General features: G+C 68.7%; 53 protein-coding genes, 4 tRNA genes and 1 pseudogene (2 of these 58 cut by a window edge). 25 read left to right on the top strand and 33 right to left on the bottom strand.

What is annotated here, in order from left to right:
• Positions 1–63: the 5' portion of an ABC transporter substrate-binding protein gene (locus tag B0I29_RS07715; protein WP_111648202.1), read on the bottom strand. It extends 1,014 nt beyond the left edge of the window; the window shows 63 of its 1,077 coding nt (coding positions 1–63); its start codon is at positions 61–63; the stop codon falls past the left edge of the window.
• Between the two features lie 399 nt (positions 64–462).
• Between B0I29_RS07715 and B0I29_RS07720 the strand changes: the two genes are divergently transcribed.
• Positions 463–2,001 carry a sulfatase family protein gene (locus B0I29_RS07720; protein WP_111648203.1) on the top strand — a complete coding sequence of 513 codons (1,539 nt, stop codon included), beginning with the start codon at positions 463–465 and terminating at the stop codon, positions 1,999–2,001.
• Here B0I29_RS07720 and B0I29_RS07725 read toward each other — a convergent pair.
• Positions 1,998–2,645 (bottom strand): NADPH-dependent FMN reductase, encoded by a 648-nt coding sequence (locus B0I29_RS07725; RefSeq protein WP_111648204.1) that lies wholly within the window; start codon positions 2,643–2,645, stop codon positions 1,998–2,000. The two genes, B0I29_RS07720 and B0I29_RS07725, sit on opposite strands and share 4 nt — an antisense overlap.
• Before the next feature lie 146 nt (positions 2,646–2,791).
• Here B0I29_RS07725 and B0I29_RS07730 point away from each other — a divergent pair, with 146 nt between their 5' ends.
• Entirely contained in the window at positions 2,792–3,469 is a 678-nt protein-coding gene (locus tag B0I29_RS07730) for a DUF4190 domain-containing protein (RefSeq protein WP_111648205.1), read from the top strand.
• Positions 3,470–3,521: 52 nt separating this feature from the next.
• On the opposite strand, the gene B0I29_RS07735 is transcribed toward B0I29_RS07730, so the two are convergent.
• The 4 genes from B0I29_RS07735 to B0I29_RS07750 form a co-directional block, all read right to left on the bottom strand.
• Positions 3,522–3,594 (bottom strand) — tRNA-Lys (locus B0I29_RS07735).
• Between the two features lie 41 nt (positions 3,595–3,635).
• Positions 3,636–4,586 (bottom strand): SEC-C domain-containing protein, encoded by a 951-nt coding sequence (locus tag B0I29_RS07740; protein ID WP_146616741.1) that lies wholly within the window; start codon positions 4,584–4,586, stop codon positions 3,636–3,638.
• A 52-nt stretch (positions 4,587–4,638) separates the two neighbouring features.
• Positions 4,639–5,613, bottom strand: coding sequence for a polysaccharide deacetylase family protein (locus tag B0I29_RS07745; RefSeq protein ID WP_111648207.1), 975 nt, complete (start codon positions 5,611–5,613; stop codon positions 4,639–4,641).
• A gap of 228 nt (positions 5,614–5,841) precedes the next feature.
• Positions 5,842–5,914 (bottom strand) — tRNA-Lys (locus tag B0I29_RS07750).
• A gap of 139 nt (positions 5,915–6,053) precedes the next feature.
• Here B0I29_RS07750 and B0I29_RS07755 point away from each other — a divergent pair.
• Complete coding sequence (locus B0I29_RS07755) at positions 6,054–7,283, top strand: L,D-transpeptidase (protein ID WP_111648208.1); 1,230 nt, start codon at positions 6,054–6,056, stop codon at positions 7,281–7,283.
• A gap of 106 nt (positions 7,284–7,389) precedes the next feature.
• Positions 7,390–8,628 carry a L,D-transpeptidase gene (locus tag B0I29_RS07760; RefSeq protein WP_111648209.1) on the top strand — a complete coding sequence of 413 codons (1,239 nt, stop codon included), beginning with the start codon at positions 7,390–7,392 and terminating at the stop codon, positions 8,626–8,628.
• Positions 8,629–8,750: 122 nt separating this feature from the next.
• On the opposite strand, the gene B0I29_RS07765 is transcribed toward B0I29_RS07760, so the two are convergent.
• On the bottom strand, positions 8,751–9,278 hold the full coding sequence (locus B0I29_RS07765; protein WP_111648210.1) for a hypothetical protein: 528 nt from the start codon (positions 9,276–9,278) through the stop codon (positions 8,751–8,753).
• Positions 9,279–9,341: 63 nt separating this feature from the next.
• On the opposite strand from B0I29_RS07765, the gene B0I29_RS07770 reads away from it, so the two are divergent.
• Positions 9,342–9,917, top strand: coding sequence for a TetR/AcrR family transcriptional regulator (locus B0I29_RS07770; RefSeq protein ID WP_111648211.1), 576 nt, complete (start codon positions 9,342–9,344; stop codon positions 9,915–9,917).
• Between the two features lie 822 nt (positions 9,918–10,739).
• On the opposite strand, the gene B0I29_RS07775 is transcribed toward B0I29_RS07770, so the two are convergent.
• From B0I29_RS07775 to B0I29_RS07820, 9 genes are all read right to left on the bottom strand, one after another.
• On the bottom strand, positions 10,740–11,660 hold the full coding sequence (locus tag B0I29_RS07775; RefSeq protein WP_146616742.1) for a DUF6461 domain-containing protein: 921 nt from the start codon (positions 11,658–11,660) through the stop codon (positions 10,740–10,742).
• Positions 11,661–11,711: 51 nt separating this feature from the next.
• Positions 11,712–12,503, bottom strand: a complete 792-nt coding sequence (locus B0I29_RS07780) for a hypothetical protein (RefSeq protein WP_111648213.1) — start codon at positions 12,501–12,503, stop codon at positions 11,712–11,714.
• The gene (locus B0I29_RS07785; RefSeq protein ID WP_111648214.1) at positions 12,496–13,014 is read right to left on the bottom strand and encodes a SigE family RNA polymerase sigma factor; all 519 of its coding nucleotides are present in this window, start codon (positions 13,012–13,014) and stop codon (positions 12,496–12,498) included. Before B0I29_RS07785 ends, B0I29_RS07780 begins: the two co-directional genes overlap by 8 nt.
• Positions 13,015–13,097: 83 nt before the next feature.
• On the bottom strand, positions 13,098–14,378 hold the full coding sequence (locus B0I29_RS07790; RefSeq protein ID WP_111648215.1) for a glycoside hydrolase family 12 protein: 1,281 nt from the start codon (positions 14,376–14,378) through the stop codon (positions 13,098–13,100).
• A gap of 156 nt (positions 14,379–14,534) precedes the next feature.
• A tRNA-His gene (locus B0I29_RS07795) sits at positions 14,535–14,610 on the bottom strand.
• 76 nt (positions 14,611–14,686) lie between these two features.
• Entirely contained in the window at positions 14,687–15,277 is a 591-nt protein-coding gene (orn, locus tag B0I29_RS07800; protein ID WP_111648216.1) for an oligoribonuclease, read from the bottom strand.
• A 151-nt stretch (positions 15,278–15,428) separates the two neighbouring features.
• Entirely contained in the window at positions 15,429–16,607 is a 1,179-nt protein-coding gene (locus B0I29_RS07805) for a winged helix DNA-binding domain-containing protein (protein ID WP_111648217.1), read from the bottom strand.
• Between the two features lie 341 nt (positions 16,608–16,948).
• Complete coding sequence (locus B0I29_RS45145; protein WP_146616743.1) at positions 16,949–20,809, bottom strand: hypothetical protein; 3,861 nt, start codon at positions 20,807–20,809, stop codon at positions 16,949–16,951.
• A gap of 138 nt (positions 20,810–20,947) precedes the next feature.
• Positions 20,948–22,636 carry a copper resistance CopC/CopD family protein gene (locus B0I29_RS07820; protein WP_111648220.1) on the bottom strand — a complete coding sequence of 563 codons (1,689 nt, stop codon included), beginning with the start codon at positions 22,634–22,636 and terminating at the stop codon, positions 20,948–20,950.
• A gap of 47 nt (positions 22,637–22,683) precedes the next feature.
• Between B0I29_RS07820 and B0I29_RS07825 the strand changes: the two genes are divergently transcribed.
• The 4 genes from B0I29_RS07825 to B0I29_RS07840 all read left to right on the top strand — a co-directional run bounded on the left by B0I29_RS07825 (position 22,684) and on the right by B0I29_RS07840 (position 25,526).
• Entirely contained in the window at positions 22,684–23,232 is a 549-nt protein-coding gene (locus B0I29_RS07825) for a sigma-70 family RNA polymerase sigma factor (protein ID WP_111648221.1), read from the top strand.
• A 94-nt stretch (positions 23,233–23,326) separates the two neighbouring features.
• The gene (locus B0I29_RS07830) at positions 23,327–23,797 is read left to right on the top strand and encodes a MauE/DoxX family redox-associated membrane protein (RefSeq protein WP_111648222.1); all 471 of its coding nucleotides are present in this window, start codon (positions 23,327–23,329) and stop codon (positions 23,795–23,797) included.
• Positions 23,794–24,534 (top strand): DsbA family protein, encoded by a 741-nt coding sequence (locus tag B0I29_RS07835; RefSeq protein WP_111648223.1) that lies wholly within the window; start codon positions 23,794–23,796, stop codon positions 24,532–24,534. The genes B0I29_RS07830 and B0I29_RS07835 overlap by 4 nt, the downstream gene beginning before the upstream one ends.
• Positions 24,531–25,526 (top strand): hypothetical protein, encoded by a 996-nt coding sequence (locus B0I29_RS07840; RefSeq protein ID WP_111648224.1) that lies wholly within the window; start codon positions 24,531–24,533, stop codon positions 25,524–25,526. The genes B0I29_RS07835 and B0I29_RS07840 overlap by 4 nt, the downstream gene beginning before the upstream one ends.
• Here the strand turns inward: B0I29_RS07840 and B0I29_RS07845 are convergent.
• Positions 25,488–25,841, bottom strand: a complete 354-nt coding sequence (locus tag B0I29_RS07845) for an Asp23/Gls24 family envelope stress response protein (protein WP_111648225.1) — start codon at positions 25,839–25,841, stop codon at positions 25,488–25,490. The two genes, B0I29_RS07840 and B0I29_RS07845, sit on opposite strands and share 39 nt — an antisense overlap.
• 278 nt (positions 25,842–26,119) lie before the next feature.
• Here B0I29_RS07845 and B0I29_RS07850 point away from each other — a divergent pair, with 278 nt between their 5' ends.
• The 3 genes from B0I29_RS07850 to B0I29_RS07860 all read left to right on the top strand — a co-directional run bounded on the left by B0I29_RS07850 (position 26,120) and on the right by B0I29_RS07860 (position 28,046).
• Positions 26,120–26,542: an S-adenosylmethionine decarboxylase family protein gene (locus B0I29_RS07850; RefSeq protein ID WP_111648226.1), complete on the top strand. Its 423-nt coding sequence runs from the start codon at positions 26,120–26,122 to the stop codon at positions 26,540–26,542.
• Positions 26,543–26,562: 20 nt separating this feature from the next.
• Entirely contained in the window at positions 26,563–27,039 is a 477-nt protein-coding gene (gene bcp, locus B0I29_RS07855; RefSeq protein WP_111648227.1) for a thioredoxin-dependent thiol peroxidase, read from the top strand.
• A gap of 920 nt (positions 27,040–27,959) precedes the next feature.
• Positions 27,960–28,046 (top strand) — tRNA-Leu (locus B0I29_RS07860).
• 79 nt (positions 28,047–28,125) lie between these two features.
• On the opposite strand, the gene B0I29_RS07865 is transcribed toward B0I29_RS07860, so the two are convergent.
• Positions 28,126–29,109 (bottom strand): expansin EXLX1 family cellulose-binding protein, encoded by a 984-nt coding sequence (locus B0I29_RS07865; RefSeq protein ID WP_181557733.1) that lies wholly within the window; start codon positions 29,107–29,109, stop codon positions 28,126–28,128.
• Between the two features lie 63 nt (positions 29,110–29,172).
• Positions 29,173–29,994 carry an MOSC domain-containing protein gene (locus tag B0I29_RS07870; RefSeq protein ID WP_111648228.1) on the bottom strand — a complete coding sequence of 274 codons (822 nt, stop codon included), beginning with the start codon at positions 29,992–29,994 and terminating at the stop codon, positions 29,173–29,175.
• A gap of 38 nt (positions 29,995–30,032) precedes the next feature.
• On the opposite strand from B0I29_RS07870, the gene B0I29_RS07875 reads away from it, so the two are divergent.
• Positions 30,033–30,338, top strand: coding sequence for a hypothetical protein (locus B0I29_RS07875; protein ID WP_111648229.1), 306 nt, complete (start codon positions 30,033–30,035; stop codon positions 30,336–30,338).
• A gap of 13 nt (positions 30,339–30,351) precedes the next feature.
• Here B0I29_RS07875 and B0I29_RS07880 read toward each other — a convergent pair whose 3' ends face one another.
• A complete protein-coding gene (locus B0I29_RS07880; protein WP_111648230.1) occupies positions 30,352–31,476 on the bottom strand; it encodes a calcium-binding protein in 1,125 nt (374 codons plus the stop codon).
• A 181-nt stretch (positions 31,477–31,657) separates the two neighbouring features.
• Between B0I29_RS07880 and B0I29_RS07885 the strand changes: the two genes are divergently transcribed.
• Genes B0I29_RS07885 through hutH form a run of 6 tightly spaced genes read left to right on the top strand, consistent with a single transcriptional unit; the run spans position 31,658 to position 39,251 of the window.
• Entirely contained in the window at positions 31,658–32,482 is an 825-nt protein-coding gene (locus tag B0I29_RS07885) for a MurR/RpiR family transcriptional regulator (protein WP_111648231.1), read from the top strand.
• A gap of 14 nt (positions 32,483–32,496) precedes the next feature.
• Positions 32,497–34,128, top strand: a complete 1,632-nt coding sequence (gene hutU / locus B0I29_RS07890; RefSeq protein ID WP_111648232.1) for a urocanate hydratase — start codon at positions 32,497–32,499, stop codon at positions 34,126–34,128.
• Positions 34,125–35,279: an allantoate amidohydrolase gene (locus B0I29_RS07895; RefSeq protein ID WP_111648233.1), complete on the top strand. Its 1,155-nt coding sequence runs from the start codon at positions 34,125–34,127 to the stop codon at positions 35,277–35,279. The genes hutU and B0I29_RS07895 overlap by 4 nt, the downstream gene beginning before the upstream one ends.
• Positions 35,276–36,574 (top strand): formimidoylglutamate deiminase, encoded by a 1,299-nt coding sequence (locus tag B0I29_RS07900; RefSeq protein ID WP_111648234.1) that lies wholly within the window; start codon positions 35,276–35,278, stop codon positions 36,572–36,574. Before B0I29_RS07895 ends, B0I29_RS07900 begins: the two co-directional genes overlap by 4 nt.
• The gene (gene hutI, locus B0I29_RS07905; RefSeq protein WP_111648235.1) at positions 36,571–37,719 is read left to right on the top strand and encodes an imidazolonepropionase; all 1,149 of its coding nucleotides are present in this window, start codon (positions 36,571–36,573) and stop codon (positions 37,717–37,719) included. The genes B0I29_RS07900 and hutI overlap by 4 nt, the downstream gene beginning before the upstream one ends.
• A complete protein-coding gene (hutH, locus tag B0I29_RS07910) occupies positions 37,716–39,251 on the top strand; it encodes a histidine ammonia-lyase (RefSeq protein WP_111648236.1) in 1,536 nt (511 codons plus the stop codon). The genes hutI and hutH overlap by 4 nt, the downstream gene beginning before the upstream one ends.
• On the opposite strand, the gene B0I29_RS07915 is transcribed toward hutH, so the two are convergent.
• From B0I29_RS07915 to B0I29_RS07935, 5 genes are all read right to left on the bottom strand, one after another.
• The gene (locus tag B0I29_RS07915; RefSeq protein WP_111648237.1) at positions 39,248–40,492 is read right to left on the bottom strand and encodes an ATP-binding protein; all 1,245 of its coding nucleotides are present in this window, start codon (positions 40,490–40,492) and stop codon (positions 39,248–39,250) included. The genes hutH and B0I29_RS07915 overlap by 4 nt on opposite strands.
• A 183-nt stretch (positions 40,493–40,675) precedes the next feature.
• Positions 40,676–41,290, bottom strand: coding sequence for an RdgB/HAM1 family non-canonical purine NTP pyrophosphatase (gene rdgB / locus B0I29_RS07920; protein ID WP_111648238.1), 615 nt, complete (start codon positions 41,288–41,290; stop codon positions 40,676–40,678).
• Positions 41,287–42,015 carry a ribonuclease PH gene (gene rph, locus B0I29_RS07925; RefSeq protein ID WP_111648239.1) on the bottom strand — a complete coding sequence of 243 codons (729 nt, stop codon included), beginning with the start codon at positions 42,013–42,015 and terminating at the stop codon, positions 41,287–41,289. The genes rdgB and rph overlap by 4 nt, the downstream gene beginning before the upstream one ends.
• Positions 42,016–42,025: 10 nt before the next feature.
• On the bottom strand, positions 42,026–43,252 hold the full coding sequence (locus B0I29_RS07930; protein ID WP_111648240.1) for a glycosyltransferase: 1,227 nt from the start codon (positions 43,250–43,252) through the stop codon (positions 42,026–42,028).
• Between the two features lie 66 nt (positions 43,253–43,318).
• Entirely contained in the window at positions 43,319–44,065 is a 747-nt protein-coding gene (locus B0I29_RS07935; RefSeq protein WP_111648241.1) for an MBL fold metallo-hydrolase, read from the bottom strand.
• Between the two features lie 285 nt (positions 44,066–44,350).
• On the opposite strand from B0I29_RS07935, the gene B0I29_RS07940 reads away from it, so the two are divergent.
• Positions 44,351–44,734 (top strand): hypothetical protein, encoded by a 384-nt coding sequence (locus B0I29_RS07940; protein ID WP_111648242.1) that lies wholly within the window; start codon positions 44,351–44,353, stop codon positions 44,732–44,734.
• Positions 44,735–44,742: 8 nt separating this feature from the next.
• On the opposite strand, the gene B0I29_RS07945 is transcribed toward B0I29_RS07940, so the two are convergent.
• The 5 genes and pseudogenes from B0I29_RS07945 to clpS all read right to left on the bottom strand — a co-directional run bounded on the left by B0I29_RS07945 (position 44,743) and on the right by clpS (position 47,481).
• Positions 44,743–45,708 carry a PLP-dependent cysteine synthase family protein gene (locus B0I29_RS07945; RefSeq protein ID WP_111648243.1) on the bottom strand — a complete coding sequence of 322 codons (966 nt, stop codon included), beginning with the start codon at positions 45,706–45,708 and terminating at the stop codon, positions 44,743–44,745.
• 5 nt (positions 45,709–45,713) lie between these two features.
• Positions 45,714–46,028 carry a MoaD family protein gene (locus tag B0I29_RS07950; RefSeq protein ID WP_111648244.1) on the bottom strand — a complete coding sequence of 105 codons (315 nt, stop codon included), beginning with the start codon at positions 46,026–46,028 and terminating at the stop codon, positions 45,714–45,716.
• A gap of 63 nt (positions 46,029–46,091) precedes the next feature.
• Positions 46,092–46,582: pseudogene (locus B0I29_RS07955) on the bottom strand (M67 family metallopeptidase).
• Positions 46,583–46,641: 59 nt separating this feature from the next.
• Complete coding sequence (locus B0I29_RS07960; RefSeq protein WP_111648660.1) at positions 46,642–47,142, bottom strand: DUF2017 domain-containing protein; 501 nt, start codon at positions 47,140–47,142, stop codon at positions 46,642–46,644.
• 48 nt (positions 47,143–47,190) lie between these two features.
• Complete coding sequence (gene clpS, locus B0I29_RS07965; RefSeq protein WP_111648246.1) at positions 47,191–47,481, bottom strand: ATP-dependent Clp protease adapter ClpS; 291 nt, start codon at positions 47,479–47,481, stop codon at positions 47,191–47,193.
• A 117-nt stretch (positions 47,482–47,598) separates the two neighbouring features.
• Here clpS and B0I29_RS07970 point away from each other — a divergent pair, with 117 nt between their 5' ends.
• The 5 genes from B0I29_RS07970 to B0I29_RS07990 are packed head-to-tail and all read left to right on the top strand — an operon-like array spanning position 47,599 to position 51,277.
• Positions 47,599–48,885: a nicotinate phosphoribosyltransferase gene (locus B0I29_RS07970; protein WP_111648247.1), complete on the top strand. Its 1,287-nt coding sequence runs from the start codon at positions 47,599–47,601 to the stop codon at positions 48,883–48,885.
• Positions 48,886–48,895: 10 nt separating this feature from the next.
• Positions 48,896–49,474 carry an isochorismatase family protein gene (locus tag B0I29_RS07975; RefSeq protein ID WP_111648248.1) on the top strand — a complete coding sequence of 193 codons (579 nt, stop codon included), beginning with the start codon at positions 48,896–48,898 and terminating at the stop codon, positions 49,472–49,474.
• Positions 49,461–49,955: a GNAT family N-acetyltransferase gene (locus B0I29_RS07980; protein ID WP_111648249.1), complete on the top strand. Its 495-nt coding sequence runs from the start codon at positions 49,461–49,463 to the stop codon at positions 49,953–49,955. Before B0I29_RS07975 ends, B0I29_RS07980 begins: the two co-directional genes overlap by 14 nt.
• A 4-nt stretch (positions 49,956–49,959) precedes the next feature.
• Positions 49,960–50,619, top strand: a complete 660-nt coding sequence (locus tag B0I29_RS07985; protein WP_111648250.1) for a GNAT family N-acetyltransferase — start codon at positions 49,960–49,962, stop codon at positions 50,617–50,619.
• 7 nt (positions 50,620–50,626) lie between these two features.
• A complete protein-coding gene (locus B0I29_RS07990) occupies positions 50,627–51,277 on the top strand; it encodes an RBBP9/YdeN family alpha/beta hydrolase (RefSeq protein ID WP_111648251.1) in 651 nt (216 codons plus the stop codon).
• 842 nt (positions 51,278–52,119) lie between these two features.
• Here the strand turns inward: B0I29_RS07990 and B0I29_RS07995 are convergent.
• The 3 genes from B0I29_RS07995 to B0I29_RS08005 form a co-directional block, all read right to left on the bottom strand.
• A complete protein-coding gene (locus tag B0I29_RS07995) occupies positions 52,120–53,451 on the bottom strand; it encodes an MFS transporter (RefSeq protein WP_111648252.1) in 1,332 nt (443 codons plus the stop codon).
• A 135-nt stretch (positions 53,452–53,586) separates the two neighbouring features.
• Positions 53,587–55,326 (bottom strand): aa3-type cytochrome oxidase subunit I, encoded by a 1,740-nt coding sequence (gene ctaD / locus B0I29_RS08000; RefSeq protein ID WP_111648253.1) that lies wholly within the window; start codon positions 55,324–55,326, stop codon positions 53,587–53,589.
• Positions 55,327–55,478: 152 nt separating this feature from the next.
• Positions 55,479–56,190: the 3' portion of an FAD-dependent monooxygenase gene (locus B0I29_RS08005; RefSeq protein ID WP_111648254.1), read on the bottom strand. Its footprint extends 395 nt past the window's final position; only the last 712 of its 1,107 coding nucleotides appear in the window; its start codon lies off the right edge, out of view — the gene reads right to left on this strand; its stop codon occupies positions 55,479–55,481.

Below are 56,190 nucleotides of genomic sequence, written 5' to 3' on the forward strand. Positions count from 1 at the left end.
GCCGAGGCCGGCGAGGCCGGCTCCGCCGCGGAGGAGGGCACGCCGATTTATGTACGCGGTCACGCGATGCTCACTTTCCCTCAAGAAGGAGCAGACGCTAACCACGGATCGTTTCGACGCAGTTTCCTTGTGTTTCGCGTTCCAGCCTCAGGGAAGCCGCCGCCTTTTCGTTAGGAAACCGCTGCTCAGATGCCGCTTCGGCGGGGAGTGCGCGGTGGCCGCAGCGGCAACCGTGGCCGAGGCGGCCGTTGCGGGCGGACGCGGCGCGGGCGTGGCTGGGCGCAGACGGCGACGATGGCGAACATGGATGCGACTATCCATCGATTCCGGGCCGCGAAGGCCTCCGTTGAGGGATTCTTAAAGATCATCTCACCAGGAGGTAAGCAACCACCGATCGTGGGGGCACTCCAGCCGACTACCCTCCGGTGGTCACCCCTTCCTCGGATGGAGTCACCGCACCACATGTCTTCTCGTTCCCGCCGCGCGCTGTCCGTCGCCGCCGTGGCCGCCACGCTCCTGGCCGCGACCGCGTGCACCACCACGGCGGCCTCCCCGACGACCGCGAGCCCGGCCCCGTCAGCGAGCCGGCCGAGCCCGGCGGAGATCGAGTCGGCGGCGACCCAGCCGAACATCGTGCTGGTGCTCACCGACGACCTGTCGAAGAACCTCGTGCGGTACATGCCGAACCTGCGAAAGATGCAGCAGGACGGCACGACGTTCACCAATTACACGGTGACCGACTCGCTCTGCTGCCCGTCGCGGGCGTCGCTCTTCAAGGGACAGTTCCCGCACAACACCGGGATCTACAAGAACCACGGGTCGGACGGCGGTTTCCGGCTCTTCCACAGCCGGGGCCAGGAGAGCTCGACGTTCGCGACCGACCTGAAAGCGGCCGGGTACCGCACCGGGTTCTTCGGCAAGTACCTCAACGAGTACCTGCCGGCGACCAGCTTCAACGGCGGTAAGCCGTACGTGCCGCCGGGCTGGGACCAGTGGTTCGCCGGCGGGAACGCGTACGACAACTTCAACTACGCGCTGAACGAGAACGGGACGGTCAAGAAGTACGGGAAGAAGCCGGCGGATTACCTCACCGACGTGCTCTCGGCCAAGGCGACCGGCTTCATCACCAGCTCGGCGGCGACCGGTTCGCCGTTCATGCTGGAGGTCTCGACGTACGCGCCGCACGCCCCGTACACCCCGGCGCCACGGGACGCGAAGCTGTTCCCGGGGCTGACGGCTCCGCGGACGGCGGCGTACGACAGGCTGCCCGAGGACGCGCCTGCCTGGCTCGCCACCCATCCGCGGCTGAACGCGGCGCAGAAATCCCGGATGGACGCCGAGTTCCGCAAGCGGGCCCAGTCGGTGCAGTCGGTGGACCGGATGCTCGGCGCGCTGCGCGACACCCTGACCACGGCCGGCGTCGCCGACGACACGCTCGTGGTCTTCGCGTCCGACAACGGGTACCACATGGGCGAGTACACGCTGCCCTCCGGCAAGCAGACCGCTTTCGACACCGACGTCAACGTGCCGCTGATCGTGACCGGGCACGGCGTGAAGGCCGGGCAGACCGTCGAGGCCGTCGTGGAGAACACCGACCTGCGGCCCACCTTCGCCGATCTGGCCGGTGAGCGGGCGCCCGCCGAGGTGGACGGGCAGAGCCTCAGGCAACTGCTCGCCGGCGAGACACCGGCGCTCTGGCGCAAGGCCGCGCTGATCGAGCACCGCGACCCGGCCACCGACCCGGCCGACCCGGATTACGAGCACGACAGCATCAACATCCCACCGGCGTACGACGCGATCCGGACCGCCGACTTCACCTATGTGCAGTACGTCGACGGCACCCGCGAGTACTACGACCGCCGCGCCGACCCGGACCAGCTGCGCAATCTGGCCGGCTCGCTGCCGGCCGACCGGCTCACCCAGCTGCGAGCTTCGGTACGCACGATGACCAAGTGCGTCGGCGCCGAAGCCTGCCTGCGAGCAGCGAGCGCGATCAGCTAGGCACCGCGGGCCCACGGCGGCAGCTGGGCGCCGCGCGGGAAGCCCGGCCCGTCCTGGCGCTGCACCACCGGGTACACGCTGGAGTGCGCCTGCCACGAGGGCTGCGGCGCGGCGGGCCGTTCGGTCAGCGAGCGGACCAGCGCGTGCACCATGTCCTGCAACGCCATGTGCAGGCGCGCATCGGTGATCAGGCCGTCCGCGCCGATCGTCGCCATGTCCAGCGGGATCCGCACGCAGGCCGGGCGCAGCAGCCGGGCGCTGCCGTGGCCCAGCACCGACTCCAGCGAGGTCCGGGCGCCGTCGTCGACGCCCGGCTCCACCACGGAGAGCCAGGCGACCGGCTTGCCGCGCAGCTCACCGCCGTCGATCAGCCAGTCCAGCAGGTTCTTGAGGCTGCCGGGCAGCGATCCGGCGTACTCCGGGGTGCTGATCAGCAGGGCGTCCGCCATGGTGACCTGGCGGCGCAGCTCGGACACCGACGACGGCGGGTACACCTCGCCCGGTACGAACGCGGGCAGTGCGACGAGGCCTTCGTACAGGTCCGCGGCGATTCCCTCGGCGGCGTGCCGGGCCGCGGTACGCAGGGCTGCGGTGTGCAAGGAGCCGCCACGGGTGCTCCCCGAGATCAGCAGGACACGCGTCATGGTTGCCGACGATACGGGCAGGCACGCCACATCACCGTACGGCCGACCCCGATCGGATTTTCGTACCGAATGAGGCTCGACGAGTAGCCATGGGCGGCGCCGGACGGCAGCATGAACAAACGGTCCAAAACAGGAACTCGGAGCTCATGTCGCACCCCACGCCGCAAGACCCGTTCGAGCCGACCACGCCGCTTCCGCCGGCATACCCGGCTCCGGATAGCGCGCCGCCGACCACCCCGTTCCAGCAGGCCCCACCGCCGTACCCGGAGGCGCCCGCTTACCCGCCGGCGTCGCCTTACGAGCCGACCGCGCCGTTCGACCCGACGGCGCCGTACCAGCCGCCGGCCAGCTCGCCGCCGTACCAGCCCCCGGCCAGCCCGCCGCCGTACCAGTCGAACACGCCGTTCCCGCCGCAGCCGTACGCGCCACAGCCGTCCTACGAGGCACAGCCGTTCTCCGGCCCGCCGGCCTCCGGGTACGCCGACAAGGGTTATCCCCAGGGTTATCCACAGCCGGGTTACGGCCCGCAGCCGGGTTACGGGCCGGCCGGCGGGGCACTGCCCACCTCGGGCTGGTCGGTGGCGTCGCTCGTGCTGGGCATCATCGGCGTGCTGATCGGCTGGTGCACCTACGCCATCATCCCGCTGCTCGCGGTGGTCTTCGGCCACATCGGACTCGCCGAGACCAAGGGCGGGCGCAAGTCCGGCCGGGGCATGGCGGTCGCCGGTCTGGTCATGGGTTACCTGGTCATCGCCGTGACGCTGCTCATCATCGTGGTGCTGGGCGGCATCGGCGCGTTCAGCGAGCTCTCGACGTCGCCCTGATCTGACGGAGAAGGCCCCGATCCTGATCAGGATCGGGGCCTTTCACGTGTTGTGCGCCGCGTAGGACTTGAACCTACAACCCGCGGATTAAGAGTCCGCTGCTCTGCCAGTTGAGCTAGCGGCGCCGGCCAACGAGAAAGAACGTTAGCACACGGCTGAACAGGCCTTAACGGGACCTGGGCAGGCAACACCTCTTGTATTTCGCCCCGGAATCGCACCAGCACGCGTCGTTACGACCGGGCGGCCAGACGGCTGCCGGACCGTGTCCTTCGAGCTGCCGTGCGTACCCGGCGCGCACCTCCGTGTCGCCGGGATCACCGCCGTGCCGGCCCACGTATTCGGCGAGACCGTCGGCCGTCCCGGCGTAGAGGCGGAAGCCGGATTGCCCGGATTCGGTCCAGAGGGTCAGCGCCTTCTCCAGGTCGGCCCGATGCGCGTCCCAGGTGTGCCCGTAGACGTCGGCGAACGCCGGCCAGCGCAGCAGCACCTTGTCGAACTCGGCGTGCGGCCAGAACATCACGCCCTGGCCGGGCTGTGCCCGCTTGCGGTCGACGACGTCGTCGTACTCGTCGGCGGGCAGCTCCAGGTCACGGCGGATCCGGCGGCGGGACTGCAGCAGTGAGCCGGTGAGACGCTGGTTGAGCGCGGTGTCCGGACGGTCCAGGACGGTGGTCAGGGCCGCGGTCAGCCACTGCTCCGCGATCTCGCCCTGGCCGCACTCCTCCAGAGCCTCACCGAGGTATGACGCGGCCTCCGGGTCCCGGACCAGTTTCGGCCGCAGCGCGGTGAACGCCGCCATCGCCTCGTCCTCACGGCCGAGCCGGGACAGCAGCTCGCCGCGCCGTGCCCGCGCGAAACCGCCGGCCGCATCCTCGACCTGCCGGTACACCTCGATGGCACGGTCGACGAGCGCCAGCGCCGGTGGCAGCTCACCCTGTTTCTCGGTGAGCTCGGCGGCCAGCATCAGCGCGTACCCGGTGTCGGCCGGGTCGGCGAGCCCCTGTTGATCGACTGCGGCCAGCAGCTCGGTGACGGCCGCGCGAGGATCACCGCCGCGCAGCGCGTCGTAGCCGATCATGTCCAGATCATCACTGGTCAGCAACTGAGTGGATGACACAAATCACCCTAACCCGTGGGCGTGGATCCCCACGCCCACGGAGGGTTTTCCGTTACGTCGCAGTACAGGTCAGCGCAGGCCAGGACCAGTTTCCGCCGTGCTGGACGGTGAATCCGAACGTGTTGCCGCTCCCGTTCGGCCTGGCCGTCATCACGGTGGCCGACGTCCAGCTCACCGCCGCGTTCCAGGTCGCGATGATCCGTTGCGGCGAGGCGAGCGTGACGGTGACCGTCCAGTTGTTCGACCCGGTCACCGTGACCTGGCCGTTGAACCGGTCACTCCACTTCTGCCCTTCCGCGTAGCTGGCGGCACACGGTGAGCCGCCGCCACCGCCACCTCCGCCGCCACCGGACGTCGACGGCGCCACCGCTCGGCCCGTCGACGGGGAGATCATGCCGGCGCAGAGGCCGCGGTTGCGCAGGCCGGCCGCGATCTGTGGCACGGCGGCCACTGTCGTCGCGTACTGGTCGTGCATGAGGATCACGCCGCCGTTGGTCAGCGTGCTCGCGGCCTGCACGATCTGCGCGGTGCTCGCGCCGTTCCAGTCCTGCGAGTCGACGTCCCAGGTGACCGTTCGCAGGCCGAGGGCCGACGCCGCGGACTGCAGGGTGGCGTTCGTCTCCCCGTACGGCGGGCGGAACAGCACCGGGGTGCCGCCGCCACCGGCCTGAATCGCGCTCTGGGTCCGGGAGAGCTCCGAACTCATCTGCGCCGAGCTGAGCGTCAGCATGTGCGGGTGGGTGTAGCTGTGGTTGGCGACCCACATGCCGGCCGACACCTGGGCGGCGACGAGCCCGGGGTTGGCCGCCGCGTTCTGGCCGGTGTTGAACATCGTGGCGCGTACGCCCGCCGACCGCAGAGCGTTCAGCAGGGTGCTCGTGTTGCCGGGGTTGGGGCCGTCGTCGTAGGTGAGCGCGACGTAACCGTTGGCACAGTCGGCAGCCGCCGCTGCCTGGGCCGGAGGATGCCCGAGCAGGAGGGGGCCGGCCACGGCCAGGACGGCGGCCGCGGCGAGGGATCGACGCATGGGGGATCACCTTTCGATGGATTGGGGATGGCATCGATTGACGATCGTCGTTTTCATTGTTCGGAGCGGTCATGGTCAAGTCAACCGGAACTTTTCGAAACTTTCGGAGGTGCGCGAGCTGCTTTGCGCGTACCCAATGATCTTGAAAGGGCCGAAACTATCGGAGCGTGACCGGCGCAGCGAAAAGGCCCTGACCAAAGGTCAGGGCCTGATGTTGATTGGTGAGAGTGCGTCGCGTAGGACTTGAACCTACAACCCGCGGATTAAGAGTCCGCTGCTCTGCCAGTTGAGCTAGCGACGCTCGCCGTGCAACGAGAGAAACGGTAGCACGGCCTCCGGAGATCCTTGAAATCGGTTACTTACCACCTCAAGGAGGACCCGTGACTTGCGCGCATGCGTCAGTATGGCTGCGCTGAGAACTCCAGAACGGGGCCACGACGATGGTTGACCTCCGCCGCTCCCTGGCGGCGATCCTGGCACTTGCCGTGATCGCTCCCCTAGCCGCCTGCGGCGACGACCCGAAACCGAGCTTCGCCGAACCGGCGGTGGCGAGCGACGCGTCCGCGGCGCCGGTTCCGGAAAGCGCCACGATCACCGAGCCGGTCGCGCTCGCCGTCACGCCGGCCAAGGACAAGAAGAACGTGCCGATCAGCACGGAGATCGGTCTGAAGGTCAGCGGTGGCGAGATCACCTCGGTGACCCTCACCGACGCCAAGGGCAAGAAGGTGGCCGGCGACTTCCGCGAGGACGGCTCGGCCTGGGTGCCGGGCAAGCCGCTGAAGGCGAAGCAGAAGTACGCGGCCGAGGTCGTCGCCACCGGCAAGGACGGCACGACGACGAAGCAGACCACCGCGTTCACCACGATGAGCCAGCCGGGCCGGACCACGGACACCGGGCTCTATCTGTTCGACGATCACACGTACGGCGTCGCCATGCCGATCGTGGTCGAGTTCGATCCCGGCATCAAGAAGAAGGACCGCGCGGCCGTGCAGAAGCGGTTGTTCGTCGAGATCACTCCGGCACAGCCGGGCACCTGGTCGTGGACGCCGAGCGGCACGCAGGCCTACTACCGCGCGCCGGAGTACTGGCAGACCGGCACCCAGATCAAGGTGCGTGCCGCGCTCGCCGGCCTGCCCACCGGCGACGGGATCTACGGCGACAAGGACCGGTCGGCGACCGCGAAGATCGGCCGCAGCTTCGAGATGAAGGTCGACAACAAGACCAAGAAGATGACAGTGGTCCGCGACGGCAAGACGATCAAGACGATGCCGGTGAGCCTCGGCAAGAAGAGCACCCCGTCGTCGAGCGGCACGATGGTCGTCATGCAGAAGATGGCGCAGACCGTCTTCGACACCACCGACACCGACGGCGCGGACGGGTACCGCACCGAGATCGAGTACGCACAGCGACTGACCTGGAGCGGTCAGTACATTCACTCGGCTCCGTGGTCCACAGGTGATCAAGGTCGCCGAAATGTGTCACACGGGTGTGTCAATGTTTCTCCGACGAACGCACGGTGGCTCTTCGACAAGACTCTCGTCGGCGACCCGATCACCGTGCTCGGCACCGGCGACAAGCTGGAGTACGGCAACGGCTGGACACCCTGGGATCTCAGCTGGGAAGAGTTCGTCAAGGGCAGCGCGTTGAAGGTTCCGGCGAGCCTCGGCTGAGTGTCCCGATCCCGTCCGCGGGGTACTACGGCACAAAACCGGGATTGGTCGCGAGAGATTTTTGGAGCACTATTGGGCGCCGGGAGAACGACGCCTTGAGGGGACCATGGACATGGATGCAATTCGGTCGGGTCGCCGCAGATGGCGCGCGGCCGTGGTCACGGTGCTGGCGGGCACCCTCCTGCTGACTGCCGCGTGCAGTGGCGGCGGCGATTCGCCGTCCTGGCAGGGCGGCGGAGCAGAGGGCGGCAGCAGTGCCGGTCCAGCCGCCGAGGCCCCGTCACCCGAGCCCACGCTGAGCACCGTGGCGGTCACCTCGCCCGCACTCGACGCGACCGATGTCGAGGCATGGTCCGAGGTCAAGTACAACAGCGAGGACCCCGAGAACACCGACCTCAAGGTCACCAACGCCAAGGGTGACGAGGTCAAGGGCACGCTCGACAAGGACGGCAACGTCTGGAAACCGAGCGAGTCCCTGGACTGGGGCACGAAGTACACGGTCACCGTCACCACGCCCGAGGCCGAGGGCAAGGGCAACACCGTCACCAGCAGCTTCACGACGATGAAGAAGCCGGCGAACCTGGTTCGCGTGACGAGCTTCCTCGGCGACAACAACGTCGTCGGCGTCGGCATGCCGCTGATCATGAGGTTCGGCCGCGCCATCCCGGAGAAATACCGGGCCGAGGTCGAGCGCCGCATGGTCGTCACGGCGACGCCCGCGCAAGAGGGCACCTGGCACTGGATCAGCTCCACCGAGGTGCACTTCCGCCCGAAGACGTACTGGAAGGCCGGCTCCAAGGTCTTCTACAAGGTGCAGCTCAAGGGCGTGAAACTCGGCGACGGCTGGTACGGCCGCTCCGACCTCACCGTCGACATGAAGATCGGCCGTTCGCTGATCATGAAGGTCGACAACAAGAGCAAGAAGATGACCGTCACCCAGGACGGCAAGGTCATCAAGACCATCCCGGTCAGCCTCGGCAAGCCGAAGACCCCGTCCTCCAGCGGCACGATGGTCGTCATGGAGAAGAAGGCGAAAACCGTCTTCGACACCACCGACACCGACCCCGACGGCGGTTACCGCACCGACATCGACTGGGCTCAGCGGATCACCCACAGCGGCCAGTTCATCCACGCCGCCCCATGGTCCGAGGGCCAGCAGGGCAAGCGCAACGTCTCGCACGGCTGCGTCAACGTCTCCGAGGCGATGGGCGAGTGGCTCTTCAACCGCACGATGATGGGCGACGTGATCACCGTCTCGGGCACCGAAGAGAAGCTCAAGAACGGCAACGGCTGGACCGACTGGAACGAAAGCTACGAAGACTACAAAAAGGGCAGCTACCTCTAAGACCCTGTTGGGCGCGGGCTTGGTCGATTCCGACCAGGCCCGCGCTTTTTTCATACGCCTTTTCGGTGCACCGTGGCACAGATCGCCTATATCAGCCTCGCGCCCGCAAAGGCATCGCAAACCTACGATTTACGGGGCATCACCGTATAACTGAACGAGATCACGAAGTCGATCACCAGCACCACGGTCCACGGGCCCATCACTCCCCACAGTGGCGCCGCGTTCTCCATCCCGCCGGCGATCAGGGTGAACAGGCCCAGAAGTCCGGCGCCTAGGGCGTACGCAAGAAGGTGCTCAAGCCACGCCCTGCGTTCCGTTGCCGCATGCTCGCGCCCGGCGCGCGGTCCGCGCGCGGGTGCCGGACCGCCGGCGAATCGGTGCGCGACCCGCACGTCGGCCCAGCGGATCATCCGATGACCGAAAACAACCGTCACGGCGAGGTAGACCGCGGCCAGCCCGTGCGCGAGGCTCGCCTCCGCGCCGCGGCGCAGGTCGATCGCGGTGGCAACCAGCAGCAGGACGTCGATCAGCGGGACGGCGACGAGCAGGGCCGCGCTGGTGCGGCGCCATCGCAGCACATAGCGGACCAGCAGGCCGGCCACGAGCAGCACCCAGAAACCGATCTCACAGGCGACGATGAGCGCGATCATTTCTCCCCTTTTTCGCACGTGTGTGTTTTTTCTTTTATAACACGACCGTGCGATGATCGGTACGTGCCAAAAGTTGTCGACCACGAGGAACGCCGCCGCGAACTGGCCGCCGCCGTCTGGCGAGTGATCACCCGCGACGGCGTGGCGAACGTGTCCATGCGAACCGTGGCCGCCGAATCAGGCTGGTCCTCAGGAGCGCTACGCCACTACTTCGCCACCCGCGACGAGCTGCTCGCCTTCGCCTGCCAGCAGGTCCTGGCCCGGGTGACGGAACGGATCACCGCGCTGAACCCACAGGGCGAGCCGCACGAGGTGGTCCGGGTCCTGCTGCTGGAGACCATGCCCATCGACACCGAACGCCACGTCGAGGCATCGATCACGTTCGCATTCCTGGCCCTGGGCCTGGGCGACCCGAAACTGGCCGCGGTGCAGCGCCAGATCCTGGTCGGAATGTCCGGGCTATGCCTGAATCTGATCAGCCACCTGTTGCCGATGGAGTCCCGTGAGCGGCAGGTTTCGCTGGCCCGCCGCCTGAACGCCGTAGTGGACGGCCTGAGCGTCCACATCCTGGCCAGCCACCTGACCCCAGCCGAGGCAGTGTCCGAACTGGACGCCCACCTGGCCGACCTACCCACCTGACACCAGCCCCTTTACCGTCATCCACGGACCCAGCTGTCACCCACGGACCCCAGCTGTCATCCACGGCGACCGCATTGTTCAGCCGACGCAGACCGGCTGTCACACACGGCCCCCAGCTGTCACCCACGGCGACCGCCACGTCCAGCCGACGCAGACCAGCTGTCACACACGGCCCCCAGCTGTCCCCCACGGCGACCGCCATGTTCAGCCGACGAGGGCAAATGCCGCTCAGCTTTTGCCGGTCCCGCTCGGTCAGTCACAACGGCCGCTCGCAAGCTGCCGGTCCCGCGATCCAGAGGGCTAGTGGCCGCTATGCGGGGCCACGTGGCATTGCGACACGACCTGGCTTGCGCTCATGGTCGCCCGGAGGCCGAAACGGCGACCACGAGCGCAAGCCAGTCCAGCCCAGCTTGCGGTCACGGTCGCGCGAGGGCCGCAAACACGACCCTTAGCGCAAGCCGGCCCGGACCAGCTTGCGGTTACGGTCGCGCGAGGGCCGCAAACACGACCCTTAGCGCAAGCCGGCCCGGACCAGCTTGCGGCTATGGTCGCGCAACAGCCGCAAACACGACCCTTAGCGCAAGCCGGTCCAGACCAGCTTGCGGCTATGGTCGCGAGCCGCCGCCTTGGATCTGGGCAACTTGTGGTCGCTACGGGGGTGGGAACTGCCTCGATCTTGATTGGCGCCGGGTAGCTGTCGCGTACGGACCCTGGCTGTCGTCTGCGGCGGCCGTCACGTACAGCTGGGGTGGATCAACGGGTCTTCGTGAGCTGGTGTCGCTCGGTCTGCCGCGGCGGACCTAGCGGGCGGCGGGCGACCGGCTATGTGAAGGCTCGGCGGACCTTGGAGAGTAGGCGGGGCCACTCTCGGTCGTCGGTGTCGCCGTCGGGTTCGTCGGTGTCTGGGTCGGACCAGTCGTCGTCTTCGGCGGGGGCGTCGTATTCCTCGTCCCAGCGTTCCGGGCGGGCGCTCGGCCTGCGGGCCTCGGCGGCCGACTGCCCAGCGACGCTCTGGGCTGCAACGCTCTGGGCTGACGGGATTCCTGCGGGGGCGGGATGCCCGGGTTCGTCGTGGGTGGGCAGGGTGGCGCAGCTGAAGGTTGCTGCTTCCAGAGCTTCCAGCGTTATGCGTACGCCGGTGAGCTGCTCCGCGAGAGCAAGGGACCGCTCCCGGTGGCGAGCGGCGTCGCCCCAGCCCGCGTCGCTGTCGGTGCTGCCCGCGGTAGTCGGTTCGCCTGTGTCGAAGCCCAGGCGGTTCAGGGCTGGGGTCAGGGTGTTCGGGTCGGTGCCTGTGCGGTGGGTGGGGTCGGCGGGATCGAATTGGAGGAGGATCTCGCCGTCTCTCGCCCAGAGGAACGACTCGGCCGAGTGGGCCACCAGCACCGTCTCGCGGGAGAGCTGCCGGCTCGCCCTGGCGTCCGGCTCATCGTCCCGGCTCGCCCTGGTGTCTGACTCGCTGTCCCCGCTGGACCTGGCGTCTGACTCGCTGGCCGGGGCGCGGTCTGGCTCCACCAGCAGGGTCCAGCCGTCGAATGCCGCTGCTGCCGCGAACCGGGCTGTGGCTGGCGTCAGTTGCTCGGTCAGGTGGCGTACGCCGATCGGGCTGGCCTGGGCCGAGCCGCCCAGCTGCTCGAGCACTTCGGTGGGCGTGCGGCCCCGGACAAGGGTGAGGCGGCACGTGCCGGCGATCTCCGCGTACTGCTCGGTGAACCAGGCGTAGTCGTCCGCGCTGACAGCAACCATCGGGAGATCATCCAACATGACGCTGTGCCCCCGCTGTCCGGAGCCGGTCGATCAGTCCGTGAATGCCCCGCTGATCTCCACCTTCTTGCCGCCGGCGCCGCCCGTGGCGATCGCGCCGTAACTGTCCGCGTCCTGATCGCGCTCTCCCGTGGCGTGCAGGTACTGCGCCGCGAACGTGTACGCGCCCGGCGCCAGGGTCGCGCCCTCGTGCAGGGTGAAGCGGTAGAGCAGCGCGTCCTTCTCCTCGGACACGGTCATCGTCAGCATCTCGGCAGGGATCGAACTCCACTGGCCGGCGTTTGCCACGCCGTCGGTGCGTACCACGCTGACCAGGACGTCGAGTGCTGTGACGGTCTCGGTCGTGGTGAGGACCAGGTTGCCCTGCGCCCAGGTCGCGTTCGAGTGCGAGTCGACCTCGGCGGCCGAGCTCAGGTAACCGGCGACCGGCGTCCACTTCGGAGCCGGCGGGGTGCCGGTGGTCGCCTGCGGCTGGTGCGGCCGGGTCGTCGTGCCCACCGGCGGATCATCCACAGGGGACGGATCGGTCGACGAGGCTGAGGGGGACGGCGACGGAGCCGGTGACACCGGGGCGCTGGTGCCGGTCGCGGCCGGCGGCTGTGCGGGCTCCCGGTCGCCGACCAGTTTGATGCCGGCGAACCCGACCACCAGGGTTGCCACCACCGATGCGGCGGCCGCCACCGGGCGCAGGGTCAGGAAGGCCCATCGGCTGCGGGACGGCTCACCGCGGCGGCGGGCGACGCGGGTGAGGATCGCGTCCCGGTCGGGCACGTGCCGGTCGGCCTCCTGGCGCAGCACCCGGCCGAGATCCGGGTGTTCAGCCATGAAGGCCTCCCATCATCAGCGGCATGCCGCGCAGGAACTCGCTCAACTGTGCGGCGCCACGCGAGGTGTGACTCTTCACCGCACCGACCGAGATACCCAGGATCGCTGCTACTTCCTTCTCCGGCACGTCAAAGGCGTACCGAAGAATGACGCACTCGCGACGCCGCTGCGGGAGTCGCTGCAGGGCAGCGCGCACGTCGAGGACCGCGGAAGTGTCGCTCTCGCCGCGCTCGCGGCGCAGGAGCCCGAGCCGCAGAACGCCGGCGCGCTCCCGGCTCTGCCGCTTGATCCATTGACGGGCCAGGTTGGTCACGATGCCGCGAGCGTACGCGATCGGGCTCTGTGCCGACTGGACACGCTCCCAGTGACGCCATACCTCCACGAACGCGTCGGCCGCCAGGTCGTCGGCGGCCTGCGAATCGCCGGTCACCAGGTAGGCGAGGCGGGACAGGTCGGTGTGATGGTCGTCGAAGAATCGCCGGAAGGCGTATTCAGTCTCTAGGTCGGACAAGCCACTGTTCCTGACCGTCAGGGGATTTTCCGGGGAAAGCCGGCCGCCCCGGGCCGTGAGGGACGAACCCGGGGCGGCCGTAATCAGCCGATCTTCACGGAGTACGCGGTGGTGTCCAGACGGCCCTGACCGGTGAAGATCTCGGTGCCGGCCTGGACGCTCGACAGGTACTTGGTCTTGGCGAGCCAGCCGCGGGCGGCCAGGTCATTGGTGAAGTCGGTGAGGTTCAGCGACGCGGAGGAGGTGTTCGAGGTACGCACGAACGAGTACACCTCCCAGCCGATGTTGCCCTTATAGAGGTCCCAGGTGGTGCCGGCGATCGTCACGGTGGCCTGCTTCGTGCCGACCGGGCCTGCCCCGCCGGACTTGTAGAGCCAGACCATGACCTCGTCGGTCGGGTTGTTCTGCCAGTCCGGGTTCGCCATGTCGTGCAGCCACAGGTCGTACGCGACGTTCATGACGTTGCTGGTGGTCTGGGTGACCTGGAAGTTCCAGGAGGCGTTGACCGCTTTGCCGGCGCTGAGCTGAACCGGCAGCCCGGTTCCGGTGGCCTTCCAGCCCCAGTGCCAGCCGAGCACGGCACTGGCGTACGACTTGACCTTGGTGTTGTCGCCGGCCCAGGTCCAGCTGGTGCCCCAGCTCAGGTTGTCGCCGCTGAGGCCGTTCTCCCAGACGCACTGGGAGCCGGTGCCGTCGGCCTTGCCCCAGACGTTGTTGTTGACCCAGTACTTGCCGCGGACGAGGGCGGCGTAGTCGGTGCAGTTCTCGACACCCTTGGAGACGGTCGCGGTCGGCGTGGCGGTTGCCGTTGCGGTGGGGGTTTTTGAAGGGGTCGGGCTGGCGCTCGTGGCTGTGGGAGCCACGGTCTTGCTCGCGCTCGGACTCGCCGTCGCGGTCTTACTCGCGGTCGGAGTCGCGGTCGCGGTCGGACTGGCCGTCGCGGTGGCCACGGCACCGCCGCACGCCACCCCGTTCACGGTGAACCCGGTCGGCGCCGTGTTGCTGCCGCTCCAGGTGCCGTTGAAGCCGAGCGCCACCTGCGCGCCCGCGGCGAGAGTCTTGTTCCAGCCGGCGTCCTTCACCGTGACCGCGCTGCCGGTCTGGGTCCAGGTGCCGTTCCAGCCGCTCGCGACCTTCTGGCCCGAGGGGAAGGTGAAGCCCAGCGTCCAGCCGTCGATGGCCGTCCCGCCGCTGTTACGGATCTTCACGTCGCCGGTGAAGCCGCTGCTCCACTGGTTGACGACGGAATAGGTGACGGAGCAGGAGGTGGCAACGGCCGCGTCGGCGTTCAGAACGCCGACCACCGCGGCCGCGGCGCCGACGGTCAGTACCGAAAGCGGTACGACGATGCGCTTGGCAAGCATGAAGGGTGTCTCCTGGGGAACGAGGATTGATCCACACCCCAGTGGTCCCTCAGGCCCGAAAGGTTGCTCTGTTCCCAAAAGTTTTTCGGAGCGCTCCCAGAAGGCTCCCCGACACGAAAAAGGCCCGGCCAATCGGCCGAGCCTTTCGTTTTTACTTGGGGTGATCGACGGGACTTGAACCCGCGACATCCGGCACCACAAGCCGGCGCTCTACCAGCTGAGCTACGACCACCATGCTCACAGGGCGAACCCTGTGTTGCGGGACAATCATAGCCACACCCGCCAGGGGCCTGTCGAGCGGGTTGGGTCTAGAGGCCGGCGGCGATGGCCTTCGCCGTCTCGACGTCCGGGCCCGGCTGCGGGACGAAGATGGCGCGCCGGTAGTACTCCAGCTCGCGGATGCTCTCCCGGATGTCGGCGAGAGCGCGGTGCGACAGACCCTTGGCCGGCTGACCGAAGTACACCCGCGGGTACCACCGCCGGCACAGCTCCTTGATCGAGGAGACGTCGATCATGCGGTAGTGCAGGTGCGCGTCGAGCGCCGGCATGTCACGAGCCAGGAAGCCCCGGTCGGTGGCGATCGAGTTGCCGCAGAGCGGCGCGGTCCGCGGATTAGGAACAAACTCCTTGATGTACGCGAGGACGGCTTCCTCCGCCTCGGCCATCGTCACCGTGGACCGGCGAACCTCGTCGGTCAGACCGGATTTGGCGTGCATGTCACGCACCACCGGCGGCATCGCGTCAAGCGCCGCGTCATCCGCGTGAATGACCAGGTCGACGCCCTCGCCGAGCACGTTGAGTTCGGGATCGGTGACCAACGCCGCGACCTCGATGAGCTTGTCCTTGCCCAAATCGAGACCGGTCATCTCACAATCGATCCACACCAGAAGATCCGCCACGGTGTCAGCCTACGCCCGGCACGGCGACATCGTTTGACGCCTACGGTGGCTCCCGGCCCGAGTTCCGGCCGTTTGTCCCCTTTGTTGCTGGGACTTCCCACTTGGCCGATTGTTGGGTAAAGTGAACTTAACGGACGAAGCCCCCCTTCGGTTACTCCGTTCCCCCCGGTAAAGGGCCCTTCGCGTCGGCAGCGCGGAGGGCCTTTTCGGGTCTGTTGCCCCAGCGGACACCCGGCTGCTCCCCCGCCCACCGGATCTCCGGCTTCTCCCCCGGCGCCACGAACGCCAGCAGCCGCTCACCCTCGGCCTCCACCGCTGCCTGGTCTTTACCGGACAGCGGGCGGAACGGCGCCACCCTCAGAACCGCTCCCTCGATCGACCAGGTTGCCGCCACGAACCCGTCCACCAGCACGGTCGGCCGCACGATCGACCAACCCGGCGTCACCAGGGCACGGTCACCCGGATGGATGATCCGGTCACGGTCGGCGTGCCCGAGCAGCGCGTTGTCGAACTCGGGGAGGAACACCACCGGCGCTGGAAGGTCAGGATCGGCCAACGGTGCTTCCGTTAGGTCGTACAGATCAATGTGGTTTTGATCTTTGAAGACCCGCAGCTGATCACGCAGCTCGGCCATCAACCCGCGCAAGCGGGTCAGACCCGACCAGACCTGGATGTCCTTGATCGAAGCCGGACCAAACGCCGCCAGGTATCGCAGAACCAACTTCTCCGGCGCCGGCTCGGCAGCCAGAGGCTGCCCGAGCCAATCTTCGGCGAGCACACAGCCCACTCGCCCTCGGTGCCGCCACATCCCGGCCGGCGGTGGGTGCAGCAGAGCCAACCGCAGGTGTACGACCAGCTTGAGCCACTGTGGGTCCGGGCCGGGGAATCGATCCGTCAGCTGCCGGGTCAGCTCCGGGCGGCTGATCTGCTTACCGTCCATGATCTCCCGGGCCGCGGCGATCAACTCGTCCTGCGGAAGGCCGTCGAGCCGTCCGCCGCGGCCGGCGAAGCGGTCCAGGTACGGCTGAAGCGTCGGGCGCAGCCAGACGAAGTCGTCGCCGGTGCAGAGGTGCTGGGTGCCGCGGAGGAGCGCGCTGCGGACGACGGTGCGGTCGTGCAGGAGCGTGGTGAGGTCGTCCTGATGGAAGCCGGGGATGCGGGCCCAGAGGCTCAGGTACGGGGAGTCGGACTCCTGGCCCTGCAACGCCACCAGGTGAGCGATTACCGCGGCGGCGGTGGTGGGGGGTGTGGTGGGTTCGGGCTCGGGTTTGGTTAGCAGTTGGCGGATCAGGTAGGTCCGGTTCAGCTCGCGCGGGGAGAGGGCTCGCATGGGTTGACGGTAGGGGTCAAAGAGGCCAGGAGTTGACCGCAATGCGGGCGCTCACCGTGTGCTCTTGTCTCGGCGCGCCCAGGGCTCACCGTGTGCTGCCGTATCGGTCAGCGGAGACCAGGACGCACCGAGCGGTTGTGTGCGACCTCGGCATCGCTATAGCCGTGACGTGGGCACACGCAGCGCCAATGTGTGACCTCGTCTCCGCTGAACGGCGTTGTTGTGCGCCCCTGTCTACGCCTTCCGTCCGCGATGTGGGTCTTCGGCTTCGGAGGTGAGCGGTCCCAAAAGGGTCGGGCCGCTGACCATGGTGGTCAGCGGCCCGAGCTCGTCGTTTTCGGCTATTCCGGAGTGTGGTCTCGGTCAGGTGCTGGGCTGCCGGACACGGTGCGCCGGCGGCGGCGTCCGGAGCTGGCGGCCAGTAGTTCGGCGGCTTCCTCCCGGTAGCTCAGCGGCCGTGCGTTCGGGTCCGATGGCGTGGTCTGCTGCGTGACCGTCACCTGGGCGGTTTTGGCTTGGGCTGCCTTGGCCGGGGTGGGCTTGGCTTGCACGGGTTTCTCTTGCGCGGGCTTCGCTGGCGTTGGCTTGTCCGGCTTGCTGTTGGGCTGCTCGCTCTTGGCTTGCTCGCTCTTGGCTTGCTCGCTCTTGGCTTGCTCGCTCTTGGCCTGCTCGTTTTTGGCCTGCTCGTTTTTCTGCTGAGCCGGCGGCTTGGGGCGTGGCTTCTCGCTGCCGGGGCGGGGCTTTCGAGCCGGGTTCGATGCTTGCGGGCGAGCCGGGGTCTGAGCTGCGGCCGGGGCAGCGTTCGGCGTCTGCGGCCTAGGAACGCTGCGGGTCCCTGCGGATGCCTGAGCCGGTGGCTGCTGGGGCGCGGTTTCGGCGTTCACCTGCTCCGCTTTGCGTTCCGGGACCTCGGTCGCGGCGCCCTGGATCGCGGCACCCCGGATCGCGGCACCCTGGGCCGCTGGAGTCGGGGCCTCGGCCGGTTGGGCCGCCGGGCTCTCAATCGCTGGGTTCCCAGTTGCAGGGTTCCCAGTTGCAGGGTGTTCGGCTGCAGGGTTCTCGGTCGGCTGGGGCTGGGGGTCGGTGGGCTTGCCTGCTACGCGGGCGGCTACCGACTCGGCGGCTTTGATCCAGGCGGCTGGGGCTCGGCGGGTGGTTCCCGGTTTGGCGGGGGTGGTGGCTACGGGCTTACCGGCGAGCCGGCCCTGGGCCCGGGCCAGCGGGTTGTTCTTGCGGGTTTTGCCGCTGTTCTCCGGCTGGGTCGGGACCTTGGTGTCGCCTAGTTCGCCCAGGCCGTTGGCCTCGACCGCGTGCATTGACGCACGCGGCTCAGCGGATGCGACCTCGGTGGAGGAGGGCTCACCGTGGGCTGCCGTCTTGGGGGGTGAGGGCTCACCGTGTGCCGGCGTCTCGGTGGGCTGGGTCGGTAGCGGGTTCGCTGTGGGCGGGCGGTTTGCCTCCGTCGCGGGCGGGAGGCCTGCCTCCGCTGCGTGCAGGGATGCTCGGGGCTCGGACGGCGTCTTGGCCGCCGGAGTTTGGGGCTTCGGGGTCGGGGCTGCCGGGTTCAGCGGGCGGGCGGGGATCGGCACGATCGGTGCCTTCGGAGCTGGGGCGTCGTCCGCGTTCGGCTTGTCGCTCTCCGGCTTCGTGCGCTTGTCGGCCGGTTCGCTGTTGAGCGGGTTCGGCTTGCTCTGCTCGCCGGGGCGGGTGGTGGCCGGCTGCTTCTTCGGCTCCGGCTTGCTGGTCGTCTTCGCCTCGACCGGCGTCGTCTTAGCCTCGACCGGCCGGCTGCCTGCCTGTGTCGCGGCGGCCTTTGCGGGGGTGGTCGAGGTTTCGGCGGTGCGGGCGGCGACCTTGTCGGTCGGGGCCACTAGCGGCCATGCGGGCGGTTGCGATGCGACTGCGGCGGGCTTCTCAGGCTGAATGGTTGCGGTCGCGGGCGACTTATCCGAGATTTCCGACTCGATATATGTCGTCGACTGAGCAGACTCAGAGACCGGCTTAGTGGACGCCTTGGAAGCGGGGGCTGGCTGGGTGGGTGGCTTCGGGGCTGACTGGGTGGGAGCCTTCTGCGCCTGTGTCTGCTGGGTGGGTGGCTCAGTGGTCGTCGCGTCCTTGGGGGTCGTGACGGTGGCCGGGTCAGCCGCAGGGCCGGCGGTTGCGGAGCGGGCTGCAGCGCCTGCGGTTGCCGGGCGGGCTGCTGGGATTGGCATGGGCATGCTCGGGATGGGGCCGAGCCTGGTCAGGCCGATGGCGGTCCAGTCGGTAGCTGCCGGGCCGGTGTGCAGGGCGATTCGGGATGCGGTCTGGGGTCGGGTGCTGCCCGAGGACTGGGTGCTGTCCGGGGATGCTGATCCGGGCTGGTTGTTGCCGCCCTTGCGGGCCTGCTTCTTGAACTGGCGGTTGCCGGACCCGCCCTGCCGTGGCGCTTCAGCGAGAGTGGCCGGGCGCGAAGCAACTGGGCCGGGACCCGCCGTCTCTGGGCCGGGACCCGCTGTCTCTGAGCTGGGACCAGCGGTTTCGGGGCGTGGCGTTGAGTTCGCGCCGCTCGGGAGAGACTCTGTGTGGACCTGAGGTGTGGACTGCTGGCCGGCCTCTGCGGACGGGACCTTGTCCGCCCCGGACTGTTTCTGGGCAGCCATTTTGGGCTCTGCCTGCTCGGACGCCGGCTTTGCCGCTGGTTGCTCGCTCTCCGCGGACGGAGCGGCGGCCTCGGCCACCTCGCGCGGCTTGCCAGGCGCGGTCTGCTTGCCAGGCGCGGTCTGCTTGCCCGGCGCGCCCTGCCGAACCTGCCCAGCCCTGACCGGCTGCGCTGCCGAAACAGACGCTGACTCGGCCTGCGCGGGTGAGGGCTGAGTGGGCTCGGGTTGGCGTTCGCCTGGCTGGCCCGGCAGGGTGTTCGGGCGCTCGGGCAGGCCTGCGCCGTCGCCCCTGCGGGCTGCTGCGGCCTCTCGCAAGCGGGCGGCTGCTCGGGCCTCTGTCTGGCGGGCGCGTTCCGGGGCGGTTGCCGCGACCCAGGCGCCTACCGCGGTGGCGTGGAATTCCGGGATGTCGGTTGCGGAGGGCTCTCGGCGGTTGCGGCGGGCCGGGATCGGGCCTGGCGGCAGGCTGGACGTCGCGGGGGTTTCGCCGAGCAGGTTGAGCGGGCGGCCTGGCGCAGGGGTGTGCGCACCGATCGCCCGGCCAGGGGAACCCGGAGAACCGAGAAAACCGGGAGAACCAGGAGAGCCGGCCACAGAACCGGCCACAGAACCGCTCAAAGGACCAACCGGTGAACCAACCGGAGAACCAACCCCAGAACCACCCACAGAGCCACCCGCAGAGGACGAACCAGCGGCCGGGGCCGCGGACAAAGCCAGCGGCGCGCCCGGAGACGACGGGGGCCAAGCGAACTGCGGTAGCGCCGGCGGGCGGACCGGGCGCGAGTCAGCGAGGGTACGCGGGCGGTGCGCACCGCCATGCCGGGAACCACCCGCGCCGTACGGAAGTGGCACCCCGATGGCCTGCATCAGCTCGGGAACCTGGCCGGGCGAGACGACGTAGACGACTTCGCGGCGGCGGCCCGGCCACACCAGGATCACGATGCTGGCCATGATCATCAGGGTGCCGAGGGTGAGCAGGCCCCAGGTGCTGGAGTTCAGCCAGCTGGGCCGGACCTCAGCTACCGTGGCGAGCCGGTTCACCGGGCTGCCCCCGGCGCTCATCATGACCAGGCTGTACGGCCCGCCGACGAGTTCGCCCGGCACGAGGCTGATCTCGCCGATACCGGTACGCGTCCAGAACGCCTGCTGCCCCGGGATGCCGAACGGCACGCGGGGCCCGTTGACCCGGTCCGACGTGACCGGAAGCGCGCCGGTGCCGATGTCGACGGTCCGTACCTGGGAATGCGGAACTCCGGCCAGGTATCGGTCGACGTCGGCGGCGGGAGCGAGGCCGAAGAAGGCCGGCCCGTCGGTGGTGGCCGCCGTGAGCCGCAGCTCGGTGGCGCCGATCCGGGCGAACGGCGCGTCGTCGCGCAGCAGCCTGTCGATGTCGCCGACGACTACGGCGTACCCAGGTACGCCGATTTTTTGCAGCTCACCGGTGAACGCGCCGCCCGGGTCGCGATGCTGCATAGCTGTCCACAGTCCGCCCCCCGCCAGTAGCGCGGGCAGTCCGATGGTCAGTAGGAGCATGCCGAGAATCGTGCGGAACACCCGCATCTGAATCTCCCCCTTCCCGGGCCGGTACCGCAAGACCATACAAGTGCAAATAACCCCAAAGTGGTCAAATCGGTACGGCATCCCCGATTGATATGCGAACGGCCCGGTTCCCCATGAGAACCGGGCCGTTAGAGGAAGTCAGTTGACGGTGGCGGTCATCGTCACTGTCGACTGGTCGATCTCGCTGGTCCGGGCGGTGAACTTGAACGTCCACTCACCGGCGACCGGCAGCGCGATGTCACCGATCGCGTGAAAATCGGTGATCCGCAGCAGCGGAATCTCGATCGGCTCGATCCCCTTGCTCGTCAGCGCCGCGGTCGCCTTCCACTCGACGACTGGGAGCGGCTTGTTGTCCAGCGTGTACGCGTACAGATGGATGGAGTTGTTGCCGACCGCCGCCGGGAAGATGTCGACCTGCATCGCCATCTTGTCCGAGGTGATCGTCTGGGTGACCGTGGTGCTGGTCGCCGCGGTCTCGGCCGCCTCGGCGGTACGCGGCGGCGAGATCTGCACCAGCGCCGCGGTGACCGCCAGCACCACCGCGGTGATCCCCAGCTCGATCGAGACGATCCGGCGCAGCGGGCCGGGCGACTCCTCGGCGCTGCGCTGTTTCACGAGCTTGCGGGAGTACGCGGCCACGCCGATCACGATCGCCGCGAGAGCCACCTTCACGAGGATGAGCCGGCCGTACGTGCTGTTGATCAGCCCGTCCAGCGACGCCACCTCGATCAGCGCCTGCACCACGCCCGCGAAGATCAGCGCACCGACCGAGGCGGCCGCCCAGCGGGACCAGATCGGCAGGATCGCGCCGAGCTCGCGCGCGTTCGCCCGGGGCAACAGGAAGCCGAAGAGCATCACCAGGCCGCCGAGCCAGACCGACATGGCGGCCAGGTGGATCGCGTCGATCACCACGGAGACGCCGGCCACCGGGGAGGCGGTCGGGTGGCCGGTCAGCGGCCAGGTGGCGAGCGCCGCCACCCCGAGCACGCCGAGCAGGGCCAGGTCGAGCTTCGACTCGGCTCCGGCGCCGCCGAGCAGTGGCCGGAGCAGGAACGCGGCGGCGATCACCACGCCGAGGCGTACCAGCATCACCGCGCCGAACGTGCTGCCCAGCACGTCGCGCAGGTCACCGACGCGGACGTCGAACAGCCCGGTGCCCAGGGTGTACGGCGCCTGCAGGTAGATCGCGAGCAGCGTGCTGCCGGTGACCAGCCCGATGCCGGTCCAGATCAGCCGGCCCGGTCCGCGCCGGCTCAGTCGCTGCGGCCACAGCAGGGCCAGCACGAGCACGGGCCCGACCAGAAGAACCAGTCCCGCGTACCCAAGGAATTTGCCGACCGGGATGAGTGAGCGGACCACGGGATCGACCCGGACGGATTCTTCTGTCGCCGTAGGCGGCGTGGAGGCCGCGCCCACCGAGAAGGTGATGGTGCCGGCGACCGGGTGGCTGTCGGCGGAGATCACCCGGTAGCTGACCAGGTATGTCCCGCGGCCCGCGCCGGAGCGCAGCGGGATCGTGACCTGGCCGCCGTCGACGGTCGGATCACCCTGGTCGGCCTGGGATCCGTCCGGGGCGATCACCCGGATCTTGCCGGCGACGAGTTGCACGGACTCGCTGAAGTTCAGGGTCACCCGGTTCGGGGCGTCCGGAACGATCGTGCCGTTGCCCGGATCGCTGGCGACGAGCGCCGCGTGCGCGCTCGCCGGGGCCGCGGACAGCAGCGTGCCGAAGAACCCGAGCAGTAACCCGGCCAATACAGCCAGTACTCGGCGTCGGTCAGTCACAGCACACTCCGTTTCCACCCGAGGACGATGAAGCCATTGCATGGTTCCAGACGCGGAGCGGAACCGCCGATTCGCGTACCATCTGCCTCGTGACGGCTGGTGAGCAAGAAACGGACGAGACCACCGCGCTGGCCCTGGCCGCCCGCGACGGTGACCGGGCGGCGCAGTCCGCGTTCGTGCGTGCGACCCAGGCCGAGGTGTGGCGTTTCACCGCCGCGCTGATCGATCCGGGAACTGCCGACGATCTCACCCAGGAAACCTATCTCCGGGCGTTCCGCGCGCTGGACACGTTCGCCGGGCGCTCCAGCGTGCGCACCTGGCTGCTCGGCATCGCCCGCCGCACCTGCGCCGACCACCTGCGGTCGGTGGTGCGCCGCCGCCGGCTCGACGCCCGGCTCGCCGCGCAGGCCGTCACCGAACTGCCTTCGCCCGACCCGGCACACCGGCTGACCAGCGCCGATCTGCTGGGACGGCTCAGCGACGAGCGCCGGACGGCGTTCGTGCTGACCCAGGTGATCGGGCTTTCGTACGCCGAGGCCGCCGAGGTCGAGGGCGTCCCGGTGGGCACGATCCGGTCCCGGGTGGCACGTGCTCGCGATGAGCTGGTCACAGCGGTTTCCCAGGCACAAGCCAGCTGATTCAGAGTCTTTCGACCCTGTTTGTGACGCCCGTCCCGGACTAGACATGATCGGGAACTGGGTCGTGACGACGAGCGTCTAACGGGGCGTGCGCATGCAGAAAACCATGCCGTGGATCTCCACGGCCGCTCGGCTCGCCCTGGCCGCCGTCTGGCTGGTGGCCGGCGGACTCAAGGTCGGCGATCTCGCCGCTTCGGCGCGCGCGGTGAACGCGTACGACCTGATGTCCTACGACACCGCCAAGGTCGTCGGCGCGGTCCAGCCGTTCCTGGAGATCGCGCTCGGCCTGCTGCTGCTGATCGGCCTCGCGACCCGGCTCACCGCCGGGATCTCCGCGGTCCTGCTGGTGGTTTTCATCGCCGGAATCATCTCGGCCTGGGCGCGCGGTCTGCAGATCGACTGCGGGTGCTTCAGCTCCGGTGGTGAACTGGCGGCGGGCAAGAATGCGGCATATTGGCTCGATATTTTGCGAGATATCGGATTTCTAGCGCTCGCCGGGATTCTGTTGTGGAAGCCGCGGACCAGGTTCTCAGTAGACGGCCTTCTAATGGGGGAAGAGCGATGAGCAAGGGGAAACGGGACCGGACCGCCCAGGCCCGGGCGGTCGTCGCGAAACAGCAAGCAGCTGAGCGCCGCCGCAAGGTGACGCTCTGGACCTCGGTCGGCGTCGTCATGGTCCTCTTCCTCGCGGGCCTGGTCGGGTACACCGTGATGTCCCGCCAGGACGACGGCAAGGTCACGACGCCCACCGCCGCGGTCGACGACGGGACCGCGTTCGCGATCGGCACCGGCTCGGTCGTCGTCGACGTCTACGAGGACTTCATGTGCCCGGCCTGCGGCAACTTCGAGCAGGCAAGCGGCGAGAGCCTGCAGAACATGGCGGAAGCCAACAAGATCACGTTGCGGATCCACCCGGTGGCGATCCTGGACAAGTACTCCAACGGCACCGAGTACTCGACCCGCGCGGCCGGCGCCGCCGCGGCCGCCGCCGAGGAGGACAAGTTCCTCGAACTGCACAACGTGCTCTACGACAACCGGCCCGAGGAGAACAGCGACGGCCTCAGCAACGAAAAGATCATCGAGCTGGCGAAGTCGGTGGGCCTGACCAGCGAGACTTTCGTGAATGCGGTGAACGAGGGAACCTACAAGACGTGGGCGACCGACGTGACCGAGAAATTCTCCGATCGCGGCTACAACAGCACGCCAACGATCCTGGTCGACGGCACCAAGCTGATCGGTCCGAACGACACCGTGCCGACCAGCGAACTGCTCACCCAGACCATCGAGAAGGCAGCTGGGTGAGGCGTTTCCTCGCCATTTCAGCGGCGGTGGCCGGCCTGATCCTCGGGCCGGCCTCGCCCGCTCTCGCCCATGCCGGCGACGCCACCGAGGTCAGTAAGTACCGGGTCGTGGCCACCGGGTTCAGCAGTCCGCTCGACGGCCTGAGCGTGCGGGTCGTCGAGGGCGGCTCGCGACTCGAACTGGTCAACGAGAGCAGCCGGTCGATCGAGGTGCTCGGTTACTCCGGCGAGCCCTATCTCGACGTCCGCCCGGACGGCACCTATCAGAACGTGAACTCCCCGGCGACGTACCTGAACGAGACCGCCGCCTTCGACACCGCGCTGCCGGCGAACGCCGATCCCACCGCCGCGCCCGCCTGGCGCCGCGTCGACACCAGCACCACGGTCCGCTGGCACGATCAGCGCACCCAGTGGATGGCGTCCGGCCTTCCGCCGCAGGCCGTCGCCGATCCGGACGCCGAGCATCGGCTCCGCGAGTGGGTGGTCCCGCTGCGCGACCAGGCCCGCACTTTCGAGATCCAGGGCACCCTCGATTACGAACCCGCGCCGCGCACCTGGGCCTGGTGGGCAGGCGCGGCTCTGCTGGCCGTCGCTGTCGCCCTGGCCGCTCATCGGTGGTCGCGCTCCACCGGGTCGCTCGCGCTCCTCGGCGGTCTTTCTTCTCTTGGGTACGCGTACCTGCGCACCGCCGACGGGTCGGGCTGGTCCGGCGTCCTGATCCTGGCCGGGGTGCTCGCCTGCGCGGCCGCGTACCGGCATCCGCCGTTCTATCTGGCGCTCGCCGGTTTCGTGCTGGCCGCGTTCGCCGGTTTCGGCAGCGCCGACGTGTTCTTCGCCCCGGTCGTCCCGGCGGCCGGGCCGGGCTGGCTCGCCCGGGGCGCCGTGATGATCGCGATCGGGGCCGGCACCGGGCTGGCGCTGACCGGGGTGCTGCGGATCCGGGCCGCCACCGACTCAGATGTTGATGTCGTCCACGTTGACGTTGACCGCTAGGACCTTGAGTCCGTAACCGGTCAGCGCCTCGGTCACCGCGCGCTGAACCTCACCGGTCACCTCGGCGACCACCCGGCCGGCCTCCAGGACCAGCACCACGTTCACCGTGACGTTGCCGTCGGCGACCTTCGCCGAGACGCCGCGGCTCGCGTCGCCGACCTGGTCCAGGCCGACCTTGTCGAGGACGCTGTTGAAGAACCGGGACACGTCGCCGCCCAGATCCGCGACGCCGGGGACCGCCCGGGCCGCCGCGACGGCGATCTTCTCCACGACCTCGCTGGAGACGCTGGTGGTCCCGCTCGTGGGCTCGCTCATGATTGATCTCCACTCTCGACGGCTACGGCTGACGCAGCCTACTTTCGATCACCATGCGGCCGCTATCCCCGAGTACTTAACACGGTGTGCACAGCACCACTGAAAACACTTTCTTTCGCTATTTCAATGCGCCGATCGATTGCGATCAGACCATTTCCTCGCGGATTCCATACCCGCCCTGAACTGCGGAAACTTTAAATGTGCCAATCCCCGACTGAGGGATTCCAACGCTGCGCATCGAGCCGGTAACGTTCAGTTATTCCGTCTAGGGGGATCCGATGGACCATTACGGTGACGAACTCACGCTCCGCCTCTCGGCCGTGTCCGACATCTCGCCGCTCGACGACGAGGCGACCCTCACCACCTTCATGCGCGACCTGGTCGCCCGCATCGGCATGACCGTCATCGCCGGGCCGCTCGTGGCCACCGAGGGAGGGCCCGCCGAAAAGGCCGGCAAATCCGCCGTGGTGATCCTCGCCGAGTCGCACGCCGCCGTGCACACCTACCCCCACCTGCGCGAAGTCCTCATCAACGTCTTCTCCTGCAAACCGTTCCTCGAGTCCGACGTGCTCGACGAGTTCCACCGCCTGCTCGGCGACTTCGAGATCACCGAGCGCCGGCTGTCCCGGCGCGGCGAGGAGTGGCCCCGAGACCTCACCGCCGCGCGCCGGCTCTGGAGCGGCCAGCGAGCCGCCGCCTGACCCGCACTATCGTCGGTCCCATGACTGAAAACGTGCGCCTTGCCGCCGGCGACGCCGCGCCCGAGTTCACCCTGCCCACCGACAACGGGGACAGCCTCTCCCTCAAGGATCTGCGCGGACGCAAGGTTGTTCTGTACGCGTACCCCGCGGCCATGACGCCCGGCTGCACCAAGCAGGCCTGCGACTTCCGTGACTCGCTCGCCTCACTGCAGGCAGCCGGTTACGAGGTGGTCGGCATCTCGCCCGACAAGCCGGCCAAGCTGGCCAAGTTCCGTGAGCACGACGCCATCACGTTCCCCCTGGTCAGCGACGAGGACAAGAGCGTGCTGATCGCGTACGGGGCGTACGGGGAGAAGCAGCTCTACGGCAAGACGGTGACCGGCGTGATTCGCTCCACCTTCGTCATCGACGAGAACGGGGCGATCGAGCGGGCCTTCTACAACGTCAAGGCAACCGGCCACGTGGCCAAACTCCGCCGCGACCTAGGCCTCGACTGACACGACCTGGGCCCAGGCTGACGCAACCTCGGTCTCGGCTGACGTCCCAAAGGCCGGAAAAGTCCGGCAAACCATGCAACTCCGGGCCCACCCCGCCGATGGGGAGGGCAATCGCCACTGCCCACCCCGTCTGTTCGGCGGCGCGGCAGCCCGGAGCTCACGGCGGCCGTCATGCGGTAATCAACCCGCAAGGCGGCCGCCGTGCATGGCGGCCGCCTTGCATGGCGAGCCATCTGCGCGCACATGCCTCGCGGCGAGCGTGCCGATTGAGGTCATGCATGGGCCCGTCGAGTGAGCGTGGTCACGGGTCACAGATCTTGGAGCTACCGGGGCGAGCCGTAGCTCAGATATGTCATCAGGGTCCCAGAACAGTCCTGGACTACGGCTCAGGCGGGCGAGCCGTAGTCCAGACACGTCATGCGGGTCCGATGACATATCTGAGCTACGGCTCGCCCACGACAAACTCGCCACCGAGCACCGAGCACCGAGCACCGAGCACCGGCCACCGGCCACCGAGCACCGAGCACCGGGCCAGCCGATCCGGAGCGGCTAGCGCTTGCGGTCGTTGACAGGGCTCAAACACGACCACGAGCGCGAGCCGAGCGACCCACGGCTGTCACGTACGGCTGCCGGCTGTCACGTGCGGCGACCGTGGCGTACAGCCGGATTGGGCTGGCTGCACACCAGGGCTGCCGGCTGTCACGTGCGGCGACCGTGACGTACAGCCGGATTGGGAGTCGACACAGGCGGGGCCATTCACGGTGGGTGTGTCGAGTTGGGGCGCGCATCGGAGCCGGGATCGACACGCCTGGCCGGCCCGTGCAGCGGATCTCGCACCCTGATCGGTGGTGACCGAAGTGCCGCAATTGGATCTGAGCGATTAGACTCCTCACAACGAGTTGCCCGGGTGGGCAAAACGGGCGGAAGTGGCGAAATTGGCATACGCGCGGGCTTTAGGTGCCCGTGCCCGAGAGGGCGTGGGGGTTCAAGTCCCCTCTTCCGCACCAGAAATACGACGAGATCCAGGCAAGTTCGGCCCGCATGGGAGCCGGAATTCGCCTGGATCTCGAGGCAAGAAGTGGTGTGTCAGCAGCGCGGTTCGGCAGCTGCCAGGTCGACTGCCGGGCCGGCCAGAGCGGCTTCCGCTTCCTCAGCCGTGGTCGTCGACTCCAGCAGAGGCGCAGCAGCAGCGGTCGTTGCCGAAGGCGAAACGGCGGCCGAAGCGGACGCCGATGCTGACGACTTGGCGGCGGCCGGCTTGGACGGCGACGCCTTCGCGGTAACGGTGGGCTTCTTCGACGCGGACGTCGTCGACTCCACCTTGGCGGCCGTGCCTGAGCTCGATGCTGATGAAGCACGGACGCTTGTCTTCTGGACTGATCCGGGGTTCATCTTGATGCCACTGACCGTGCTCGTTTTCCCGTACACATCAGTGATTTTGATTTTGAATGGGCCTGGACCTGCGCCGCTGTCGATCAGCCAGTAGTTGAAGTCGGTGCGGTGGGCGCTCTTGAAGCTGCCGCTGCCGCTCGCGACCTTGACCGAGGAGAGCAGGTTCGCGTGGTTGTCGATGCGGGCCGCGAACCAGTACTGCGACGCGCCCTCCTTGATCCGCACGCTGATCGGGCCGGGGACCGAGGGGTTCGTGACCAGCTTGTATTTGATCGGGATGATGCCGTCGATCTCGGCGCCGATCTTCTTGAACGCGGTGCGGCTCAGGTCGAGGTGACCGGCGGCGCATTCCGGGCAGGAGTCGAAGACCTTGACGCGGACCTTGCCCTTGGGGCCGGTGACGTCCAGGTACGCGCCACAGGAGGTGCCCTCGGAGTACTGCGACGGGCCGAGCGCCACGTAAAGATCGTCGGCGGGCACCTCGAACGAACAGTTTCCGGAGGTGCCGGCCAGGTCGTAGAACGTGGCCTTGCCGGTCTTCGCGGTGGTGCTCGGCGGCGCGGCGCATGCGGACCCACCGGTTTGCAGGACCAGGGCGACACCGATGATTCCGGCGATCACCGCGGCGCCGCCTGCGGCAAGCCATCGGATCGAGAACGGGTTTCGATGAGCACTCACCCGGGCGATCCTGGTGGGAGCGCACCCGCAGGGCAAATTTCCTAAGACTCCCCTAAGACGGATTCACTCTTCGAGGACATCGAAAGTGTCACCTGTCCGAATAAGACCGGTTCGGCCGGCGCCCAGGTCGGGGATCAGGTTGATCGCGAAAAGCAGGCTGCCGCCGATCCTCCGGTGCTTGCCGAGAACGTGCAGCGGCTGCCGCCCGGTCTCGCCGGTCTCCTGGTCGATCGTGGTGACGCGGCAGCGGGCGCACGATTTCGCCGCGCGGAACGTCATCTCGCCGATCCGCAGCCGCCGCCCGATCCACGTGTCCTCGTCCCAGGCTTGCGCTCCGGTGACGACCACGTTCGGCCGGAACCGGTGCATCGGGATCGGCTCGTCGCCACCCTCGGTTAGCCAGTCGTTGACCGCGTCCAGTGACGCCGTGTTGGCGAGCAACACCGGGTAACCATCGGCGAAACTGACCCGGTCATCCGGCTCGGAGAAACCGTCGACGGCCCGGCTGGTCGGATCGGCCTGCCAGGTGAGACGCGCCTCGCGCCCCAGAAGCGAGCTGACCCAGTCGCTGCCTGCGGAAGCGACCCGCGCCGGCACCGGCTGCTTGCTCTTGAAGACCCGCACGGCGACTTTCTCGCCCTGCACCGGCTCGTCCAGATCGAGCTGGTCGAGCCCGGGCGCGCTGAGCGTGAGCCCGCCGGGGCGCGGCCGGGCGGTCAGCTGGGTGAGCAACGGCGTCTCACGCTGGGTGATCCCGACGCCTTCGGCGTCGACAATCATCCACCGCCGGTCACCGGTCAGGCCCCAGGGATCAACTCCGGCTTCGTCGTGGTCCAGCCGATGACAACCCTTGACCGGGTACGTGTGAAGCGAGGCGATCCGCATCTCGCCAGCTTGTCATATGCGCTCATACGCTGAATCGCATGATTGCGCGCATGTGGCGAGGCAAGGTTCACACCGATCGGGTGGCGGAGTACGTGACCTACATCGAGCGGACCGGGTTGACCGGATATCGGCAGACTTCGGGCAACCGGGGTGCCCAGATGTGGACCCGGGACCTGGGCGACGGCCGGTCCGAGGTGACGACGCTGAGCTGGTGGGAGTCCCTGGAGGCAATCCGCGGCTTCCCCGGCGACGACATCGAGCAGGCGGTGTTCTACCCGGAGGACGACACCTTCCTGGTCGAGCGAGAGACCACGGTGACCCACCACGAGGTGGTCGCGTCCTGAGCCGCGCGTGGGCTCAGAACGACGGGTAGAAGTTCTCGCAGCCGGTGGTCCGTGCGCCGGTCTTCACCACGCACGAGTCGCCGAACTCGTCGTGGGCGCCGCCGTCGAACAGGTCGGTGACTGTGTCACGGTCGCCGTCCTCGCGGCCGTCCAGCCAGTCGTCGCCGGCGCCGCCGTACATCTTGTCCGCGCCGCCGAAGCCGGTCAGGTCGTCGACGCCGCCGTGGCCGTACATGACGTCGTTGCCGTCGCCGCCGTCCAGCCAGTTGCCGGCTCCGTTGCCGATCAGACGGTCGTTGCCGCTGCCACCGGCGAGGTCCTCGACGTCGGCCGCGATGGTGTCCTTCTCGCCCTTCGCCCCGTCGTCGCCCTTGACGCCGTCGAGGTCGAGGCTGACCGCTTTGCTGTAGCCGCGGTAGTCGACGCCGTCACGGCCGCTGCCGCCTGAGAAGTAGTCGGCGTCGGCCGCCCACTCCTTCTTCCCGTACGGCTGCATCGGCGAGAACACGTCTCCGCCCGCTTCGCCGTACCACTTGTCGTTGCCGCTGTAGCCGCCGAACCAGTCGTTGCCGTTGCCGCCGCGGATCACGTCGGTGCCGGAGCCGTCCAGGATCTCGTCGCGGCCGTCACCGCCGTACAGGGTGTCGTTGCCCTCGTCGCCGAAGATGTGGTCGTCGCCGGCCAGGCCGTAGATCTTGTCGTTGCCCTCGTCGCCGTAGAGGTAGTCGCCGCGCGGGCCACCGGTGACCTTGTCGTTCCCGGTGCCGGCGTACGCCGTCATGCCGAGACCGGTCCGGTTGACGATCGAGTCCTTCCGGTCGTACGTCCAGACGCGTACCCGGGTGGGCGCGGCCGACGTCCGGCACTTGGCTTTGGTCTTGTCGCCCTTGACCGCCTTGCAGCCCTTGCCGATCTTGATCGCGACCCGGTCGTCGATCGTGACGGTGTTGCCGGAACGGGTGAGCACGACCGCGCTCTGCTTGCCGCGGGCAGACTTGTACTGCACCTTCGTGCCGCTCACGGACGCGAGCCCGGCGGAGCTGACCGCCTGGGCCGGCACGCCGGTCACCGAGATGTAGACGGCGGCGGCGGCGAGCAGTGCCAATCCGGCACGGGTCGACCGGCGGGTACGCGGCATGTGGATCCTCCCCCGAGAGCAGCGCCGTGATCATAGAGGATCTCGTCGATTCATTGCTCAGCCACTGGCCCGCCCCGGTCTCGCACGCGGAACCGGCTGCGCCAGCCGGCCCTTGCCGACGCGGCCGCCTCTTTCGGCGGAAGCTCTGGTTTCTGAAATTTTTTATGCATAAGCTGCGAGAGTGAATGACGGAGTAGTCAAGCTCGTTCAGGGCGCTCGGCTCACCCCGACCCAGCGGCGGATCGCGCACTGTCTGGTGGAGCACGGGGCGAAGGCGGCGTACCTGTCGGCGGCTGAGGTGGCTGAGCTGGCTGGGGTCAGTCAGCCGTCGGTGACCCGGTTCGCGATGGCGCTCGGCTACTCCGGTTACCCGGCGCTGCGGCGGGAGCTGCGCACGCTGACCGACGGCGAGCCCGCCGAGCCGGCCGGGCGGAACGCCATGCAGCGGGCCGTCGCGGCCGAGACCGATCACCTGCGCCGCCTCGGTGAGCAGCTGGACCGGCTGGACGACGTGCGGGCCGCTGCCGAGCTGCTGGTCGCGAGCCGGCCTCTGCCGGTGCTGGGTCTGCGTGCCGCCGCGCCGCTGGCCGCGTACTTCGGCTATTTCGCCGCCAAGGCGTTCCCGGACGTGCGGGTGCTCGACGGCGGTGGCACCAGCCTGCTGGACCGGCTCGATCAGGCCCGCGCGGCCGGTGCCAGTGCGATGCTGGCGATCGTGCTCCCCCGGTACCCGCGAGAGACAGTGGAAGCGGTACGCGAGGCCAAGGCGGCCGGCCTCGCCGTGGTGGCGATCACCGACTCGGCGGTCAGCCCGGTCGCCGAGTCGGCCGACGTGGTGCTGCCCGCGGCCGTGGGCACCCAGTTGGTCTTCGACCTGCACACCGGCCCGATGGCGATGGCCATGGTCCTGCTGCAGGCGATGTGCGACGCGGCGCCGGAGCCGGTGCAGCGCCGCCTTGAGCAGTTCGAAGCGACAGCCGCTCAGCGGCACATATTTCTGGCGTGACAGGAGAGCCGACAATGTCCGAGATTCGCGCGCCGCGCGGTACGTCGTACACCGCTCAGGGCTGGCCGCAAGAAGCCGCCAAGCGCATGTTGATGAACAACCTCGACCCGGATGTGGCCGAGAGGCCGCAGGACCTGGTGGTCTACGGCGGCACCGGCAAGGCGGCCCGCGACTGGCCGTCGTTCCACGCGATCGTCCGCGAGCTGGACGTGCTCAAGGATGACGAGACGCTGCTGGTGCAGTCCGGCAAGCCGGTCGGCGTGCTGCGCACCCACGAGTGGGCACCGCGTGTGCTGATCGCGAACTCGAACCTGGTCGGCGACTGGGCCAACTGGCCCGAGTTCCGCCGCCTGGAGCACCTGGGCCTGACCATGTACGGCCAGATGACCGCCGGCTCGTGGATCTACATCGGCACACAGGGCATCCTGCAGGGCACGTACGAGACGTTCGCCGCCGTGGCGGCCAAGCGCTTCAACGGCACCCTCGCCGGGACGCTGACCCTGACCGGCGGCTGCGGCGGCATGGGTGGCGCGCAGCCGCTGTCGGTCACCATGAACGGCGGCGTCTGCCTGATCGTCGACGTGGACCGGACGCGGCTGCAGCGCCGGGTCGACACCCGCTACCTGGATGTCATCGCCGACAACCTGGATGAAGCGGTGAAAATCGCGCTGGCCGCCAAGAAGGACCGCAAGGCCCTCAGCGTCGGTGTCGTCGGCAACGCGGCTCTCGTCTTCCCTGAGCTCCTGGTCAAGGGCGTCGAGATCGACATCGTCACCGACCAGACCAGCGCGCACGACCCGCTGAGCTATCTGCCGGTCGGTGTCGAGCTGGAGGACTCCGCCGAGCTGGCCCGCACCAAGCCCGAGGAGTACACCGACCGGGCCCGGGCCAGCATGGCGAAGCAGGTCGCCGCGATGGTCGGGTTCATGGATGCCGGCGCCGAGGTCTTCGATTACGGCAACTCGATCCGTGGCGAGGCGCAGCTGGCCGGTTTCACCCGGGCGTTCGACTTCCCCGGGTTCGTTCCGGCGTACATCCGGCCGCTGTTCGCCGAGGGCAAGGGGCCGTTCCGCTGGGCGGCGCTCTCCGGCGACCCGGCCGACATCGCCGCCACCGACAAGGCGATGCTCGACCTGTTCCCGGAGAACGAGCACCTGGCCCGCTGGATCAAGATGGCCGGCGAGCGGGTCGCGTTCCAGGGGCTTCCGGCCCGGATCTGCTGGCTGGGGTACGGCGAACGGGACAAGGCCGGTGTCCGGTTCAACGACATGGTGGCTTCCGGAGAGCTGAAGGCGCCTCTCGTGATCGGCCGGGACCACTTGGACTCGGGTTCGGTGGCGTCGCCGTACCGGGAGACCGAGTCGATGCTCGACGGCTCCGACGCGATCGCCGACTGGCCGCTGCTGAACGCCCTGGTGAACACGGCGAGCGGTGCCAGCTGGGTCTCGATCCATCACGGCGGCGGTGTCGGCATCGGCCGCAGCATCCACGCCGGTCAGGTGTGTGTCGCCGACGGCACCGCCCTCGCCGGGCAGAAGATCGAGCGGGTGCTCACCAACGACCCGGCGATGGGTGTGCTGCGGCACGTCGACGCCGGTTACCAGTCCGACTCGGCGGACGGCGTGCACATCCCGATGGCCCGATGAGCGCGTTCACCCACCTCTGGAACCAGATCGCGCCGATCGGCCGGGCGGCCAGCGGCGGTTACCTGCGGTATGCGCTGACCGAGCCGGAGTTGACGCTGCGCGACTGGTTTCGCTCTCAGGCCGCGCGAAGAGACATGCTGGTCACCGACGACGGCAATGGGAATCTCTTCGCATGGCGGGGCGAACCGTGGGCGCCGGGAACGGTTCTCACCGGATCGCATTTCGACTCGGTTCCGCACGGTGGCGGCTATGACGGGCCACTCGGAATCGTCAGTGCATTTCTCGCCGCCGATAAAATAGACAAGTCACGAAAAATTGCAATCGCCGCCTTTGTCGAAGAAGAGGGCGGGCGGTTCGGCGTACCGTGTCTGGGGTCTCGGCTGCTGACCGGCGCGATCGCGCCGCAGCAGGCCGCAGCGCTCGAAGATCGCGATGGCGTCTCGTTCGGTCAGGCTCTGGGTTCGACGCCGTCCGGCGCGCAGCTCGACAAGGTCAAGAACCTGAAGGCGTTCGTCGAGCTGCACGTCGAGCAGGGGCGGGCGCTCGACGTGCCGGTCGGGGTGGCGTCCGCGATCTGGCCGCACGGGCGCTGGCGGATGGACTTCGCCGGGGTCGGTGACCATGCCGGGACGACTCGGATGGCCGATCGGCACGACCCGATGCTGACGTTCGCGTTCACCGTGCTCGCGGCCAACAAGGAGGCCCGGCTCACCGGTGCGCACGCCACCGTCGGGCGGGTGCAGGTCGAGCCGAATGCCACCAACGCGATCCCGTCGCTGGTCCGCGGCTGGCTCGACGCCCGCGCCGCCGACACCGCCACGCTGGACCGGCTGGTCGACGGGGTGGTCCGCAAGGCGACCGAGCGGGCCGGGCGGGACGGCACGACGTTCACGATCAGCCCCGAGTCGGTGACCGGTGAGGTCGCGTTCGACACGGCGCTGGCCGAGCGGCTCGCCAAGACGCTGGGTGACGCCCCGATCCTGCCGACCGGCGCCGGGCACGACGCCGGGGTGCTCTCCGCGCACATCCCGACCGCGATGCTCTTCGTGCGCAACCCGACCGGGGTGTCACACTCGCCGGCCGAGTACGCGGAGGACGCCGATTGTGAGGCCGGGATCGAAGCGCTCGCCAAGGTGCTGGAGGAGCTGTGATCTTCTCTGCTGAGCACGCCTGGGTCGGCGGCAAGGTAGAACGGAACGTCCGCATCGAGGTGACCGACGGGCGGATCACCGACGTCGCCCTGAATGCCAACAAAACCGGCACGCTCCTCCACGGCCTCGTTCTTCCCGGCTTCGCCAACGCGCACTCGCACGCCTTTCACCGGGCGCTGCGCGGGCGCACCCACGGCGATCGCGGCAGCTTCTGGACCTGGCGGGAGCTGATGTACCAGGTGGCCGGCCGGCTCGACCCGGACAGCTACTTCGCGCTGGCCAAGGCGGTTTACGGCGAGATGGCTCTCGCCGGGATCACCAGTGTCGGCGAGTTCCATTACCTGCACCACGGGCCGGACGGTGTCGCTTACTCCGACCCGAACGCGATGGGCAACGCGCTCATCGCGGCCGCCCGCGAGGCCGGGATCCGGATCACGCTGCTGGACGCGGTCTATCTGACCGCCGGTGTCGACGGCAAGCCTCTCGAAGGCGTGCAGCGGCGGTTCGGCGACGGCGACTACGACGGCTGGCACACCCGGTTCGAGCAGCTGAAAGGCGGCGACGGCGTCAAGATCGGCGCGGCTCTGCACTCGGTACGGGCGGCGCCCGCCGACGGCATGGCGACGTTCGCGCAGCGCACCGACGGGCTCCCGGTGCACGTCCACCTCTCCGAGCAGCCGGCCGAGAACGAGGCCTGCCAGGCCGTGCACGGCTGCTCCCCCACCGAGCTGCTGGAAAGGATGGGCGTCTGGCAGCCGATGACCACAGCGGTGCACGCCACCCACCTGTCCGCCGCCGACATCACGATCCTGGGCCGGGAGCACTACGCCTGCTTCTGCCCGACGACCGAAAGGGATCTGGCCGACGGCATCGGACCGGCACGGACCCTCGCCGACGCCGGCGCGATCCTCACCCTGGGCAGCGACAGCCACGCCGTCATCGACATCTTCGAGGAGGCGCGCGGCGTCGAACTCGACGAACGGCTCGCCACCCGGCAGCGCGGTCATTTCAGCGCCGCCGAGCTGCTGACCGCGGCGACCAGCGCCGGGCACGCCTCGCTCGGCTGGAGCGACGCCGGCGAGATCGCGGTCGGTCAGCGGGCCGATCTGGTCGCCGTCGCACTGGACAGCGTCCGCACCGCCGGGATCGACCCCGGCGGCCTGATCTTCGCGGCCACCGCCGCCGACGTCACCGACGTGATCGTGGACGGGCGGCCGATCGTCACCGAGGGCAAGCATCGTGCCATGGACGTCCCCCGGGCCCTTCGAGAATCGATCGCTGAGGTGTTGTCATGAGTCTTGTCGTCACCAGCATCGGTGAGCTGGTCACCAACGATCCGCACCTCGGCATCGTGCACGACGCGGCCGTCGTGGTCGAAGGCGACCGGATCGCCTGGATCGGGCCGTCGTCGCAGGCGCCGGACGCCGACTCGCGCCTCGACGCGGACGGCGCCGCAGTGCTGCCCGGTTTCGTCGACAGCCACGCCCACCTGGTCTTTGCCGGGGATCGGGCGGCCGAGTTCGGCGCGCGGATGGCCGGTCAGCCGTACACCGGCGGCGGGATCCGGACCACCGTCGCCGCGACGCGCGCGGCGTCCGACGAAGATCTGCGCCGCAACGCGCGGCGCCTGGTCAGCGAAGCGCTGCGGCAAGGGACCACCACGATCGAGATCAAATCCGGGTACGGCCTGAGCGTGGCCGAAGAAGCCAGGTCCCTGCGCCTGGCCGCCGAGATCGTCGAGGAGACCACGTTCCTCGGCGCGCACGTGGTCCCGGCCGAGTACGCGGGCCGCGCCGACGAATACGTCGACCTGGTCCGTGGCGAGATGCTGGACGCCGCCGTGCCGTACGCGAAATGGGTCGACGTGTTCTGCGACCGTGGCGCGTTCGACGGCGACCAGGCCCGCTCGATCCTGAAGGCCGGCGCCGAACGTGGCCTCGGGCTGCGGCTGCACGCCAACCAGCTCGGCCACGGGCCCGGCGTGCAACTCGCTGTGGAACTGGGCGCCGCCAGCGCCGACCACTGCACCCACCTCGACGACGCCGACGTGGCCGCTCTTGCCGGGTCGGACACCGTCGCCACGCTGCTGCCCGGTGCCGAGTTCTCCACCCGGTCTCCGTACCCGGACGCGCGGCGGCTGCTCGACGCCGGTGCCACTGTCGCCCTCGCCACCGACTGCAACCCCGGTTCGTCGTACACGTCCTCGATGCCGTTCTGCATCGCGCTGGCCGTACGGGAAATGCGCATGACCCCCGCGGAGGCCGTCTTCGCGGCAACCGCCGGTGGGGCCGCGGCCCTGCGTCGCGACGACCTCGGCGTCGTCCGGGTCGGCGCCCGCGCTGACCTGGTCATCCTCGACGCGCCCTCACACGTGCACCTGGCCTACCGGCCCGGTGTTCCCCTGATCCGCACCATTCTGCACAACGGAGTGCCGCAGTGACCGTCATCGTCCAGCCCACCGGCGTCAGCGCCGCCGACGTCATCGCCGTAGCCCGCGGCGACGCCCAGGTCGAGATCTCCCCCGCCGCTGTCGAAGCGATGGCCACCAGCCGTGCCATCGTCGACGGCATCGAGGCGTCCGGCCGGCCCGTGTACGGCGTGTCCACCGGATTCGGCGCGCTCGCCAACACCTCCATCGCCCCGGAACGCCGGGCCGAACTCCAGCACGCGCTGATCCGCTCGCACGCGGCCGGGATCGGCGCGCCGATGCCCCGCGAAGTCGTCCGGGCCATGATGCTGCTGCGGGTGCGATCCCTTGCCCTGGGCCGCTCCGGCGTCCGGCCGGTCCTCGCCCAGGGCCTCGTCGACCTGCTCAACCACGACCTCACCCCGTGGGTGCCGGAGCACGGCTCGCTCGGTGCCTCCGGTGACCTGGCTCCCCTCGCCCACTGCGCGATCGTGCTGCTCGGCGAAGGCTGGGTGCTCGGCAAGGACGGCTCCCGGCTGTCCGCCGCCGAGGCGCTGCGCACGGCCGGGCTGCAGCCGCTGGAACTGGCCGCCAAGGAGGGCCTCGCGCTGATCAACGGCACCGACGGCATGCTCGGCATGCTGCTGCTGGCGATCGCCGACGCGTCGCACCTGTTCGCCATGGCCGACGTGACCACCGCGCTCGCGATCGAGGCGATGCTCGGCTCGGAACGGCCGTTCCTGCCCGAGCTGCACAGCATCCGCCCGCACCCGGGCCAGGCCGCGTCCGCCGCGAACATCCATCGGCTGCTGCAGGACTCGGCGATCATGGACTCGCACCGGGATGACCTGGCGCATGCCGTGCAGGACGCGTACTCGATGCGGTGTGCCCCGCAGGTGGCAGGCGCGGCCCGGGACACTCTCGACTTCGTCAGCGTGGTCGCCGGCCGGGAACTGGTGTCGGTCGTGGACAACCCGGTGGTGCTGCCGGACGGCCGGGTCGAGTCGACCGGCAACTTCCACGGGGCGCCGCTCGGATTCGCCGCCGACTATCTGGCGATCGCCGCGTCCGAGGTGGGTGCCATCGCCGAACGCCGGGTCGACCGGCTGCTCGACGTGACCCGCTCCCGCGACCTGCCGCCGTTCCTCTCCCCGGACGCCGGGGTGAACTCGGGCCTGATGATCGCGCAGTACACCGCTGCCGGGATCGTCGCCGAGAACCGGCGGCTCGCCTCACCGGCGTCGGTCGACTCGCTGCCGACCAGTGGCATGCAGGAGGACCACGTCTCGATGGGCTGGGCCGCGGCGAAGAAGCTGCGGATCGTCCTGGACAACCTGACCAGCCTGCTCGCCGTGGAACTGCTGTCCGCGGTCCGCGGGTTGCAGCTGCGAGCGCCGCTGGCTCCGTCGCCGGCCGGCCGGGCCGCGGTCGCGGCGGTGACGCCGTTCGCGGGCGGACCGGGTCCGGACGTCTTCCTGGCGCCGGTGCTGGAGTCGGCGCGGGCCGTGGTCAGCGGGCCGGAACTGCGCGCCGCCATCGAGGAGGCGGTCGGCCAGCTCCGCTAGATCTCCCAGAGAGCGCTGACCGGCAGGGCACGCATCCGATCACCAAACGGCAGTGTGGTCGTGCCGGTGTAGAGCACGATTCCGGCGAGCAGGTCGTCACCAAGTCGCTCGGCGAGTTTGCGCAGCCCGGCGAAGTCGTCGGACCGGACCGTCGACGCCGCCTTGACCTCGATGGCGACGACCTGCCGCTGCCGGTTCTCCAGGATGACGTCGACCTCGACCTTCTGCTGGTCGCGGTAGTGGTACAGATCAACGAGCTGGTCCGACCAGGTGGCCTGGCGGGCCAGCTCGGACACCACGAATCCCTCCAGCAACTGCCCGAACGGCTGCCCGGGGCGCAGTAGCTGGTGTGCGTCGATCGCCAGTTGCTGAGCGGCGATTCCCGAGTCGACGAAGACCAGTTTCGGGGCGTGGGTCGCCCGGCTCCCCAGGTTCCGCGACCAGCCAGGTATCCGCTTGACCAGGAAGACCTCTTCGAGCAACCGCAGATATCGGGCAATGGTGGGCCGGCTCAGCTGGAGATCGGACTCCAGTGCCCCGGCCGCGATCAGAGTGGCGGAGCGGGCGGCGAGCAGGCGTACGAGTGTCCGCAGCGCGGGTGCCTGCTCGATCCGCGCCAGCTCCTGCACGTCCCGGTCGATGAGGGCCTGGACGTAGCTGTCCAGGAAGCGGCCCCGGCGGCGCGGATCATTGCGTGCCACGGCCTCGGGCAGTCCACCACGGACGATGCGCGCCGCGTAGTCAGCACGGCTGATCGCGGACTCGTGACGAAGGTCCGGTCCTTGTGCGAACACCGCGTCGATGAAGCCGTCCGGTGCCCCGTCGATCTCCCCCTGCGAGAACGGCCAGAGCTCGACCGTTTCCATCCGCCCGGGCAGTGCGTCCGGGGCGCCACGCATCCCGAACAACCGCGACGACCCGGTAAGCAGGAACCGGCCGGGACGAGGGTCCTCGTCGACGGTCGCCTTGATGGCGAGCAGCAGCTCGGGAACCCGCTGAATCTCATCAATCATCATGAGATCCCCGAAGGAAACGAAGCCGGTCGGATCCGCGATCGCCGCGGCACGATCCTGCTCACGGTCCAGGTCACGGCGCTCCACCGACCGGTCCCCGGCGAGCACCCGAACAAGAGTGCTCTTGCCGGCCTGGCGCGCACCACTGATCAGGACGACTCTGGTGTCCTCCAACGCGGCGGACACCAGCTTCTGTGCGCGGCGTGGTACCAGGTGCGTAGCGGTCACGGCACCGAGACTACCGGGCCGGACTTTCGATTCGCGAGCGTTCGACTTTCGATTTGCGGGCGCTTGGCTTTCGATTTGCGGCGGGGTCGGCTTTCGATTTGCGAGCGGTTGGCTTTCGATTCGCGGCAGGGCCGTTTGCGCGTACCCAAGGAGGGGCGTGCGCGGCGGGTCCTGCCGCGACCGTCAGCGGGGTAGTTCTTTGGCGATGACCTTGGCGAGCTCGCGGAAGGCCTTGCCGCGGTGGCTGATCGCGTCCTTCTCGGCGGGGGTGAGCTCGGCGTTGGTGCGCTGCTGGCCGTCGCCGATGAAGATCGGGTCGTAACCGAAGCCGCCCTCGCCGCGGCGGCTGCGCAGCAGCGTGCCGGTCTGGCGGCCCTCGACCAGGTGCTCGCGGCCGTTCGGCAGGACCAGGGCCGCGGCGCAGACGAACGCACCGCCGCGCTGCTCGTCGGAGACGTCGGAGATCTGCGCCAGCACCAGGTCCAGGTTGGCCTGGTCGTCGCCGTGCTTGCCGGACCAGCGGGCGCTGAAGACGCCGGGCATGCCGTTAAGCGCGTTCACCGCGATGCCGGAGTCGTCGGCCACCGTGGGCAGGCCGGTGCGTTTCGCGCCCTCACGGGCCTTGATCAGCGCGTTCTCGCCGAACGTCAGACCGGTCTCCGGCACGTCCGGGTAACCCGGGAAGTCGCCGATGCCGGCCAGGTCGATCTGGGCACGGCCGAGAGCGGCGTCCAGGATGCGCTGGAGCTCGGCGAGCTTCTTCTTGTTACCGGTCGCGAGCAGCAGCCGGGCGCTCACGCGGCCAGAGCCTTCTGCTGAGCGGCCGCCAACTCGGAGCAACCGAGCACACCGAGGTCGAGCATCGCGTCCATCTGGGCTCGTTTGAACACGCCGTTCTCCCCGGTGCCCTGCACCTCGACGAAGTCTCCGCCGGCGGTGCAGACGATGTTCATGTCGACCTCGGCGGCGACGTCTTCGAGGTACATCAGGTCGAGGCGCGGCTCGCCGTCGACGATGCCGACGCTGACCGCCTGGATCGAGGTGTGCAGCACCTTGTCCACCTTGCCGGCGAGCGACTTGCGCCCGGACAGCCAGGTCACCGCGTCGTGCAGAGCGACATAGGCCCCGGTGATCGCGGCGGTGCGAGTGCCGCCGTCGGCCTGGAGCACGTCGCAGTCGAGGACGATCGAATTTTCCCCGAGCGCCTTGAGGTCGATGCAGGCACGCAGGCTGCGGCCGATCAGCCGGGAGATCTCTTGGGTACGCCCACCGAGCTTGCCCTTGACACTTTCCCGATCGCCACGAGTGTTCGTCGCCCGGGGCAGCATCGAGTACTCAGCCGTTACCCAGCCCTGGCCCGAGCCCTTGCGCCAGCGCGGCACCCCCTCGGTGACACTCGCGGTGCAGAGCACTCGGGTGTTGCCGAACTCCACAAGGACCGAGCCCTCGGGATGGATGCTCCAATGCCGGGAAAGCGTCACCGGTCGCAGCTGGTCGGCCGTACGGCCGTCGGGTCGCGCCATGCCCCCAACCCTATGCGTAACGCGCCGCGCCGGCTTCGTCCGCCCCGGGCTTCCGGCTCGGCGGCACCGCGGAGCGCATCAGCGGCGCGGCAGGACGCAACAGAGCGGCCACGCGGACCGCCGCCGGTGACGGCTCCGGGATCGCGTCGTGGGCCCGCAGGAAGCCTTCCACAGCGGCCGGCCAGCCGAAGTTCTCGGCGCGGGCGCGGGCCGCCGCACGGCGTTCCACCCGGGGACGTTCCATCAGGTTGCTGACCGCGTCGGCGAACGCGTCAGCGGTGCCCGGCACGGCGATGCCGGCGTCGCCGACCACCTCGGGCAGGGCGCTCTGCTCGTTCACCACGACCGGTGTGCCGCAGGCCAGCGACTCCAGCGCGGTCAGGCCGAACGTCTCCACCGGCCCGGGCGCGAGGGTCACGTCCGCGCTGGCGAGCAGCGCGGCCACGTCGGCGCGGTCGGAGATGTGCCCGGCGAAGCGAACCGGCAGCCGGGCACCCCGGTACGCCAGAGCGGTGCGCCGAGTGCCGTCACCAGCCATCACGAGGACCGCCGGGATCTTGCCGTTGCGCAGCGCGGCGACCGCGTCGACGGCCAGCTCCGGCCGTTTCGCCGCGGACAGGCGGCTGGCGTAGACGAGCAGCAGTTCGTCGGGTCGTGCGTACCGGGAGCGGACGTTGACGTCCATCCGGCTCGGGTGGAAGAGGTCGAGGTCGACGCCGAGCGGAACCTCCACCAGGTTCGGCACGTCCAGCCGGCGGAACTCGGCGGCGGCGAACGAGGTGGTGCAGACGATCGTGTCGAAGGCCTCGGCGGTACGCCTGTTGAACCGGTCGGCGAGGGCGTCGCGTTTCGGCATGCCCCAGACGCCGAGGACGCCGGCCAGGCTCTCGTGCGAGACCATCATCGACGGCACGCCGCGTTGCCGGGCCCAGTTGCCGGTCCAGCGCAGCGTGGTGCGGTCGGAGACCTCGATCCGGTCCGGCTCCAGGCTGTCCAGCAGCTTCGTGATCTCACGCCGGCCGGCGAGCACCCGGTAACCACCGGTGCGCGGCAGCGGCGCGCTGGGCAGGGTGATGACCCGGCCCTGCTTGGTCATCTTGTCCGAGTGCCGACGGCCCGGAATGATCAGAACGGCTTCGTGCCCGGCCTGCTGGTAACCGCGGCCGAGCTGGCGCAGAGCGGTGCGCAGACCGCCGGTGTGCACCGTTACGAAGTTGGCCAGGCGAACGATGCGCAATGCGACAACTCCAAGATCACGACCCGTGGTGCATCGGTGCAGCCGACTCCGCCCCCGCACTCCGGCTCAGAGATCGTATCTGGCCCCGGGGCGGACGACTTCGACCGGTCCCGCGTACGCGGCGCTGGCCGCTTCCACAATAGATGCCTCGCTGGCCCAAGCCGGCACCAGATGGGTCAGCAGCAGGCGCCCGACGTCCGCTTTGGTGGCCGCTTCGCCCGCCTCGCCACCGGTCAGGTGCAGGTCAGGCGGGTTGGGGGCGCCGTCGAGGTAACTCGCCTCACAGAGAAACAGATCGGCACCCGCGGCCAGCCGCAAAAGGGCGTCACACGGCGCGGTGTCCGACGAGTACGCCAGAACCCGCCCGTTGTGCTCGACCCGGACCCCGTAGGTCTCGACGGGGTGGTTGACCCGATCGACAGTGACGGTCAGCGGGCCGATCGGGAACGTGCCCGGCTGAAGTCCGTAGAACGTGTAGACGTCGTCGACCGGCTCGCCCTCGGTGCTGTACGCCGCGGCGATCCGCTCGGCGGCGCCCAGCGGCGCGTAGACCGGCACCGGCGGCAGCGGGCCGGCCGGGTCGTAACGGCGGACCACGACGTAGGTGCACGCGTCCAGCATGTGATCGCAATGCAGGTGGGTGAGCAGGATCGCGTCGATCTTGCGCATGTCCGAGTACCGCTGAAGCGCGGACAACGAACCGGAACCGAAGTCGATCAAGAGTCGGTATCCCTCGGCCTCCACGAGATAGGCCGAACATGCCGACTCGGGGCCGGGGAAACTGCCGGCACAACCGAGAACGGTCAGTCGCATGCGGTTTCCTCTGGCTCACATCGGGTCGAACAACACCGGGTTACCCACGCCGTTGTCCACTCCCCGCCCGACGGGTCTGCGCTTGACTTGTCAGACCAGTCAATCACGGTGCGAAGCGTACGCCCCGACCAGCGCTTCGCGGAAACAACTGATCGATTTGTCGTCAAATCGACAACGTATGTCACAAGCACCGTGACCTCGGTCATCACGATTTCTACCGTCACGTCCGGTGACCTCTTGGCGTTGCTCAGGGTAGTACGTCGAAGGTCATCTGATGGAGGCGACGTGACCGCGGTCGAGCAGACCCGCACTACCCGTACCGAGCCCGTGGAAAACGCCCCGATTCTCGCTTCTGGCGACGATCCCGGCGTCTTCCGTTTCCCTGCTCCGGAGGATCCGGCACCCCGCCTCGCCAAGATCCTTGCGATGGCGCTGTACGGCACCGCGCTCGGTCTCACCGGCGTCGGCGTCGGCCTTTACGCGGTGATCGCCGTCTTCGGAGGCGCGCCCGGCTGGTATCTGCCGGTACTGGGTCTGCTCACGGTGCTGAGCGTGGTGCCGACAGCGGCCGCGTTCCTCGCCATCCACGAGCGGAACCTGCCGTGGTGGCTGCTGTTCGCGGCCGCGCCGCCGATGGCCGCCGCCGTGGCAGTGGCCATCTCTTACTAGGCCCTTCCTCAGGCCCAGAGCTGCCCTTCGAGGGCTTCTTCCGCGTCGTTCAGCGTGCCGCCGTACGCGCCCGTCGACAGGTATTTCCAGCCGCCGTCGGCGATCACGAAGGCCACGTCGGCACGCTCGCCCTTCTTGACCGCGTCGTGCGCCACGGCAAGCGCCGCGTGCAGGATCGCGCCGCTGGAGAAGCCCGCGAAGATGCCCTCGACCTCGACCAGCTGACGGGTACGCAGAACCGCGTCCCGAGTGCCGACCGAGAACCGCCGGGTGAGCACCGAGGCGTCGTACAGCTCCGGGACGTAACCCTCGTCGATGTTGCGCAGGCCGTAGACCAGTTCGCCGTACCGAGGCTCGGCCGCGACGATCTGGATGCCCTCGACCTTCTCCCTCAGGAACCGGCCGGTGCCCATCAGGGTGCCGGTGGTGCCCAGGCCCGCCACGAAGTGCGTGATCGTCGGCAGGTCGTGCAGCAGTTCCGGACCGGTGGTCTCGTAGTGCGCACGGGCGTTCGCCTCGTTGCCGTACTGATAAAGCATCTTCCAGTCGGGATGCTCGGCGGCGATCTGCTTCGCGGTCGCGACGGCCTGGTTCGAGCCGCCGGCGGCCGGCGAGAAGATGATCTCAGCGCCGTACATCCGGAGGATCTGAATGCGCTCGCCCGAGACGTTCTCCGGCATCACGCAGACCAGCCGGTAACCGCGCAGTTTGGCCACCATCGCCAGGGCGATGCCGGTGTTGCCGCTTGTCGGTTCCAGGATGGTGTCACCGGGACGCAGGTGGCCGGACTCCTCGGCCTCGCGGACCATGAACAGCGCCGCGCGGTCCTTGATGCTGCCCGTCGGGTTCCGGTCCTCGAGCTTCGCCCAGAGCCGCACCGGCGGCGCCCCTTCGGGCACCACCGGGGACAGCCGGGGCAGGCCGACGAGCGGCGTGCCCCCGCATGCGTCGAGAAGGCTCTCGTAACGAGCCATGATTCTTAGAGCCCGAGGTACGCGGCCGCGGCCGCGAAGCCCAGGGCGCCACCCGCGACGGCCGGCAGGATGGTGATCGAGTCGCCGTCCTTGACCTTCGCGTCGAGCGCGCCGAGGAAGCGGACGTCCTCGTCGTTGACGTAGATGTTCACGAACCGGTGCAGGTTGCCCTCGGTCGTGATGAGCCGGCCCTTGAGGCCGTTGTGCTTGGCGTCGAGGTCGTCGATCAGGCCGGAGAGCGTGTCGCCCGCACCCTCGACGATCTTCGAACCGCCGGTGTAGCTGCGCAGGATGGTGGGTACGCGGACTTCGATAGCCATGACTGCATTGCTCCTAAAGAGTGTCGTTCACGAGGGAAAAGCAAAACGGGTCGGGACGGTCGCTCAGCGACACTCGTAGACCACCGACACCGGGCTCTGCCCGAACATGCACGACTGCACGGCACTCACCTTCACGCGTCCACCGTCGCATCCACGATGTTGACCTTTTCTTCGGTCACCACACCGTCCACGATACGGAACGATCGGATCTCTTCCGCATCCGGCTCACGGGTCGAGACGAGGAGATAGTGCGCGTCCGGCCAACCGGCGATGTCCGCGTCGGTCCGCGACGGGTACGCCTCGGTCGCGGTGTGCGAGTGGTAGATCACCACTGCTTCCTCGTCGCGGTCGTCCATCTCGCGCCAAACCCGCAGGTATTCCATCGAGTCGAACTCGTAGAACGTCATCGAGCGGGCCGCGTTGTCCATCGCGATGTGCCGGCTGGGAACGTCGCTGCCGATCGGCCCGGCGACGACGCCGCAAGCCTCGTCCGGGTGGTCCCGGCGGGCATGGGCGACGATCGCGTCGATGATCGCCTTGTCGATGGTCAGCACAGCGTTCACATTACCGAAGTATTTCGGCCGGCCGGGCGTGGCAGTGCACACACCGGCAGCTACTTGATCTCCGGCAGAGCGTTCAGCAGCGACTCCTGGAGATAACCCAGGTACGCGTAGACCGACAGCTGGAAGACCCGGCTGGAACCCGCGTCCTCAAGGACCGCGTCGTCCAGCTCCTCGCCCAGATCGGTGTCGGCCTGGATCTCCAGACGGGTGCCCATCGCCAGCCGGGCGTCGTTGATCGCCCGGAGCCAGGCCTCGGCGGCCTCGCCGTCCAGGCGTACCTCACCCTCGCCCTCGTCCGGCAGGGCCGCGAGGATCGCGCCGGCCTGGTCGATCTTGCCGGTCTTGAGATCGCCCTCGGTGTAGAGGCGGAACTCCTGCGAGTCGTCCGGCAGCTCCGGATAGATGTCCGGAAAGAGCCGGGACACCACCGGATCGGTGTGATCCATACCCTCGGTCAGCAGACCGACCACTTCGGCGGCCACTTTCCGCAGCACGCGTACCTCGTCGTGCTCGAAGGTGGCCACACATTGACCGCCGACGCGTCGGAACATGCTCTTCCCCACCCGCTTTTTGTTGGCCGGCTCTGCGTACAGGCTTGATCAGGCCCGGTCGACCGTAGCCCAGAGACCGTATCCGTGCAGTTGGTTGGCGTCCATTTCCATGCGCTCCCGGGCGCCGGTGGAAACCACCGCCTTGCCCTTGGTGTGCACATCCATCATCAGCTGCTCCGCCTTCTCCTTGCTGTAGCCGAAGAGCTTCTGAAAGACCCAGGTCACGTACGACATGAGGTTGACCGGGTCGTCCCAGACGACGGTCACCCACGGCCGGTCAGCAGCCTGTTCTTCCTCGATCTCCGGCGTCTCGACGGGAGCGACCTGTGGTAACGCCATGCCCCCATGTTGCCACCGGATTCGGCGGATCGGTGAACCGGAGCGCCGAACCGCAGGTCAGGAACCGTTCCGCGCCCGCGCGCCGCAGTTGTCGGTCCGGCGCAATAGGGTAGGTCCGTGGAGACGAGCACCCCCGCCTTGATGACGGATCACTACGAGCTGACCATGATCAGCGCCGCGCTCAAGGACGGGACAGCGTCACGCTCCTGCGTCTTCGAGGTCTTCTCCCGCCGGTTGCCCACCGGCCGGAGGTACGGCGTGGTGGCCGGCACCGGCCGTCTGATCGAGCTGCTGAAGGATTTCCGGTTCGACCCGGCCGAGGTCGGTTACCTGCGCTCGGCCGGCATCGTGGACGAGACGACCGCCGCCTGGCTGACGAGTTACCGCTTCACCGGCGACGTCGAGGGTTACCCCGAGGGTGAGCTCTTCTTCCCCGGTTCGCCGATCCTGACCGTTTCCGGCACATTCGCCGAGTGCGTGGTGCTGGAGACGCTGATCCTGTCGGTGCTCAACCACGACAGCGCCATCGCGGCGGCCGCGGCCCGCATGGTCACGGCGGCACGGGGTCGTCCGATCATTGAGATGGGCTCTCGGCGTACCCATGAGCATGCGGCTGTCGCGGCCGCGCGCGCGGCCTATCTCGCGGGTTTCGCCTCGACGTCGAACCTCGCGGCCGGCCGCGCCTACGGCATTCCGACCACCGGCACGTCGGCGCACGCGTTCACACTGCTGCACGACGACGAGCCGACCGCGTTCGCCTCGCAGGTGGCGGCCCTCGGCAAGAACACCACGCTGCTCGTCGACACGTACGACATCAGCCAGGGCATCCGCAACGCGATCGCCGTCGCCGGGCCCGATCTGCGAGCCGTGCGAATCGACTCGGGCGACCTGTCGGTGCTGGCCCAGCACTCCCGTGAGCTGCTGGACTCGCTCGGCGCCACCGAGACGAAGATCATCGTCTCGGGCGACATGGATGAGTACTCGATCGCCACCCTCGCCGCTGAGCCCGTCGACATGTACGGCGCCGGCACCGCGGTGGTCACCGGCTCCGGCGCGCCCACCGCCGGCCTCGTCTACAAGCTCGTCGAGGTCGACGGCCGCCCGGTCGTGAAACGCTCCGAGAACAAGGCGACCGTCGGCGGCCGCAAGATCGCCGTCCGCCGGCACAAGCCGACCGGCACCGCCATCGAGGAGATCATCTACTCCCAGGGCGTGCCCGACCACCAGGCCAACGACCGCATGCTCCAGCAGTCCTTCATCACCGGCGGCGAGGTTCAGCCGATGCCGTCGCTGGTCGAGTCCCGCGAGCACCTGCGGCAGTGCCTGATCTCCATCCCGTGGGAGGGCCTCAAGCTCTCCTCCGGCGATCCCGCCATCCCCGTAGTCATAGTTCCCACCGCATAGGGGTTTCGCTGTGTCTCGTGCGCTGATCATCGTCGACGTTCAGAACGACTTCTGCGAAGGTGGCTCGCTGGCCGTTGCCGGCGGCGCCGCGGTCGCCAAGGGCATCTCGCTGGTGCTCGACAAGGCCGGCAAGCGATGGGACCACGTCGTCGCCACCAAGGACTGGCACATCGACCCGGGCTCCCACTTCAGCGACAACCCCGACTACGTCGACTCCTGGCCGGTGCACTGCGTGGCCGGCTCCACCGGTTCGGAATTCCACCCCGAGCTCACCACCGACCGCATCGAAGCCGTCTTCCACAAGGGCGAATACGAGGCGGCGTACTCCGGCTTCGAAGGCCGCTCCGAGTCAGGCGAAACCCTCGCAGCCTGGCTGCAAGGCAAGGGAGTCACCGACGTCGAGGTCGTGGGCATCGCGACAGACCATTGCGTACGCGCAACCGCCCTGGACGCCGTCACAGCGGGATTCGGGACGACGGTGGTCCTGGAGCTGACCGCCGGCGTCGCCCGGGCCACCACCGACAGCGCTCTGGAGCAGCTGCGCGCCGCTTCGGTCGCCACGACGGGCTCGCCGGTTGTCGACGCTTGAGATAAGGCCGTTCACCGACGCGGACTGGCCTTCCGTCTGGGAGATCATCAACGAGGTCGTCCAGGCTCAGGAGACTTTCGTTTACGACCCTTCCCTGGATTCCGCGGGCGCCCGCGGGATGTGGATCGAGCGGCCGCCGGGTCTGACGGTGGTGGCCTGTCTTCTTGGAAGAGTTGTCGGGACGGCCAAAATGGGCCCGAACCGGGGTGGACCCGGAAGTCACGTCGCCACGGCCAGTTTCATGGTCGCGGCGTCCGCCCGGGGCCGTGGTGTCGGTACCGCGCTGACCTCGTTCGCCATCGACTGGGCACGGCGCTCCGGTTACGCGGCCATGCAGTTCAACGCCGTCGTGGAGACCAACAAATCCGCCGTCGAGCTGTACCAGCGCCTCGGCTTCCAGATCATCGGCACGGTGCCGCGTTCGTTCGAGCACCCCTCGCACGGGCGGGTCGGCCTGCACCTGATGCATCTGGAATTCTGAACCGATGCTCGTCGATCTCTGGCCGTTCTTCGGCCTCGTCGTCCACACACCCCGCCTGGAGTTGCGCCTGCCCCGCGAGGAGGAGCTGGCCACGCTCGCCGAGGTGGCTCGCCGGGGCGCTTTCCAGCCCGGTGAGCAGCCGTTCCTCACCCCGTGGGGCGACGGCACCCCGGACGGACGAGCACGGGCCGTGCTGACCGGCCAGTGGAGTGCCCTCGCCGGTTGGAAGGCTTCGCGGTGGGAGCTGCCGCTCGCCGCCTTCGTGGACTCCTCCCCCATCGGGATGGTCGCCCTGATGGGCCGCGACTTCCCGGTGGTCCGCCAAGTGAGCACCTGGTCGTGGCTAGGGCTTTCACACCACGGTCTTGGGTACGGGACTGAGGCGCGGGCCGGGCTGCTCGCACTTGCTTTCGATCATCTGGGTGCGGCGTCCGCGCGTACCGACGTCTTCCAGGACAACCACGCCTCCCAGGCGGTGTCCCGCAAGCTGGGCTACGAGCCGGACGGCATCTCGATCGACGCCCGCGGCGACGAGGCCCTGATCTCCGACCGCCTGCGCCTGACCCGTTCACGCTGGGCGGCTCTCCCGCAGATCCCGGTGGCGGTCTCAGGCCTGGAACCCTGCCTGTCGTGGTTCGGCGATCATTTTTCCCAGGAGGGATGATCAAGGAATGAGTGAGAGCTTCCTTTTGCTGCACGGGTGGCAGAACCGCCGTCCCCCGGAACACTGGCAGCACTGGCTGGCCGGCGAACTGACCCAACTCGGACACTCGGTCGACTACCCCCAGCTGCCCGATCCGGACTTCCCCCCGCTGGAGGACTGGCTGGCCGAGTTGCGTACCCGGCTGACCGCGATGCGCGGCGACCGGCGCACGGTGCTCTGCCACAGCCTGGGCTGCCTGCTCTGGCTGAACGCGGCGGCCCAGTCGGAGGCCCCACTCCAGGTGGACCGGGTTTTGCTGGTGGCACCCCCATCCCCGTCGATCACCTTGAGCAACCCGGAGATAGCCGCCTTCGCCATCGAAGCAGCAGCCCCTGCCTCCGAGCCCTCGGCCTCGACACCCGGTTCCGGTCTCCCGGCGGTGACGCCCGCGCAAGTGGCGGCGGCGTCCCGCTACACGCGCTTGGTGGGCACCGACAACGATCCGTATTTCCCCGAGGACATCCGCGAGGTTTTCGGCATCCCGCTGAACGTCCCGACCGACGTCCTCCCGGGGGCGGCGCACCTCAACATGCACTCGGGCTACGGCCCGTGGCCCTCGGTCCTGGCGTGGGCCGTAGGCCCAGACGACACCCCGATCGAACTACGCCCCAACCCCTGACGCGAGGGCCCACGTCGTACCCTTCTCCACCCGAGACAGGGGCCCACAGTGCGCCGCCCTCCCACCGCGACCCCAGTGAATCTTGAGCGATTTCCACCACGCGGGGGTGCAGAATCACTCAAGATCCACGGCGGGTGCCACCACGGCCACCTCGGCTACCAACCGCAGCACTATTGCCACTCCTCGCGGCCCCCGCGCCACTCCCGCGCCGTTCCTGAGCCACCCCTGAGCTGCTCCTGTGCCACGTGCCGCCCTGGACCGTCGCCACACCCGCCTGCGTCATGCGGTCGCATCTCTACAAGGGCGGTGGGCGCATACGCAGAAGTTCCGTATGCGCCCACCGCTCCTGCGCAAAGCCCGCGCGCCTCTCGCTCCGGAGAGCGCGCCGGGGTAACCGGTCCGCGAGTCCGACCCAATCCGCGAGGGACGAGACGACACGCTCGCCCAGAACGAAGCCACACACAACGGCATCGCCCGGGTAGATCAGGTCACACGCAACACCACTGTGCGATTTCATCCCTGCCTGGGCCGAGACAGGAGACCACACAAGCACTCGGTGGGGCCTCATCCTCGCTGCCGACACCTTTGTGTGTGCCCTCGACCCGACCAGCCTCTCGGCCGCCGACCTGCCTATCCACCCACCTGCTCGCCCGCCCGACCGACCCGCAGACCTGCCGACCAGCCTGCACTTGCCGACGAGCTGGCCCTGCCGACAGATCGACCTACCTGCCCTTGCCGACCAGCTGGCCCGGCCGACCGACCTACCTGCCCTGCCGACCTGTCCGCCCGCTCCGCAAATAGCGAAGCCCGAAATGAGAAGAAAGCGCCCAACCGACTAGTGATCAGCTGTGCTTGACGAGACCGTTCACAGGCTCCGGATCCGCGGGCAAGCGCTCAGCATGAGCGGGCACCGGCTCGGTCGCTGCCACCGGCCCTGTCGCTGCCAACGGCTCTGCCTCTGCCGCCACCGGTGTCGCTGTCGCTGTCGACTCCAGCAGCGCGGTGCTTCGCCTGTGCCTCAGCTCGGCCGGTAGCACCGCCAGCGCCACCAGGACGCCGACAGCGCCGACGGCGGCGAAGCCCCACGCTGCGCCCTTCGAGTCGATGGCCAGGCCGGCCAGTGGGCCGCCCAGGGCGACTCCGACGGTCAGCGCCGAGTTGTGCAGGCCCATTGCCTCGCCGCGGGCGGCTGCCGGGATCATGCGGCTGATCTCGGTGGAGCTCGCGGTGATGGTCGGTGCGCAGAGGGCGCCGGCCGGGATCAGCAGCAGCGCCAGCAGCCACCAGTGGTCGCCGCCGAGGCCGACCGGGATGGTGAGCACCGCCATCGGGGCGAAGAGGGCGACGGCGGGGAGGCCGCGCCGGATCGTCCCGTACGCGAAACCGCCCACCAGCGAGCAGAACGCCCACAGGGACAGCACCAAGCCGGTCCAGTGCACCTCGCCGGACTCGCGCAGCACCGCGACGACGGCCACGTCGGTGCCGGCGAGCACCAGGGTGGCGGCCATCGTGACGGCGAGGATGGCGACGAAGCGCGGCTTGAGCCAGCTGCGCCGGGGCACCCGCTCGCCGCTGGTGACCGGTGCCTCGTGCGCCGCCCGGGTGGGCGGGTTGAGCAGCCAGAGGCCGATGCCGGAGAGCAGGATGCCGCCCGCGATGGTCAGCATGGCGACGCGCGGGCCGGCGGTCGTGGCGATCAGCACGCCGAGGGCGGGGCCGGCCATGAACGAGATCTCGGTGGTGATCGAGTCGAGGGCGAAGGCGGGCAGCCGATGCGACTCGGGGGTCAGGGCGGCGATCGACTGCCGGGCCACCGAGAACGCCGGCAGCGCCAGGAATCCGCCGACGACGGCGACCGGGAGCAGAGCCCAGTACGGCAATGCCTGCGCCACCAGCCAATAGATCACCTCGGCCACGGTGGTGAGCACGAGCACCAGGCGCAGCCCACGCCGGTCGATGAGGCGGCCCATCACCGGGGCGCCGAACGACCCGCCGATGGTGGCGGCCGCGCCGACCAGACCGGCCGCACCGTAACCCCGGCCGAGATCGGTGACGACGTGCAGCGTGAGCACCACCGCAGCGGCCGCGATAGGTATGCGGGCGAGCGTGGCGACCACGAGCAGCGACGGGATCTTCGGCAGAGCGAGGGTTTCCCGGTAAGGCGTGAGCAACATGACGATCCTGACCTCCGCCGCCGATCCTCCCTCAGGGGTACGACAAGACACCACCGGGTTTGACGAGGGTCACGTAACACGACGGAAACGGGCCGGCCCAATTGGGCCGGCCCGTTCACAAAAGCAAAGATCAGATCAGCTGCGGTCTTCCTGGTACGTCGCTCCGCCGTCCGACTCCGCGGTCAGCGGTCGAGCGCCACCCTCCGGCGGGCCGGCGAGCGAGTGACCGGCGGCCAGCTCCGGGAACTTCTCGTCGAACGCGGGGCGCTCGGAGCGGATCCGCGGCATCCGGTCGAAGTTACGCAGCGGCGGCGGGCTCGTGGTGGCCCACTCCAGCGAGTTGCCGTGACCCCACGGGTCGTTCGCCGTGGCGATCCGGCCGACCTTGTACGACTTCCACACGTTGTAGATGAACGGCAGAGTCGACAGGCCGAGGACGAACGAGCCGACCGTCGAGAACGTGTTCAGGAAGGTGAACCCGTCGGACGGCAGGTAGTCCGCGTACCGTCGCGGCATGCCCTTGGTGCCCAGCCAGTGCTGCACCAGGAACGTCGCGTGGAAGCCGATGAACGTCAGCCAGAAGTGAATCTTGGCGAGGCGCTCGTCCATGTAGCGGCCGAACATCTTCGGGAACCAGAAGTAGATGCCCGAGAAGACCGCGAACACGATCGTGCCGAAGAGCACGTAGTGGAAGTGCGCGATCACGAAGTACGAGTCGGAGACGTGGAAGTCGATCGGCGGGGCCGCGAGCAGCACGCCGGAGAGACCACCGAAGAGGAACGTCACCAGGAAGCCAACCGCGAAGAGCATCGGCGACTCGAAGCTGATCTGGCCTCGCCACATGGTGCCGATCCACACGAAGAACTTCATGCCGGTCGGTACCGCGATGAGGAAGCTCAGGAAGCTGAAGAACGGCAGCAGCACCTGACCGGTGGCGAACATGTGGTGCGCCCACACGCTCATCGACAGCGCGCCGATCAGCAGCGTCGCGGCGACCAGGCCCTTGTAGCCGAAGACCGGCTTGCGACTGAAGACCGGGATGACCTCGGTGATGATGCCGAAGAACGGCAGCGCGATGATGTAGACCTCAGGGTGGCCGAAGAACCAGAAGAGGTGCTGCCAGAGCATCGGCCCGCCGGTCGCCACGTCGAAGACGTGCGCACCGAGCACGCGGTCCGCGGCGAGCGCGAACAGCGCGGCCGCCAGGAACGGGAAGACCATGACCGCGAGCAGCGCGGTGACCAGCATGTTCCAGGTCATGATCGGCATGCGGAACATCGTCATGCCGGGCGCGCGCAGGGTCAGGATCGTGGTGATCAGGTTGACCGAGCCGAGGATCGTGCCCAGACCCGAGATGGCCAGGCCGACGACCCACATGTTTCCGCCGACACCCGGTGAGTGCAGCGAGTCGCTCAGCGGCGTGTACGCGAACCAGCCGAAGTCGGCCGCGCCGCCCGGCGTCAGGAACCCGCCGATGGTGATCAGACCACCGAACAGGTAGAGCCAGTACGCGAACGCGTTCAGCCGCGGGAACGACACGTCGGGCGCGCCGATCTGGATCGGCACCACGTAGTTACCGAACGCGAACACGATCGGTGTCGCGAAGAAAAGCAGCATGATCGTGCCGTGCATCGTGAACAGCTGGTTGAACTGTTCCGGCGACAGGACCTGCATGCCCGGGCGGGCCAGCTCGGCGCGCATCAGCAGGGCCATCAAGCCACCCAGCAGGAAGAACACGAAGGCCGTGATCATGTACATGATCCCGATCTGCTTCGCGTCCGTCGTGCGCAGGATCCGAGCAAACGCCGAACCCTTGACCTGCCGTCGCACCGGATACGGTCGGGTCGCGATCGGCGACGGCGCAACGGTCGTCACGAAATGCCTCCGTTGTCTCGTTCGTCCCTCTAGGGATTACCTGAAGATCCGGGCGTATCCCGTGGGCAGAATAGTCCCCCTGATGACCTTCGGCTGGCGCGGGGTGACCAACCGCCCCCGATGGACAGCACCCCTCAAAGACGCCCGACCCTCTAAACCGGAGACACCAGCTCGCGATAGTGGTCGGTGAAGATCCGAAGGCCGCGCCGGCGCAACATGGGGTCGCGCAGCGTGGGCGGTACGTCACGGGTCCGGTCACGTTCCCTGGTCCGCTCGCGCACCTCGGCGCAGCGCGGCCGCCGCCGATCCTCGTATTTGCGCAGGGCAGCGGGGATGTCCTCGACACTGGCGCGGAGTTCCTGGCCGAGCACGTATCCGTCCTCGAACGACATCGCCGCACCCTGGGCCAGCGTCGGCGCGGTGGCGTGCGCGGCATCACCGAGCAGCACGACCGGGCCCTTGGACCAGCTCGGCAGCACGACCTCGTCGGTCCGCGCCACCTGTACTTTCTCCACCTTGTCCAGGATGGCCGCGACCGGGCCGCCGAACGAGCCGAAGAGCTCGATCAGCCGGGCACGGGGGTCGTCCGGGTTCGGGCTGTCCGGCGCGGTCTCGTCGGCGTAGCAATAGATCCTGCGGCCGCCCATCGGCATCGCGACGAACGACGCGCGCCGGCCGAGCACCGCGGTCCAGTCGGTGAGCGGCGGACCGCCGCTGACCACCGAGCGGTAGACGATCTGCCCGGTCGGTACGGCCGGTCCACCGAGACCGACTTTCTCCCGGACCGTGGAGCGGCGGCCGTCGGCGCCGATGACCAGGTCGTACTCGGAGATGGCGCCGGTTGAGAACTCGACCTTGGCGGCG

The sequence above is a fragment of the Actinoplanes lutulentus genome (assembly GCF_003259845.1).
In the GTDB taxonomy this organism is placed as follows: domain Bacteria; phylum Actinomycetota; class Actinomycetes; order Mycobacteriales; family Micromonosporaceae; genus Actinoplanes; species Actinoplanes lutulentus.

Coding starts and splice junctions, on each gene's coding strand:
- B0I29_RS07720 (WP_111648203.1), top strand. CDS start 463: ATGTCTTCTCGTTCCCGCCGCGCGCTGTCCGTCGCCGCCGTGGCCGCC.
- B0I29_RS07725 (WP_111648204.1), bottom strand. CDS start 2,645: ATGACGCGTGTCCTGCTGATCTCGGGGAGCACCCGTGGCGGCTCCTTG.
- B0I29_RS07730 (WP_111648205.1), top strand. CDS start 2,792: ATGTCGCACCCCACGCCGCAAGACCCGTTCGAGCCGACCACGCCGCTT.
- B0I29_RS07745 (WP_111648207.1), bottom strand. CDS start 5,613: ATGCGTCGATCCCTCGCCGCGGCCGCCGTCCTGGCCGTGGCCGGCCCC.
- B0I29_RS07755 (WP_111648208.1), top strand. CDS start 6,054: ATGGTTGACCTCCGCCGCTCCCTGGCGGCGATCCTGGCACTTGCCGTG.
- B0I29_RS07760 (WP_111648209.1), top strand. CDS start 7,390: ATGGACATGGATGCAATTCGGTCGGGTCGCCGCAGATGGCGCGCGGCC.
- B0I29_RS07765 (WP_111648210.1), bottom strand. CDS start 9,278: ATGATCGCGCTCATCGTCGCCTGTGAGATCGGTTTCTGGGTGCTGCTC.
- B0I29_RS07775 (WP_146616742.1), bottom strand. CDS start 11,660: ATGGTTGCTGTCAGCGCGGACGACTACGCCTGGTTCACCGAGCAGTAC.
- B0I29_RS07780 (WP_111648213.1), bottom strand. CDS start 12,503: ATGGCTGAACACCCGGATCTCGGCCGGGTGCTGCGCCAGGAGGCCGAC.
- B0I29_RS07790 (WP_111648215.1), bottom strand. CDS start 14,378: ATGCTTGCCAAGCGCATCGTCGTACCGCTTTCGGTACTGACCGTCGGC.
- B0I29_RS07805 (WP_111648217.1), bottom strand. CDS start 16,607: ATGCGAGCCCTCTCCCCGCGCGAGCTGAACCGGACCTACCTGATCCGC.
- B0I29_RS45145 (WP_146616743.1), bottom strand. CDS start 20,809: ATGCGGGTGTTCCGCACGATTCTCGGCATGCTCCTACTGACCATCGGA.
- B0I29_RS07820 (WP_111648220.1), bottom strand. CDS start 22,636: ATGCAATGGCTTCATCGTCCTCGGGTGGAAACGGAGTGTGCTGTGACT.
- B0I29_RS07830 (WP_111648222.1), top strand. CDS start 23,327: ATGCAGAAAACCATGCCGTGGATCTCCACGGCCGCTCGGCTCGCCCTG.
- B0I29_RS07835 (WP_111648223.1), top strand. CDS start 23,794: ATGAGCAAGGGGAAACGGGACCGGACCGCCCAGGCCCGGGCGGTCGTC.
- B0I29_RS07845 (WP_111648225.1), bottom strand. CDS start 25,841: ATGAGCGAGCCCACGAGCGGGACCACCAGCGTCTCCAGCGAGGTCGTG.
- B0I29_RS07850 (WP_111648226.1), top strand. CDS start 26,120: ATGGACCATTACGGTGACGAACTCACGCTCCGCCTCTCGGCCGTGTCC.
- bcp (WP_111648227.1), top strand. CDS start 26,563: ATGACTGAAAACGTGCGCCTTGCCGCCGGCGACGCCGCGCCCGAGTTC.
- B0I29_RS07870 (WP_111648228.1), bottom strand. CDS start 29,994: ATGCGGATCGCCTCGCTTCACACGTACCCGGTCAAGGGTTGTCATCGG.
- B0I29_RS07875 (WP_111648229.1), top strand. CDS start 30,033: ATGATTGCGCGCATGTGGCGAGGCAAGGTTCACACCGATCGGGTGGCG.
- B0I29_RS07880 (WP_111648230.1), bottom strand. CDS start 31,476: ATGCCGCGTACCCGCCGGTCGACCCGTGCCGGATTGGCACTGCTCGCC.
- hutU (WP_111648232.1), top strand. CDS start 32,497: ATGTCCGAGATTCGCGCGCCGCGCGGTACGTCGTACACCGCTCAGGGC.
- B0I29_RS07895 (WP_111648233.1), top strand. CDS start 34,125: ATGAGCGCGTTCACCCACCTCTGGAACCAGATCGCGCCGATCGGCCGG.
- hutI (WP_111648235.1), top strand. CDS start 36,571: ATGAGTCTTGTCGTCACCAGCATCGGTGAGCTGGTCACCAACGATCCG.
- rph (WP_111648239.1), bottom strand. CDS start 42,015: ATGGCGCGACCCGACGGCCGTACGGCCGACCAGCTGCGACCGGTGACG.
- B0I29_RS07935 (WP_111648241.1), bottom strand. CDS start 44,065: ATGCGACTGACCGTTCTCGGTTGTGCCGGCAGTTTCCCCGGCCCCGAG.
- B0I29_RS07945 (WP_111648243.1), bottom strand. CDS start 45,708: ATGGCTCGTTACGAGAGCCTTCTCGACGCATGCGGGGGCACGCCGCTC.
- B0I29_RS07950 (WP_111648244.1), bottom strand. CDS start 46,028: ATGGCTATCGAAGTCCGCGTACCCACCATCCTGCGCAGCTACACCGGC.
- B0I29_RS07960 (WP_111648660.1), bottom strand. CDS start 47,142: ATGTTCCGACGCGTCGGCGGTCAATGTGTGGCCACCTTCGAGCACGAC.
- clpS (WP_111648246.1), bottom strand. CDS start 47,481: ATGGCGTTACCACAGGTCGCTCCCGTCGAGACGCCGGAGATCGAGGAA.
- B0I29_RS07985 (WP_111648250.1), top strand. CDS start 49,960: ATGCTCGTCGATCTCTGGCCGTTCTTCGGCCTCGTCGTCCACACACCC.
- B0I29_RS07990 (WP_111648251.1), top strand. CDS start 50,627: ATGAGTGAGAGCTTCCTTTTGCTGCACGGGTGGCAGAACCGCCGTCCC.
- B0I29_RS07995 (WP_111648252.1), bottom strand. CDS start 53,451: ATGTTGCTCACGCCTTACCGGGAAACCCTCGCTCTGCCGAAGATCCCG.